The organism is Proteus hauseri ATCC 700826 (assembly GCF_001654965.1).
GTDB classification, from domain to species: Bacteria; Pseudomonadota; Gammaproteobacteria; order Enterobacterales; family Enterobacteriaceae; genus Proteus; species Proteus hauseri.
Genome location: NZ_LXEV01000007.1, coordinates 1 through 57,671 on the forward strand (window position 1 = coordinate 1; position 57,671 = coordinate 57,671).

50 protein-coding genes and 2 pseudogenes (1 of these 52 running past the window's edge) are annotated in these 57,671 nt (G+C 39.0%); 27 read left to right on the plus strand and 25 right to left on the minus strand.

Features of this window, described 5'->3' with window-relative positions; genetic code table 11:
- The 5 genes from fepB to M997_RS01675 all read left to right on the plus strand — a co-directional run.
- Nucleotides 1-867 (plus strand): Fe2+-enterobactin ABC transporter substrate-binding protein (gene fepB, locus M997_RS01655; protein ID WP_156510798.1); only part of this gene is annotated, 867 nt, incomplete at its 5' end.
- Between the two features lie 3 nt (nt 868-870).
- Nucleotides 871-1,878, plus strand: coding sequence for a FecCD family ABC transporter permease (locus M997_RS01660; RefSeq protein ID WP_064718390.1), 1,008 nt, complete (start codon nt 871-873; stop codon nt 1,876-1,878).
- Nucleotides 1,875-2,915, plus strand: coding sequence for a FecCD family ABC transporter permease (locus tag M997_RS01665; protein ID WP_064718391.1), 1,041 nt, complete (start codon nt 1,875-1,877; stop codon nt 2,913-2,915). The genes M997_RS01660 and M997_RS01665 overlap by 4 nt, the downstream gene beginning before the upstream one ends.
- A gap of 230 nt (nt 2,916-3,145) precedes the next feature.
- Nucleotides 3,146-5,230, plus strand: a complete 2,085-nt coding sequence (locus tag M997_RS01670; RefSeq protein ID WP_082918368.1) for a TonB-dependent receptor — start codon at nt 3,146-3,148, stop codon at nt 5,228-5,230.
- Nucleotides 5,231-5,310: 80 nt separating this feature from the next.
- Nucleotides 5,311-6,090: an ABC transporter ATP-binding protein gene (locus tag M997_RS01675; RefSeq protein ID WP_064718392.1), complete on the plus strand. Its 780-nt coding sequence runs from the start codon at nt 5,311-5,313 to the stop codon at nt 6,088-6,090.
- Nucleotides 6,091-6,168: 78 nt separating this feature from the next.
- On the opposite strand, the gene M997_RS01680 is transcribed toward M997_RS01675, so the two are convergent.
- The 6 genes from M997_RS01680 to rpmH all read right to left on the minus strand — a co-directional run bounded on the left by M997_RS01680 (nt 6,169) and on the right by rpmH (nt 11,313).
- Nucleotides 6,169-6,627 carry a DUF1097 domain-containing protein gene (locus M997_RS01680; RefSeq protein ID WP_064718393.1) on the minus strand — a complete coding sequence of 153 codons (459 nt, stop codon included), beginning with the start codon at nt 6,625-6,627 and terminating at the stop codon, nt 6,169-6,171.
- Between the two features lie 796 nt (nt 6,628-7,423).
- Nucleotides 7,424-8,788: a tRNA uridine-5-carboxymethylaminomethyl(34) synthesis GTPase MnmE gene (mnmE, locus tag M997_RS01685; protein ID WP_064718394.1), complete on the minus strand. Its 1,365-nt coding sequence runs from the start codon at nt 8,786-8,788 to the stop codon at nt 7,424-7,426.
- Nucleotides 8,789-8,925: 137 nt separating this feature from the next.
- Entirely contained in the window at nt 8,926-10,566 is a 1,641-nt protein-coding gene (gene yidC / locus M997_RS01690; RefSeq protein WP_064718395.1) for a membrane protein insertase YidC, read from the minus strand.
- Nucleotides 10,567-10,568: 2 nt separating this feature from the next.
- The gene (gene yidD, locus M997_RS01695) at nt 10,569-10,829 is read right to left on the minus strand and encodes a membrane protein insertion efficiency factor YidD (RefSeq protein WP_064718396.1); all 261 of its coding nucleotides are present in this window, start codon (nt 10,827-10,829) and stop codon (nt 10,569-10,571) included.
- Nucleotides 10,793-11,152 carry a ribonuclease P protein component gene (gene rnpA / locus M997_RS01700; RefSeq protein ID WP_071788569.1) on the minus strand — a complete coding sequence of 120 codons (360 nt, stop codon included), beginning with the start codon at nt 11,150-11,152 and terminating at the stop codon, nt 10,793-10,795. The genes yidD and rnpA overlap by 37 nt, the downstream gene beginning before the upstream one ends.
- A 17-nt stretch (nt 11,153-11,169) precedes the next feature.
- Entirely contained in the window at nt 11,170-11,313 is a 144-nt protein-coding gene (gene rpmH, locus M997_RS01705; RefSeq protein ID WP_036933424.1) for a 50S ribosomal protein L34, read from the minus strand.
- A gap of 741 nt (nt 11,314-12,054) precedes the next feature.
- Between rpmH and dnaA the strand changes: the two genes are divergently transcribed.
- From dnaA to gyrB, 4 genes are read left to right on the plus strand one after another with little or no spacing between them, the layout of a single operon-like run.
- Nucleotides 12,055-13,455, plus strand: coding sequence for a chromosomal replication initiator protein DnaA (gene dnaA, locus M997_RS01710; protein WP_064718397.1), 1,401 nt, complete (start codon nt 12,055-12,057; stop codon nt 13,453-13,455).
- A 4-nt stretch (nt 13,456-13,459) separates the two neighbouring features.
- Nucleotides 13,460-14,563, plus strand: coding sequence for a DNA polymerase III subunit beta (gene dnaN / locus M997_RS01715; protein ID WP_064718398.1), 1,104 nt, complete (start codon nt 13,460-13,462; stop codon nt 14,561-14,563).
- A gap of 11 nt (nt 14,564-14,574) precedes the next feature.
- Nucleotides 14,575-15,663, plus strand: coding sequence for a DNA replication/repair protein RecF (gene recF, locus M997_RS01720; RefSeq protein WP_064718399.1), 1,089 nt, complete (start codon nt 14,575-14,577; stop codon nt 15,661-15,663).
- Between the two features lie 20 nt (nt 15,664-15,683).
- Nucleotides 15,684-18,098, plus strand: coding sequence for a DNA topoisomerase (ATP-hydrolyzing) subunit B (gene gyrB, locus M997_RS01725; protein WP_064718400.1), 2,415 nt, complete (start codon nt 15,684-15,686; stop codon nt 18,096-18,098).
- Between the two features lie 98 nt (nt 18,099-18,196).
- Here gyrB and asd read toward each other — a convergent pair whose 3' ends face one another.
- Nucleotides 18,197-19,303, minus strand: a complete 1,107-nt coding sequence (gene asd / locus M997_RS01730; RefSeq protein WP_064718401.1) for an aspartate-semialdehyde dehydrogenase — start codon at nt 19,301-19,303, stop codon at nt 18,197-18,199.
- Nucleotides 19,304-19,777: 474 nt separating this feature from the next.
- Between asd and M997_RS01735 the strand changes: the two genes are divergently transcribed.
- The gene (locus tag M997_RS01735; RefSeq protein WP_064718402.1) at nt 19,778-20,341 is read left to right on the plus strand and encodes a class I SAM-dependent methyltransferase; all 564 of its coding nucleotides are present in this window, start codon (nt 19,778-19,780) and stop codon (nt 20,339-20,341) included.
- Between the two features lie 65 nt (nt 20,342-20,406).
- Here the strand turns inward: M997_RS01735 and pdxR are convergent, their stop codons facing one another.
- A complete protein-coding gene (pdxR, locus tag M997_RS01740; RefSeq protein ID WP_064718403.1) occupies nt 20,407-21,879 on the minus strand; it encodes a MocR-like pyridoxine biosynthesis transcription factor PdxR in 1,473 nt (490 codons plus the stop codon).
- 129 nt (nt 21,880-22,008) lie between these two features.
- Here pdxR and M997_RS01745 point away from each other — a divergent pair, with 129 nt between their 5' ends.
- Nucleotides 22,009-22,470 (plus strand): GNAT family N-acetyltransferase, encoded by a 462-nt coding sequence (locus M997_RS01745; RefSeq protein WP_420874849.1) that lies wholly within the window; start codon nt 22,009-22,011, stop codon nt 22,468-22,470.
- Between the two features lie 117 nt (nt 22,471-22,587).
- Here M997_RS01745 and M997_RS01750 read toward each other — a convergent pair whose 3' ends face one another.
- The gene (locus tag M997_RS01750; RefSeq protein WP_064718404.1) at nt 22,588-23,316 is read right to left on the minus strand and encodes a tetratricopeptide repeat protein; all 729 of its coding nucleotides are present in this window, start codon (nt 23,314-23,316) and stop codon (nt 22,588-22,590) included.
- Nucleotides 23,317-23,422: 106 nt separating this feature from the next.
- Here M997_RS01750 and murQ point away from each other — a divergent pair, with 106 nt between their 5' ends.
- Together murQ and M997_RS17310 are read left to right on the plus strand one after the other, a co-directional pair.
- Nucleotides 23,423-24,319 carry an N-acetylmuramic acid 6-phosphate etherase gene (gene murQ, locus M997_RS01755; protein ID WP_064718405.1) on the plus strand — a complete coding sequence of 299 codons (897 nt, stop codon included), beginning with the start codon at nt 23,423-23,425 and terminating at the stop codon, nt 24,317-24,319.
- A gap of 397 nt (nt 24,320-24,716) precedes the next feature.
- Nucleotides 24,717-24,964, plus strand: a pseudogene (locus M997_RS17310) (IS3 family transposase); the annotation flags it as partial.
- A 79-nt stretch (nt 24,965-25,043) separates the two neighbouring features.
- On the opposite strand, the gene M997_RS01765 reads toward M997_RS17310, so the two are convergent.
- The 3 genes from M997_RS01765 to M997_RS01775 form a co-directional block, all read right to left on the minus strand.
- Nucleotides 25,044-29,987 carry an RHS repeat domain-containing protein gene (locus M997_RS01765; protein ID WP_064718407.1) on the minus strand — a complete coding sequence of 1,648 codons (4,944 nt, stop codon included), beginning with the start codon at nt 29,985-29,987 and terminating at the stop codon, nt 25,044-25,046.
- Between the two features lie 107 nt (nt 29,988-30,094).
- Nucleotides 30,095-31,015, minus strand: a complete 921-nt coding sequence (locus M997_RS01770) for a hypothetical protein (RefSeq protein WP_064718408.1) — start codon at nt 31,013-31,015, stop codon at nt 30,095-30,097.
- Nucleotides 31,016-31,278: 263 nt separating this feature from the next.
- Nucleotides 31,279-32,142, minus strand: a complete 864-nt coding sequence (locus M997_RS01775) for a YicC/YloC family endoribonuclease (RefSeq protein ID WP_064718409.1) — start codon at nt 32,140-32,142, stop codon at nt 31,279-31,281.
- A gap of 125 nt (nt 32,143-32,267) precedes the next feature.
- On the opposite strand from M997_RS01775, the gene rph reads away from it, so the two are divergent.
- Nucleotides 32,268-32,984 (plus strand): ribonuclease PH, encoded by a 717-nt coding sequence (gene rph / locus M997_RS01780; protein ID WP_064718410.1) that lies wholly within the window; start codon nt 32,268-32,270, stop codon nt 32,982-32,984.
- Between the two features lie 81 nt (nt 32,985-33,065).
- Entirely contained in the window at nt 33,066-33,713 is a 648-nt protein-coding gene (gene pyrE / locus M997_RS01785; protein WP_064718411.1) for an orotate phosphoribosyltransferase, read from the plus strand.
- 314 nt (nt 33,714-34,027) lie between these two features.
- Here pyrE and slmA read toward each other — a convergent pair whose 3' ends face one another.
- From slmA to coaBC, 3 genes are all read right to left on the minus strand, one after another.
- Nucleotides 34,028-34,630, minus strand: a complete 603-nt coding sequence (gene slmA / locus M997_RS01790; RefSeq protein ID WP_064718412.1) for a nucleoid occlusion factor SlmA — start codon at nt 34,628-34,630, stop codon at nt 34,028-34,030.
- Nucleotides 34,631-34,742: 112 nt separating this feature from the next.
- Nucleotides 34,743-35,201, minus strand: a complete 459-nt coding sequence (gene dut, locus M997_RS01795) for a dUTP diphosphatase (RefSeq protein WP_064718413.1) — start codon at nt 35,199-35,201, stop codon at nt 34,743-34,745.
- Entirely contained in the window at nt 35,185-36,396 is a 1,212-nt protein-coding gene (gene coaBC, locus M997_RS01800) for a bifunctional phosphopantothenoylcysteine decarboxylase/phosphopantothenate--cysteine ligase CoaBC (RefSeq protein WP_064718414.1), read from the minus strand. The genes dut and coaBC overlap by 17 nt, the downstream gene beginning before the upstream one ends.
- A gap of 263 nt (nt 36,397-36,659) precedes the next feature.
- Here coaBC and radC point away from each other — a divergent pair, with 263 nt between their 5' ends.
- From radC to M997_RS01835, 7 genes are all read left to right on the plus strand, one after another.
- Nucleotides 36,660-37,331, plus strand: a complete 672-nt coding sequence (radC, locus tag M997_RS01805; protein ID WP_064718415.1) for a RadC family protein — start codon at nt 36,660-36,662, stop codon at nt 37,329-37,331.
- Between the two features lie 249 nt (nt 37,332-37,580).
- The gene (gene rpmB / locus M997_RS01810; RefSeq protein WP_036914542.1) at nt 37,581-37,817 is read left to right on the plus strand and encodes a 50S ribosomal protein L28; all 237 of its coding nucleotides are present in this window, start codon (nt 37,581-37,583) and stop codon (nt 37,815-37,817) included.
- A gap of 11 nt (nt 37,818-37,828) precedes the next feature.
- A complete protein-coding gene (gene rpmG / locus M997_RS01815; protein ID WP_064718416.1) occupies nt 37,829-37,996 on the plus strand; it encodes a 50S ribosomal protein L33 in 168 nt (55 codons plus the stop codon).
- Between the two features lie 148 nt (nt 37,997-38,144).
- Nucleotides 38,145-39,272 (plus strand): glycosyltransferase family 4 protein, encoded by a 1,128-nt coding sequence (locus tag M997_RS01820; protein WP_064718417.1) that lies wholly within the window; start codon nt 38,145-38,147, stop codon nt 39,270-39,272.
- A gap of 161 nt (nt 39,273-39,433) precedes the next feature.
- The gene (locus M997_RS01825; protein ID WP_064718418.1) at nt 39,434-40,435 is read left to right on the plus strand and encodes a glycosyltransferase family 9 protein; all 1,002 of its coding nucleotides are present in this window, start codon (nt 39,434-39,436) and stop codon (nt 40,433-40,435) included.
- Between the two features lie 3 nt (nt 40,436-40,438).
- Complete coding sequence (locus tag M997_RS01830) at nt 40,439-41,542, plus strand: glycosyltransferase family 4 protein (RefSeq protein WP_064718419.1); 1,104 nt, start codon at nt 40,439-40,441, stop codon at nt 41,540-41,542.
- The gene (locus M997_RS01835; protein ID WP_082918369.1) at nt 41,542-42,711 is read left to right on the plus strand and encodes a glycosyltransferase family 4 protein; all 1,170 of its coding nucleotides are present in this window, start codon (nt 41,542-41,544) and stop codon (nt 42,709-42,711) included. Before M997_RS01830 ends, M997_RS01835 begins: the two co-directional genes overlap by 1 nt.
- Nucleotides 42,712-42,713: 2 nt before the next feature.
- On the opposite strand, the gene rfaL is transcribed toward M997_RS01835, so the two are convergent.
- On the minus strand, nt 42,714-43,970 hold the full coding sequence (gene rfaL / locus M997_RS01840) for an O-antigen ligase RfaL (protein WP_064718463.1): 1,257 nt from the start codon (nt 43,968-43,970) through the stop codon (nt 42,714-42,716).
- A gap of 99 nt (nt 43,971-44,069) precedes the next feature.
- Between rfaL and mutM the strand changes: the two genes are divergently transcribed.
- Entirely contained in the window at nt 44,070-44,894 is an 825-nt protein-coding gene (mutM, locus tag M997_RS01845) for a bifunctional DNA-formamidopyrimidine glycosylase/DNA-(apurinic or apyrimidinic site) lyase (protein WP_064718421.1), read from the plus strand.
- Here mutM and coaD read toward each other — a convergent pair.
- From coaD to rfaQ, 6 genes and pseudogenes are all read right to left on the minus strand, one after another.
- Complete coding sequence (gene coaD / locus M997_RS01850; protein ID WP_064718422.1) at nt 44,891-45,376, minus strand: pantetheine-phosphate adenylyltransferase; 486 nt, start codon at nt 45,374-45,376, stop codon at nt 44,891-44,893. The two genes, mutM and coaD, sit on opposite strands and share 4 nt — an antisense overlap.
- Nucleotides 45,366-46,145, minus strand: coding sequence for a glycosyltransferase family 2 protein (locus tag M997_RS01855; protein WP_064718423.1), 780 nt, complete (start codon nt 46,143-46,145; stop codon nt 45,366-45,368). The genes coaD and M997_RS01855 overlap by 11 nt, the downstream gene beginning before the upstream one ends.
- Entirely contained in the window at nt 46,145-47,422 is a 1,278-nt protein-coding gene (waaA, locus tag M997_RS01860) for a lipid IV(A) 3-deoxy-D-manno-octulosonic acid transferase (RefSeq protein WP_064718424.1), read from the minus strand. Before waaA ends, M997_RS01855 begins: the two co-directional genes overlap by 1 nt.
- An 82-nt stretch (nt 47,423-47,504) precedes the next feature.
- Complete coding sequence (locus M997_RS01865; protein WP_064718425.1) at nt 47,505-48,608, minus strand: glycosyltransferase; 1,104 nt, start codon at nt 48,606-48,608, stop codon at nt 47,505-47,507.
- Entirely contained in the window at nt 48,605-49,738 is a 1,134-nt protein-coding gene (locus M997_RS01870) for a glycosyltransferase family 4 protein (protein WP_064718426.1), read from the minus strand. The genes M997_RS01865 and M997_RS01870 overlap by 4 nt, the downstream gene beginning before the upstream one ends.
- Nucleotides 49,735-50,758 (minus strand): annotated as a pseudogene (gene rfaQ, locus M997_RS01875) (putative lipopolysaccharide heptosyltransferase III). The gene M997_RS01870 and the pseudogene rfaQ overlap by 4 nt, the downstream one beginning before the upstream one ends.
- A gap of 159 nt (nt 50,759-50,917) precedes the next feature.
- Between rfaQ and M997_RS01880 the strand changes: the two are divergent.
- Together M997_RS01880 and M997_RS01885 are read left to right on the plus strand one after the other, a co-directional pair.
- Nucleotides 50,918-51,880 (plus strand): polysaccharide deacetylase family protein, encoded by a 963-nt coding sequence (locus tag M997_RS01880; RefSeq protein WP_064718427.1) that lies wholly within the window; start codon nt 50,918-50,920, stop codon nt 51,878-51,880.
- A 1-nt stretch (nt 51,881) separates the two neighbouring features.
- Nucleotides 51,882-52,955 (plus strand): glycosyltransferase family 9 protein, encoded by a 1,074-nt coding sequence (locus M997_RS01885; RefSeq protein ID WP_064718428.1) that lies wholly within the window; start codon nt 51,882-51,884, stop codon nt 52,953-52,955.
- Between the two features lie 21 nt (nt 52,956-52,976).
- Here M997_RS01885 and rfaC read toward each other — a convergent pair whose 3' ends face one another.
- The 3 genes from rfaC to rfaD are packed head-to-tail and all read right to left on the minus strand — an operon-like array spanning nt 52,977 to nt 55,933.
- Nucleotides 52,977-53,936, minus strand: coding sequence for a lipopolysaccharide heptosyltransferase RfaC (gene rfaC / locus M997_RS01890; RefSeq protein ID WP_064718429.1), 960 nt, complete (start codon nt 53,934-53,936; stop codon nt 52,977-52,979).
- On the minus strand, nt 53,933-54,985 hold the full coding sequence (gene rfaF / locus M997_RS01895; RefSeq protein ID WP_064718430.1) for an ADP-heptose--LPS heptosyltransferase RfaF: 1,053 nt from the start codon (nt 54,983-54,985) through the stop codon (nt 53,933-53,935). The genes rfaC and rfaF overlap by 4 nt, the downstream gene beginning before the upstream one ends.
- Before the next feature lie 9 nt (nt 54,986-54,994).
- On the minus strand, nt 54,995-55,933 hold the full coding sequence (rfaD, locus tag M997_RS01900; protein ID WP_064718431.1) for an ADP-glyceromanno-heptose 6-epimerase: 939 nt from the start codon (nt 55,931-55,933) through the stop codon (nt 54,995-54,997).
- Nucleotides 55,934-56,202: 269 nt separating this feature from the next.
- Between rfaD and M997_RS01905 the strand changes: the two genes are divergently transcribed.
- Both M997_RS01905 and tdh read left to right on the plus strand, forming a co-directional pair.
- Nucleotides 56,203-57,402, plus strand: coding sequence for a glycine C-acetyltransferase (locus M997_RS01905; RefSeq protein WP_064718432.1), 1,200 nt, complete (start codon nt 56,203-56,205; stop codon nt 57,400-57,402).
- Nucleotides 57,403-57,412: 10 nt separating this feature from the next.
- Nucleotides 57,413-57,671 carry the beginning of an L-threonine 3-dehydrogenase gene (tdh, locus tag M997_RS01910; protein WP_064718433.1) on the plus strand. Its footprint extends 773 nt past the window's final position, so the window shows 259 of its 1,032 coding nt (coding positions 1-259); the start codon lies at nt 57,413-57,415; its stop codon lies beyond the right edge, outside the window.

Consider the following 57,671-nt stretch of genomic DNA (forward strand, 5'->3'; position numbering starts at 1 on the left):
TCTTGGCCTCGTGTTTTTACCAGTGTTGATGGTTCTACTGTTGAAATTAAACAAAAACCTAAGCGGATATTATCGGCATCGGTTTCTATTACTGGCACATTATTAGCAATGGATGCACCTGTGATTGCGAGTTCAACTGCTGCAAATGGTAAATTTTTTGCTCAATGGGATAAGGTGGCAAAAGATAAGGGCGTTGAAAAGTTATGGTCGGCAGGTAGTGTTTCTTTAGAAATGGCCTATCTGACAGCACCAGACTTAATCGTAGTGTCAATTAACGGTGGTGATACTGTTTATCCTCAAGTTGAGCAATTTCAACAAATTGCACCAACTATCGTCTTAGATTATGGTAAACAAGGTTGGGAAAGCTTAGCGGTTCAATTGGCGCAAGCGACAGGGCAAGAAAACGAAACGAAAGCGCTGTTACAACAATTTAATGACTTAGTTGTTAGCAGCAAAGCAAAACTTCAACTACCAACGGATAATGTCAACATTATCTCTTATTTTGGTGCTGGAACGGTTAATCCCGTTTCATTAAAAACGAGTCCTCATGCAATATTATTACAACAACTTGGCTTTTCTATCGAAAGTGCTGATTTGGCATGGCAACCGAAAGATAAACCCGTTTCTGATTTTGTTTGGGCCCAGTATGAACATTTAACACAACTGACGGCACCAACAACATTCTTATTAAGTGGTACAGCTAAAGATGCAGATATTTTTATGGCTGACCCTATTCTTGCCAATATGCCTTCTGTTAAAACAAAACAAGTTTATGGCTTAGGTGCTAACTCATTTCGGGTCGACTACTACAGTGCGCAAGAAATAATTAGCGATATTGTGATGCGTTTTAATAAGCATAAGTCATAACGTATGTCTGCTTCTCAGCATGTTATTAAGTGGGGAATAAGGGGAGCGATTTTCCTATTGGGCGCCTTTGCTGTTCTGAGTTTATTTGTGGGTAGTCGATATGTTTCAATTGAAACCACATGGAATGCCTTTATCGCTTTTGATGCGACTAACAGTGAGCACTTGTTAGTTCGTTATTTACGATTTCCTCGTACCTTATTGGCTATCGTTATTGGTATTGCATTAGGCGGAGCCGGAACGTTAATGCAGGCATTGACACGTAACCCGTTAGCAGATCCGGGATTATTTGGTATTAATGCGGGCGCAATGGTGGCGATAGTTTCATTAATTGCATTAACGGGAATTACTGATGTCACTTTGTATATGTGGTTTGGCTTAATTGGCGCATTTATGGCGGGTGTCGGTGTTTATCTACTTGGCGGTGTAAGACACGGTATAAATCCTATCAGAATGGTGCTGTCTGGTGTTGCGCTCTCTGTTGTTTTATTGGCAATGACACAGCTAGTTACTGTTAATAGTGATGAAAAAGTATTTGATCAATTTCGCCATTGGGTTGTGGGTTCACTGCAAGGGCGAAGTTTTGATGTGCTATATCCCATAACGATACTTGTTGCGATAGGCAGTGTAATTGCTTATTCGTTAACTCGAGCATTGGATATCGTGACATTAGGTGATGATGTTAGCCATGCATTAGGGGCTAATCAAAATCGTGTGTGGCTGTTATCTGCTTTCGCTATTGTATTGCTAGCGGGTAGTGCAACAGCAGCGGTAGGGCCAATTAGTTTTTTAGGTTTAACTGCACCTCATTTTGCTCGTCGTTTAGTGGGTGCTGAATACCGCCGAATATTACCGATGTCGATGCTTATTGGCGCCACAATTATGCTAATTGCAGATTGTTTGGGACGACTTATCGGCACTCCTGGTGAAATTAGTGTAGGTATTATGATCTCGCTTATTGGTGGGCCCTTCTTTATTTATTTAGTTAAACGCTGGCGGATTATTACGTTATGAAATTAAAAAGCAACGAAATAATCTGTCAGTTTGGCACTTGGTCTTGGGTCTTCTCCCAACGCGATATTATTGTGGCTGCTCTTTTATTTTTATTGGTTATCTTGTTGGCTTTTTTAGCGATGACAACAGGAAAATTTCCGATAGATATACCCACTTTAATTAATATTGTGATAGGTGAATCACAAGGTGGTATTAAAGAAAAAATTGTTATTGATATTAGGCTACCGCGACTACTTACTGCAATTGGTGTGGGTGCTGCATTGGGTATTTCTGGCGCAATATTTCAGTCAATTTCGCGTAATGTTTTAGGTTCGCCTGATGTTATTGGTTTTACAACTGGTGCCGCATCGGGGGCGTTATTGCAGATTATTGTATTTAACGGCTCAATTCCTGAAATTGCAGTTTCTACATTAGTCGGGGGAATGGCAACCGCGTTGGTTGTTTATCTATTGTCATTAAAAAATGGCGTAATGTCGGGTTATACCATGATCCTTATCGGAATTGGCGTAGGTGCCGTATTACATGCTTTTAATGGTTTACTGTTAGTTAAAGGTAATATTGATAACGCTATAGTCGCTAATTTGTGGTTAGCCGGTTCTCTTAATGCTCGTACTTGGCAGCATGTTTACCCCGCTTTTATTGGATTATTTGTCTTAATTCCACTTATCTTTTTCTATTCTAAATCACTCACTTTAATGGAAATGGGTGATGATATGGCACAACAGTTGGGTGTTAATGTCGGTAGAGTGAGATGGATAATGATTTTTAGTGCTGTGATATTGGCATCATTAGCAACTGCTTGTGCCGGGCCTATTGCATTTGTTGCCCTTGCTGCGCCTCAGTTAGTTATTCGTTTAAGTCATTCAGGAAAGCTTCCTATTATGGGTTCTGCATTAATGGGATCACTGCTTTTACTCTTAGCCGATGTGCTTTCTCAAAGCTTACCTTTTAACGTAATGATGCCTGTGGGTTTAATGACGGGCGTTATTGGTGGGCTTTATCTTTTATGGTTATTAACGAGAACATATAAAATATAATTTGATAATGATTATTATTACATATTAATAATGATACGCATTATATATAATGCGTAAATAATAATAAATATAGTAAATATTTTCTAACTTATGGATGAGTTAATGGGATGGTCGTTAAAAAGGCATAGTATTTTCATATAAGTGCCTAACGATAAATTAAAAATTGGGAAAGTGATGAGCGTATTTTTAACCGCCTAATGGCATGCGAATCGCATGAAAGGTATAGACTCATGTCTGGTATTCTTACTCTACGCGCAAAAAAAACAACGATAACAACGGTGGTGCAAACTGCTTTATTAAGCACACTTTGGGTGGTCTCACCCAATGTAAATGCACAAGAGACGCCTAAAGAAGCAATTTCTCAAGAGAACAAAAAGCACGATAATAAAAATGAAGATGTGTTGATTGTTACGGGTGAAAAACTGAATAAATCTATTTATGACACGGGTTCAAGTGTCACGGTATATGATTTTAAAAAGATAGAAGCAACACCCAATGCAGACGTTAATACGTTATTACAAATGACGCCTAACGTTGTTGATAACGGTAATAGTAATGCATTACCTGCTATTCGTGGTGTTGATGGTTCGGGACCTGCTCAAGGTGCAATTGCATTTCTTGGTGGTACTCGTCCTCGTGTGAATTTTTCTGTTGATGGTCGTTCATTTACTTATAATGAGTTTGGCTATGGCGCACAATCACTATGGGATGTGGATACTGTTGAAATTTTCCGTGATCCACAAAGTTATATTCAAGGCCGTAATGCGATAGCAGGTGCCATTTTAGTCAAAACGATGGATCCCACCTTTTACTGGGAAAATGCGGTAAAAATAGGCGCGGGTCAGCAAGATCTTCGTCAATATGCTGTAATGACGTCAGGACCATTAATTGAAGATAAACTGGCATTTCGTTTTACTGCTGAAAGGCAAGAACGCGAAAGTTTTGAGCATATGGACAAATACTCACCGTCAGGCAATCCTAGAGAAATTCACTCAAATACATTCCGCGGTAAGTTACTTTACGACTCTATCGATAATCCAGACTTTAAAGCTAAGTTAACAGTAAGTCATCTCGATAGCCGTTCGCCACAAAACGAAGCTAAAATGGCCAGTAATTTAGCGCCTGACGCTGCACCACGTTTTCGTCCTGTGATTAAACGTAAAACAACTAGCGGTATTTTAAATACCACATGGGAAGCTAGCGATAATTTAAGTGTCGAAAATACATTAATTTATACTGATTTCTCGACTCGACGTTTAACTGAAGCTAAAAGCCCGCGTGCGGATATTGATGCGAAAGAGCTTGAATTTGAGCCAATGCTACGTTTTAAAACAGATAGCGAAGCATTAAGTGGAATTTTTGGGTTACGTTATTTTCACGCTAAACAAGATGAGTTTGTGAATATCTTCGGTGGAAGTTATTTTGATGATAAAACCGAAACGGCTTCTGCTTATGGTTCATTAAATTATGCTCTGTTTCCTGAAATAGATGTCACTTTATCAGGACGTTTTGAGCGTGAACATCATACTCGTAATGGTGGTAGCAAAACAGTTGCTATCGATTTTGATGAAACCTATAACACCTTCTTACCTAAAGCAGATTTCGCATGGAAACCGGCAGCTAACCAAACAGTTGGTATTGCCGTAGGGCGTGGTTATAACGGAGGTGGTGCTGGTGTCACTATTGGCAGCCCTATCGTTACTTATGTTTATTCCCCTGAATATGTTTGGAACTATAGTTTATATACTCGTAATAGTTTGCTTGATAACAAACTTAGCGTGATGACTAACTTGTTCTATAACGATTATAAAGATATGCAGTTGCCGTTTTATTTAGGACCAAATTCAACCACTATTCGTAATGCGAAAAAAGTAGAGACTTATGGTGCTGAATTAACTGTCGCATATCAACCTATTGATTCTTTAGAGCTAAATACCGGTGTGGGTTTATTAAAAACTAAAATAAAAGATTTTGGTAATAGTGGTATTGAAGGTAAAGAGTTAGCGCGCGCACCTGATTACACGGCGAATATAGGCGCTAAATATCAGTTAACAGAAGCTATAGATGTGAGTGGTAATGTACAGTTTTCAGGAAATTACTTTTCTCAAGCTAATAATGCAGAAAGCGGCAAAGTAGATAGCTTCTGGCTAGCTAATTTACAGATGGGTTATAACTTTAAATGGGGTAGAACGACGTTGTTTGCTCAGAACTTATTTGATTCTGATAAACGTATTCTTATTCCTGATAATAATAAAGACACCGCTATTTACCAGCGTCCACGTATGTTTGGTGCAACGGTAGAATTTCGTTTTTAGTCATTAAATCTTAAATGGGTGATGTGAATGCATCACCTATATTGATGATGTGTCGTAATTAAATTAAGAAAGATAATGTAATGAATAATAATCGACTACAAACTCATAATTTAAAGCTGGGATACCAACAAACAACAATTTGCCAAGATATTTCGTTAACGATCCCTGATAAGCAAGTTACTGTTATTATTGGGCCAAATGGTTGTGGAAAATCAACGCTCTTGCGTAGTTTGTGTCGATTGCTCAAACCGTTAGCAGGGTATATTTCTTTAGATAATCAGCCATTAACTGATTTTTCAACCAAAGTCTTGGCGCGTCAAATGGCACTGTTACCTCAAACAATGCAGGCGCCAGCAGGAATAACGGTTGCAAATTTAGTTGCCAGAGGCCGTTTTCCACATCAAAGCTTTATGCACCAATGGAGCCAGGACGACAAATTAGCTGTAGATACAGCAATGCGTGAAACGGGTGTGACTGAATTTGCAGATAAAACGGTTGATTCTTTATCAGGAGGACAACGCCAACGAGTTTGGGTTGCTATGGTGTTAGCACAACAAACGGATATTTTGCTGTTAGATGAACCAACAACTTACCTTGATATCGCTTATCAAATAGAACTGCTCAATATTTTTCGTAAACTTAATCGGGAGCAAGCTCGTACTGTTGTTGCTGTATTACACGATTTAAATCAGGCGTGTCGCTATGCTGATAATTTAGTGGTGATGGTAAAAGGGCAAATCGTCGCTCAAGGTGAGCCACAAGCGATAGTTAATGAAGCGTTGATTAAGCAAGTCTTTGATTTGGAATGCCAAATTATTCCTGATCCCATAGCAGGAACCCCGATGATCATCCCTTGTTGAAGAACGGGGCTGTTATCAATAAAAAGCTGTTTTAACAGTTAGTTATAAACAGCTTTTCTGATGGTTAAATGTTTTTAACTACGCCGTACGCCATCTTTGTGCCACCCAAAGCCCGCTCATTTTCATTGAGTAACCAAATAACACGCCAACAATTAATGAAATTATAATTTGAGGTAAATTATCTTGAGCAGCAAATAGAGTACAAGCACCAATAAAAGTACCAGGAATATAGGCGAGTAAGGTACTTTTAGCTTGAATACACATCACAAAAGCAATCACGCCAGTAATGGCATACCCTAAAATTGAAGTATCGTTAAATAAATTGCTACCATAAATAATTGCTAGTGCCCAAATAACACCGCTCATCATTGTCGCAATGGTTACAGCCAATCCTTTAAGGCCTTCCTTAGGATAAGCAAAATAAGCGGTACACCCTAAAAAACCAGCCCAGCTTAATAACCCAAATTGATTAGCAACAAAAGCCCAAACGGCAGAAAGAATGCCTGTTGTCAGCGCAGTAAAAAAAAGCGTTTTCACTATTCACTCTTAATAATTAGGGGGGATAATAACCCAGTTAACTAAAGGCGGAGTTTAGCATTGCGATAGGCGTTTGATCTATATTTAGATCATTAAATAACACGTTTTTTTATAATATTAAGCATAAGTTTAAGTGCTATTTTTTCATCGATTTATTATAAAAATAAGGTAAACGTTTGCGCTATTAAAATAGAGATAAAATATTAAATTAAATAATCTTGGGCTTCATTTAACTCTGGTTTTAATATTTTAAAATGATAAGAAATAAAAAATAATAAAGAGAAAAATAAGTATTATTAATAATGTAATTCTTTTTTAATTTCTATCGTTACCTGTTATAACCGATGAATCAATTTTATTCACGATGACGGTAATGTATTAAATGTCAGCGAGGTGTGTAGAACGCATTCTCATGCCATTACCACTCATCTTGTTATTCACTTTTGTATGCAGAATTACTTTTAGCATCTTTAGGATAAATTTCTATTGCTAAATTAAGTGCTGAAAGAAGTTTAAAAAAATATCAAGCTTGGTGGAGTTAGGATTAAGTTTAAAATTAGAAACGGTATCTTGTCGAATAGCTATTTTCTAAGCAACTTTGGCTTGAGAAAGTTTTTGATTTAATCAAACATCTTTTAGATGGATGCTGAGTTGTTGGGCATTAATTATAATCATCACTATTTTATCGGTTATAGGCGCTAATCACTAATATACTTGTTATAGCGTGTAGATTCATATCTACCTGCTATAACCGGTAAAGTATGTTTTACACGCTACAGCAGGTATGTTTGAGAGATTATTTACCAATACAGAAGCTAGAGAAAATACGACCTAATAAGTCATCAGAGGTAAATTCGCCGGTTATCTCACTTAATGCTTGTTGAGCAAGTCTTAATTCTTCTGCTAATAATTCACCTGATTTCGCATACACCAGTTGCTCATAGCCTTGTTGTAAGTGTTCTGCCGCGGTATTTAATGCCTGTAAATGGCGACGTCGTGCTAAAAAACCACCTTCTGTATTACCGCTAAAACCCATCGCTTCTTTTAAGTGATCGCGCAGTAACTCAATTCCCATACCATCGCGAGCGGATAAACGGATCATTGGGTAATTACCTTGAGCGGTGATTTCTACATTTTCACCCGTTAAATCTGATTTATTACGAATAACGGTAACGGGTAATGTGCTTGGCAAACGTTCCATAAAATCAGGCCAGATATCTTCAGGTGCAGTCGCATCGGTCGTGGTGCTATCAACCATAAATAGTACTCGGTCAGCTTGTTCTATCTCTTTCCACGCGCGTTCGATACCAATGCGTTCTACTTTATCGCTGGCTTCGCGTAATCCCGCTGTATCAATAATATGTAAAGGCATACCGTCAATATGAATATGTTCACGTAATACATCACGAGTTGTGCCGGCGATATCGGTTACTATCGCCGCTTCTCTACCTGCTAATGCGTTAAGTAGGCTTGATTTACCCGCGTTAGGGCGTCCTGCGATAACCACTTTCATCCCTTCACGCAGCAGGCTGCCTTGGTGTGCTTGAGCTCGAACATTATCTAACTCAGCAATTACTGCATCGAGTTTACCTTCGATTATTCCATCAGAGAGAAAATCGATTTCTTCATCAGGAAAATCAATAGCCGCTTCAACATAAATACGTAGGTGAGTTAAAGACTCGACCATCTCATTAATATGGGAAGAAAACGCACCTTGTAGTGAGTTAATTGCAGAACGTGCTGCTTGCTCTGAGCTTGCATCAATTAAGTCGGCAATAGCTTCTGCTTGTGCTAAATCGAGTTTGTCATTTAAAAATGCACGCTCTGAGAATTCACCCGGATTAGCAATACGTACGCCAGGAATTTGTAAAATTCGTTTTAGTAATAAATCGAGAATAACAGGGCCACCATGACCTTGTAGTTCTAGAACATCTTCACCAGTGAAAGAATTCGGATTTGGGAAGAATAGGGCGATACCCTGATCAAGCACTGAGTTATCTTCATTACGAAATGGCAGATAATCAGCATAACGAGGCTTTGGTAATTTACCTAAAATCACTTGTGCAACTTGAGCCGCTTTAGGGCCAGAAACGCGTAGGATACCAACACCGCCTCTTCCAGGAGGTGTGGCCTGAGCGACGATAGTATCAGTGCTATGCATGGTGTACTCGCTTAATCAGAATAATCATTAATTGTATAAAAACGAAAAAACAGAAGGCGGCCTATAAGACCGCCTTCGCTATTTTATGTCACTTTCCTTTGAATGTAACCAAGGAAGAGGTTTTTCCTCATGTGACCTTATTTTTTGTCTCTGCTGTGTAAGCCACGTTTTTCCAGACCGCGGTAAATTAACTGCTGCTGGATAATGGTCACTAAGTTACTGACGATATAGTACAGAACCAGACCTGATGGGAACCACAGGAAGAATACGGTAAACACAACCGGCATAAAGGTCATGATTTTTTGTTGCATCGGATCAGTCACTGCTGTTGGAGACAGTTTCTGAATGATGAACATCGTTACACCCATTAATAATGGCAGGATGTAGTACGGGTCTTGTGCAGATAAGTCTTGGATCCAACCAATAAACGGTGCATGACGTAATTCAACGGAGCCCATCAGCATGTAATACAATGCAAGGAAAATTGGCATCTGGATAATCAATGGTAAACAACCACCCAGAGGATTCACTTTCTCTTGTTTGTATAACGCCATCATTTCTTGGCTCATACGTTGTTTGTCGTCACCGATACGTTCACGCAGAGCAGCCATTTTTGGTTGCAGTAAACGCATTTTCGCCATGGAGGTGTACTGCGCTTTAGTCAGCGGGTACATGATACCACGAACGATAAAGGTGATCATGATGATGGAGAAACCCCAGTTACCGATAAAGCTGTGAAGGAACTTCAACAGTTTAAACAGTGGCTGAGAGATAAACCATAACCAACCGTAGTCTACAGATAAGTCTAAATGTGGCGCAATAGCCGACATTTCAGACTGAATTTCTGGACCAACCCATAATGTAGAGGTGATATCAGCGGTGCTATTAGGTGCAATAGTCACTGGTGCTGATTTATAACCAATAAGAGCAATGGATTTGTTTTCCAGAGTAATAGAATAGAAGCTGTTATTCTGACTTTCTTTGGATGGTACCCATGCTGTTGCGAAGTATTGTTGTAACATCGCAACCCAACCATTATTTGTTGTCAGAGATAAGTTTTTATCTTCAATATCACCAAAGCTATATTTTTTATAGTTGGTTTCATCAGATGAATACGCCGCACCACGATAAGTATGCAGAGCAAAGTTGCTGCTGCCAGTATCACGGCTTTCAGGTAACTTAACAGACTGTTTTAACTGACCATAGAAATTCATTGTCAGTGTTTTATCTGTTGTATTCTCAATGGTGTAATCAATCCCGATGTCATACTGACCTTTTTTCAGAATAAAGGTTTTGACGAATTTAACGCCATCTTCATTCACATAAGTCATTGGAACACGCAATTCATCTTGGTTTGCATCAAGAACGAATTGTGCTTTGTCAGTGCTATAGACAGGGCGAGATTTCTGATCTGGACCATCTGGGCCGATTAAGCCACTTTGAGCCTGATACAGGAATTGAGGTGTAGTTTCCAGTAAACGGAAAGGTGTATCGGAATTAAGCTCGGCTGGATAGGCTAACAAATCAGCCTCATCGATAGTACCGCCCTGTGTATTGATGCGCAGATCAAGTACATCAGTTTTTACGGTAATCAATTTTGCCTGCTCACTGCTGTTACCAGTCACAGCAAGACTATCACTGCTTGGCATGTCCGCTTGTTGCGAGACCTGAGTAGTAGTGGTGGTGTTTTGTGATACTTTATCACCCTCCCACTGCTGCCAGATCAGGAAAGAAACGAACAGCAAAGCGATGAATAGAAGATTGCGTTGCGAATCCATCGTTAATTTTCTCTGTTATCGTCGTTTTTTCTAGGTGGGACAGGATCATCACCACCTTCGTGTAAAGGGTGGCATTTTAATATGCGTTTCACTGTTAACCAACTACCTTTTATCATTCCAAACCTGCGCAATGCCTCAATTCCGTAATGAGAGCACGTAGGATTAAAACGACAACGGGGCCCTAACAGAGGACTAATCCCCAGTTGATAGGCCCTAATCAGCAAGATCAGGATTTTTGAGCCAAGCGACAATGACGACGCCATAATTTACCCAACACTTCCGTCAATTGATGGTTATCAAGTTCAGCAACCCCTTTTCTTACTAATAACACAAAATCCATCGGCGGTAATTCATGCTGATGTAAACGGAAGTATTCACGGGCCAATCGTTTAATACGATTACGCTCATGAGCACGTTTTACGTTTTTCTTTGCGATAGTTAGACCGATGCGGGGATGCCCCAGCTCATTCTGGCGACCCAAAATAGTAACTTCTGGTGAACTCGCGCGCTGTGGCTGCTGGAAAACAAAATTGAAATGCTTGGGAGTTAACAAACGTAACTCCCTTGGAAAAGCTAGCTTAACCACGGAATGGTTAGCTTTTATTATTTCGAAGAAACGGTCAGACGAGAGCGGCCTTTCGCACGACGGCGAGCCAGAACTTGACGACCATTTTTAGTGGCCATACGAGCGCGGAAGCCGTGGTTACGGTTGCGCTTCAGTACAGACGGTTGAAAAGTGCGTTTCATGGCGATTTCTACCTACTTAATATAATTACTGATTCAGCAAATGCGTTGACAGATTGGCATGTCTAAATAAACAAACCGATACTTCAATCGCAGCATCAATGATGGAAAGATGCGGGATTGTAATAAAATCACTCAAATGCGTCAATGAAGATGACGCTTTAAGTACCGATTTTTGTCTTCTTTTTTAGCAAACCCGAAAATCAATCCTTGCTTATGCACAACAGACACTCAAATCAACGACCTAAAATAGGACAGAAATGGGTGACTTGTTAGTGCAAGCACGCAGGGTGGAAGATTATACGGACTCGGTATGAAAGCGCAAGGATCTTTGACGGATCTATCGACAGATTGTTGATCATCTTTAATAACTAAGTAGGATTTCTATCAAGAGAAAGTTATCCCCAATTGCTATTTATGGGGTGACTCAAGTACACTAGAACGCCTTTACATATTTCATTTGGCGCATTATCACAAATTAGTGAGCCTGTGGATAAAAACCATGAAAACTGTGTAAAAGAAAGAGGATCTTCGTTTCATTTTGCGATATGATCCCCCGTCACGATCCAGAATAGCCAGTCTGCTTTCGTGAAAACGATACAAAAAAATCGTTGTCACCAATAAGTTGTTCCTTATTAAAGATGTAAAGGAACGGTGTTGTGTACCTAAGTATTTAATCAAGTAGTGTTTAATCACATTTTTCCTGTTTATTTTTTTTAGTCTTGTTTTTGAGGGGAGTCCGCCGTGTCACTTTCGCTTTGGCAGCATTGTCTTGCCCGCTTGCAGGATGAGTTACCTGCCACTGAATTTAGTATGTGGATACGTCCCCTGCAGGCAGAACTGAGCGATAACACGCTGGCACTGTATGCACCTAATCGTTTTGTGTTAGATTGGGTGAGAGAAAAATACATTAATAATATTAATGCATTGTTGGTGGATTTTTGTGGTTCTGAAGTCCCTTCTTTACGTTTTGAGGTAGGTAACAAGCCTATGTCAACACGTGCTACTGAGAGTGTTCCAAGAACAGTTACACATACTGCGGTGAATCCTACACCGATAAATAGTCAGCCTATTCGACCGAGTTGGGATAATCATCATGCTTCTCAGTTACCCGAGCTTAGTTATCGTTCAAACGTCAATCCGAAACATAAATTCGACAACTTTGTTGAAGGTAAATCAAACCAGCTCGCAAGAGCGGCAGCAAGACAAGTCGCAGATAACCCAGGTGGTGCTTATAACCCGCTATTTCTTTATGGGGGCACAGGGCTTGGTAAAACGCACTTATTACATGCCGTGGGTAATAGCATTATGGAACGTAAAGCAAATGCAAAAGTGGTTTATATGCATTCTGAACGTTTCGTTCAAGATATGGTAAAAGCGTTACAAAATAATGCCATAGAAGATTTTAAACGCTATTATCGCTCTGTGGATGCTTTGCTAATTGATGATATTCAATTTTTTGCTAATAAAGAGCGTTCACAAGAAGAATTCTTTCATACCTTTAATGCGTTATTAGAAGGTAATCAGCAAATTATCTTAACTTCAGACCGTTATCCTAAAGAGATCAATGGTGTTGAAGATAGATTAAAATCACGCTTTGGTTGGGGATTGACGGTTGCTATTGAGCCACCAGAACTTGAAACTCGAGTTGCGATTTTAATGAAAAAAGCGGATGAAAATCAGATTCAGTTACCAGATGAAGTGGCTTTCTTTATTGCAAAGCGACTTCGTTCTAACGTCCGTGAGCTTGAAGGTGCATTAAACCGAGTTATTGCTAACGCCAATTTTACAGGTCGTGCTATTACGATAGATTTTGTGCGCGAAGCATTACGTGATTTACTCGCATTGCAGGAAAAATTGGTCACTATTGATAATATTCAAAAAACAGTCGCAGAATATTATAAAATTAAGGTGGCGGATTTACTGTCTAAGCGACGATCTCGCTCGGTTGCCCGTCCGAGGCAAATGGCAATGGCGCTGGCGAAGGAATTAACAAACCACAGCTTGCCTGAAATCGGGGATGCCTTTGGTGGTCGTGATCATACAACGGTACTTCATGCATGCAGAAAAATAGAGCAACTGCGTGAAGAAAGTCACGATATCAAAGAAGATTTTTCTAACTTAATCAGAACATTATCATCCTAGCGCTATGAAATTTATCATTGAACGTGAACAGCTGCTAAAGCCGCTACAACAGGTCAGTGGCCCTTTAGGTGGTCGTCCGACTTTACCTATTTTAGGAAACTTGTTGCTCAAGGTAACTGAAAATACCTTATCGCTGACAGGTACTGATCTTGAAATGGAAATGATGGCCAGAGTGAATCTGAGCCAGTCTCATGAAATAGGTGCAACGACAGTACCTGCGCGTAAATTTTTCGATATTTGGCGCGGGTTGCCAGAAGGGGCTGAAATTAGTGTCGAATTAGACGGTGATCGCCTGTTAGTTCGCTCGGGGCGTAGTCGTTTCTCATTATCGACACTACCTGCATCTGATTTTCCTAACTTAGATGATTGGCAAAGTGAGGTTGAATTCACTTTACCTCAGGCAACATTAAAACGTTTAATTGAGTCCACTCAGTTTTCAATGGCGCATCAAGATGTGCGTTATTACCTCAATGGCATGTTGTTTGAAACAGAAAATTCAGAGTTACGTACAGTCGCAACAGATGGACACCGTTTAGCGGTGTGTTCGATGGATATCGGACAATCTTTACCGGGACACTCCGTTATTGTGCCACGTAAAGGTGTTATCGAATTAATGCGTTTACTTGATGGTGGTGGCGAAAGCTTATTACAACTACAAATCGGTAGTAATAACTTACGTGCACATGTTGGTGATTTTATCTTCACTTCAAAACTTGTTGATGGCCGCTTCCCTGACTATCGCCGAGTATTACCAAAAAATCCGAATAAAACAGTTACTGCGGGTTGTGATATTCTAAAACAAGCGTTTTCTCGTGCGGCTATTTTATCCAATGAAAAATTCCGTGGTGTGCGTATTAACCTCACTAATGGTCAATTAAAGATAACTGCAAATAATCCTGAACAAGAAGAAGCTGAAGAGATTGTTGATGTTCAGTATCAGGGCGAAGAGATGGAAATTGGCTTTAATGTTAGTTACCTTCTCGATGTGCTTAACACATTAAAATGTGAAGAAGTAAAACTGTTACTGACGGATGCAGTTTCAAGTGTTCAGGTAGAAAATGTGGCAAGTCCAGCGGCTGCTTATGTCGTTATGCCAATGCGTTTATAATCGTTACGAAAATGATTTTATCCCGTTTATTGATCCGCAATTTTAGAAATATTAAAGAAGCGGATTTGCCGTTAGCGGATGGCTTTAATTTTCTTGTTGGCCCCAACGGCAGCGGAAAAACGAGTATACTTGAAGCGATTTATACATTAGGGCATGGGCGCGCATTCCGTAGTTCTCAAGCTAATCGCGTTATTCAACATGATGAAAATGAATTTATTCTTCATGGCCGCTTAAATGGGCAACATGAAGAGAGTCGCGGTTATGCGATAGGATTAAGTAAGAACCGAGAAGGCAATAGTACGGTTCGAGTTGATGGTACTGATGGGCATAAAATTGCAGAATTAGCAAAATTGTTACCAATGCAATTGATTACACCTGAAGGTTTTACATTACTTAATGGTGGTCCTAAATATCGTCGTGCTTTTATTGACTGGGGATGTTTTCATAATGAGCCTCAGTTTTTTGCTGCATGGTCAGATCTAAAACGCGTATTAAAACAGCGTAATGCAGCACTAAGGCAAGCGTCATCTTACCGACAGCTTATGCCTTGGGATAAAGAACTTATTGCGTTAACGCAACAGATAAGTGAATGGCGAGCGCAATATACTGCAGATATCGCCAAAGATATTGAAGAGACGTGCCGATTATTTCTCCCTGAGTTTTCGTTAAAAGTGAGTTTTCAACGAGGATGGGATAAAGAAACTGATTATGCAGATGTATTGGTGCGTCAATTTGAACGTGACAAATTACTGGCTTATACCTCATTAGGTGCTCATAAAGCAGATTTACGCATTCGAGCTGATGGAACGCCAGTAGAAGATATGTTGTCACGAGGCCAGCTGAAATTATTGATGTGTGCATTAAGGCTGGCACAAGGTGAATATTTCACTCGTAAGAATGGGCAAAGATGCCTGTATCTGCTCGATGATTTTGCTTCTGAATTAGATGCAAGCCGACGTCAATTGTTGGCAGAGCGTCTAAAATCTACGCAAGCTCAGGTGTTTGTTAGTGCAATAACACAGGGGCAAGTTAAAGATATGCTAGATGTAAATAGCAGGCTATTTAGCGTAGAACGTGGCAAAATAGAGGTTAAACCATAGGAATAAAGCGAGAAACGTTGATGTCGAATACATATGACTCCTCAAGTATCAAAGTATTAAAAGGGCTGGATGCGGTGCGTAAGCGCCCGGGTATGTATATCGGGGATACAGATGATGGAACCGGTCTGCATCACATGGTCTTCGAGGTAGTTGACAACGCTATCGACGAAGCCCTCGCGGGTTACTGTGACGAAATTATCGTCACCATCCACTCAGATAATTCAGTCTCTGTTCGAGATGATGGCCGTGGTATTCCTACCGGCATTCATGAAGAAGAGGGTGTTTCTGCTGCAGAAGTTATTATGACGGTTCTGCATGCGGGCGGTAAGTTCGATGATAACTCCTATAAAGTTTCTGGTGGACTTCATGGTGTAGGTGTTTCGGTTGTCAATGCGTTATCTGAAAAACTGGAACTGACTATTCATCGTGATGGAAAGATCCATCAACAAATTTATCGTCATGGTGTTCCTGAAGATCGCTTAAAAGTAATTGGCGATACTGAAAAATCAGGTACATTTGTTCGTTTTTGGCCAAGCCTAGAAACCTTTCAAGGTGAGACTGAATTCCAATATGAAATCTTAGCAAAACGCCTACGTGAGCTTTCTTTCTTAAACTCTGGTGTTGCTATTCGTTTAATTGATAAACGTGATAACCGCGAAGACCATTTCCATTACGAAGGTGGTATTAAGGCGTTTGTTGAATACTTAAGCCGTAATAAAACCCCGATTCACCAAAATGTATTCTATTTCTCTACTGAAAAAGACAACATTAATGTTGAAGTCGCTATGTTGTGGAATGACGGTTTCCAAGAAAACGTTTATTGCTTTACCAATAATATTCCTCAGCGTGATGGTGGTACGCACTTAGTTGGTTTCCGTACGGCAATGACGCGTACTTTAAACAGCTATATGGATAAAGAAGGCTACAGCAAAAAATCTAAAATCAGTGCAACGGGCGACGATGCGCGTGAAGGGCTGATTGCTGTTGTTTCTGTTAAAGTACCTGATCCTAAATTTTCATCACAAACTAAAGATAAACTGGTTTCTTCAGAAGTGAAAACAGCAGTAGAAACGCTGATGAACGAAAAACTGGTTGAGTATCTGTTAGAAAACCCAAATGATGCCAAAATCGTTGTGGGTAAAATTATTGATGCAGCACGTGCGCGTGAAGCAGCGCGTAAAGCGCGTGAAATGACACGCCGTAAAGGTGCATTAGATTTAGGTGGATTACCCGGTAAGTTAGCGGATTGCTCTGAGCGTGACCCTGCTTTCTCTGAATTATATTTAGTGGAAGGGGACTCTGCGGGCGGCTCTGCAAAACAAGGGCGTAACCGTAAAACGCAGGCAATTCTTCCACTGAAAGGTAAAATCCTCAACGTTGAAAAAGCGCGTTTTGATAAAATGTTGGCTTCACAAGAGGTTGCAACACTGATTACTGCATTAGGTTGTGGTATTGGCCGTGATGAATATAACCCAGATAAACTGCGTTATCACAGCATCATTATCATGACGGATGCGGACGTCGATGGTTCTCACATCCGTACGCTGTTACTGACATTCTTCTATCGTCAAATGCCAGAAATTATCGAGCGTGGTCATATCTTTATTGCTCAACCACCACTGTACAAAGTGAAAAAAGGTAAGCAAGAGCAATATATTAAAGATGATGATGCAATGGATGAATATCTGATGTCCATCGCTCTTGATGGTGCGGCGCTTTACGTTAGTGAACATGCGCCTGCGATGCACGGTCAACAGTTAGAAAAATTAGTTGTTGATTACCATGCGGCTCATAAAATTATTCGTCGTATGGAGCGTATTTATCCACTGAGTATGCTAAATAGCTTGGTTTATCACTCAACACTGACAGAAGATGCACTTTCTGATAAAGCAAAAGTGGAAGAGTGGATGAGTGGCTTAGTTAATCGCTTAAATGAAGCTGAAGAGCAAAGTAGTACTTACAGCTACACTATTACTCAAAATGATGAAAGCCGTCTTTATGAGCCAGTGTTGCGTATTCGTACTTATGGTGTTGATACAGACTATAAACTGGATTACGACTTTATCCATAGTAGCGAATATCACCGCATTACCAACTTAGGCGACATTATTGGTAACTTGATTGAAGATGGTGCCTTTATTGAGCGTGGTGAGCGTCGTCAGCCTGTATCAAGCTTTGAAGAAGCGCTTGATTGGTTAACGAAAGAATCTCGTCGTGGGTTAGGTGTTCAGCGTTATAAAGGTCTTGGTGAAATGAACCCAGATCAGTTATGGGAAACCACCATGAACCCAGAAACACGCCGTATGATGCAAGTAACTGTGAAAGATGCAATTGCAACGGATGAGCTATTTACCACCTTAATGGGTGATGCAGTAGAACCTCGTCGTGCATTTATCGAAGAGAATGCGTTGAAAGCAGCGAATATCGACATCTAATTACGTGTGATTTTGCAACGTAAAAAAAACCAGCTAATTTTAGTTATTAGCTGGTTTTTTTATGCTGATTGTTGACGCTTTTATTAATGGAAAAACCATTAACGTAATATATTCAGCATACGGCGTAAAGGTTCTGCTGCACCCCATAACAGTTGGTCACCCACTGTAAAGGCAGAAATAAACTCAGGTCCCATATTCAATTTACGAATACGACCTACAGGTGTGTTTAGCGTACCCGTTACTGCTGCAGGTGTTAGTTCACGGATAGTTAATTCACGATCATTTGGAATGACTTTAACCCAATCATTGTGCCCAGCTAAGAGTTGCTCAATTTCTGCAACGGGTAGGTCTTTTTTCAGCTTAAGGGTAAATGCTTGGCTATGACAACGTAGTGCACCAATACGAACACAAAGGCCGTCAACAGGGATAATATTTGAGCCTGTATTTAGAATTTTATTGGTCTCGGCTTGTCCTTTCCACTCTTCGCGGCTTTGGCCATTTTCAAGTTGCTTGTCAATCCACGGGATCAAGCTACCCGCTAATGGAACACCAAATTGGTCTGTTGGCATTGAACCACTGCGAGTAAAGTTAGTTACTTTACGTTCGATATCTAAAATAGCCGATGCTGGGTTCTCTAACTCTTTAACCACTTGATTATGTAATGAACCCATTTGTGACAACAGTTCTCTCATATGACGAGCACCTGCGCCAGAAGCCGCTTGGTAAGTCGATACACTTGCCCATTCCACTAAATCATTGGCAAAAAGACCACCTAATGACATCAACATTAGGCTAACAGTACAGTTTCCACCAACAAAGGCCTTAATACCTTTATTTAAGCTGTCTTGAATGTGTTTACCATTAACGGGGTCAAGAATAATTACCGCATCATCATTCATACGCAGTGCAGATGCAGCATCAATCCAGTAGCCCTGCCAACCTGCGTTACGCAGTTTTGGATAGATATCGTTGGTGTAATCGCCACCTTGACAGCTAATAATGATATCGAGAGATGCTAAGGTATCAATATCATAAGCATCTTGTAGTGTGCTGCGGTGATTGCCATATGCAGGAGCCGCTTCACCAAGTTGAGATGTGGTGAAGAAAACAGGGTTTATCCCATCAAAATCACGCTCTTCAACCATTCTTTGCATTAAAACGGAGCCGACCATACCACGCCAGCCGACAAAACCAACATTTTTCATTGTAGTTACCCTGTCCTTGTCTGTAGGAATTAGAGAGAGACCTCACACTAACCTGACAAAATATAAGAGTTGGCGCAAGTGAATTTATTGATTATTAGCTAAAGAATTAGAAGTGTTTCTTATAGTCTGACTAGAGTTAACAAAAGAAAGTGACAGAACGAACAAACATCAATAAGTTGTTAAAAAGTGAATCAGATTAAGATTAATCTTTTTAAGATCCTTTTTTTACTTCTTATATTTTTCTATGAATTAATGGTAAATAAAAAATAGCGAATACACTTGGGTAAAAAGTGTGAAATGTAAAATAGTGTAATATATAAGAAAAATGTATTTACTTGTTACTCCCTCTGCACCTTATACTGAAGGCCTGTCATTAAACAGATGACGTAATTTCATAAATAAAAAATAACGATGAATGTTTTTCATTTAATCTGATTTTTATTTTACCTTTATAAAAGGCTTCTGGAGGCGAAAATGGATATCTCAACATTTATTCCATTATCTACCTATTACTCGTATTTAAAACGGTTTGTTATTTCACCGACAACAATGGGTACTATTGCGCCTTCATCTCGTTGGTTATGTTATGAAATGTTGGATAAGCTCAATTGGGATCGTGATATTCAAGTGGCAGAACTAGGAGCAGGAACGGGAGTTATTACGCAACAGATTTTAAAAAGAATGTCTGTGAAGTCCTCTCTTGATGTCTTTGAAATAGAACCGAGTTTTACAACAGAATTGCGTAAAATTAATGATGAACGATTAACGATTTACACGACGTCAGCTGAGTCGCTAGATAGTCATTATAATATGATTATTTCTGGGCTCCCTTTTTTATCTATTCCTAAAAAAACAGGCTTAAAAATTTTAAAACGTGTCCATCAAGAATTATTAAAAAGCCAAGGCTGTTTTGTTCTTTTTCAATATACGACACGTTATGAAAAAATATTATCTCGCTATTTTCATTTAGAAAAAAGGCGTGTGATGTTAAATGTTCCTCCTGCGTGGGTTTATTATTGCACGCCAAAAATAAAATAATGTAATTATGGTATTTTTGTAGTGTTTTATTGTCTTTATTAATAATAAAACTAGTCGTTATTTATTTAAGATAACTGCTGTGCAAGAGCGATAATATTGCTTTCTATTTCAATAGGATTATGTGCAGCATATCCTAATAGCACGCCCTGCTTTGAGTATGATTGAATACAATAACGAGATAACGGTTGCATCGCTAACCCAATTTTTTTGCTACTTTTTATAATATATTCTTCTGTATATCCGGCTTGTAACCAGCAGACAATATGGATGCCTGAGTCTGTTGGTTCTACTTTAAATACATGGGGGAGGTGGGTTTCAATTGCATTTTTGAGGGCTAAATAGCGTTCATAACAAGCTTTTCTAATACGGCGAACATGACGGGCATAATGTCCTTGTGAGATAAACAGCGCAAGCGTTGCTTGTTCTAAAAAACCAGAATGAGAGTCTGTATAATACTTTGCCACCTCAAAAGCCGATACTAGATGCGGTGGTACCACTAAAAAGCCCAAACGAAAGCCGGGATACATCATCTTTGAAAATGTTCCAGCATAAATAACACGTTGATGCTTATCTAAGCCTTGTAGTGCTTGAATTGGTTTTGAGTGGTAACGAAATTCACTGTTATAGTCATCTTCAAAAACCCACACATTATTTTTTGATGCCCATTCTAACAATGCAATGCGTCGAGTAAGAGAGAGCGTATTACCTAATGGAAATTGATGAGAGGGCGTGGTAAACACAAGTTTTGTATCAGGGTTTTGATCTATTCCTTGTTTGATATTCATGCCGTCAATATCAGATGCAATAGGGCATACTTTGGCACCATAAGAAGTAAAAATCCCTAATGCACTGTCATAGCCTGGGTCATCTAACCAAACTTTATCACCCTCTTTTAATAATACTCTTGCCGTGAGATTAATGGCTTGCTGTGTACCATTAACAATAATAATTTGATCTGACTGACAATGAAGCCCGCGCGTTGATTGCACATATTGGCAAATCATCTCTCTTAATGGCAGATAACCCATTGGTGAGTTAAATGTTGCCAGCGCTTTTTTAGATTGCCGCCAAACTCGTCCTAATAATCTTCCCCAAAGTTCATGTGGAAAGAGATCAACACATCCCACACCAATATGAAACATGTGATTGTTATTAGTATTAGGTTGTGAATTCGACCAATATTTTTGTGCTTTTTGGATATTAGTATTAAGAGCATCATTGGGTTCAGCGTTTGACGATAATGCATTTAAATTATCTGTTGCTCGGATTAATTCATCGGGGATCGTTGGGGCGACAAAAGTACCAGCACCATGACGCGTAACTAAATAACCTTCATCAATTAAACGTTCAAATCCAGTAATCACTGAATTGCGTGAAATTGACATCATTTCAGCAAGTGTACGACTAGAAGGTAAGCGGCTGCCAGAGGTTAAGCGACCCTCTAAAATCGCTTTTCTAATGGCTTGATAAACTTGTGAGCCAATAGGACCCGTTTCTAAAACAAGATTAGGAAAATAAGCTGTTTTTTTCTGTTTCATAAAAGTGGATCCTATAAAAACACAAAAAGTGTACCTTATTTAGATCCAAAATAAAACGTACCATAACAAGCATAAAGAGATTGATGAAATTTTATTTTATGTCGTTTTATAAGCATCGAGGGACGCTGAGTGATAAATCAAACACCAATAACTGTGTCGATTAAATTTATCGAACAAGAACACTATACGCAATGGTTGCCGCATTGGTTGAGCTATCAAGCGTTTTATAACGTTGAGTTGTCAGAACAAACTACATTAAAAACATGGTCACGTTTTTTTGATGAAAAAGAGCCCGTGTATTGTGTCGTCGCACTAGAAGGTGAAAAAGTACTGGGTTTTGTTCATTATCTTTTTCATCGTTCAACATGGGCTGAAAATGATTTTTGCTATTTAGAAGATTTATTTGTTTCTCCTGATGCCCGTGGTCGACAGGTTGGGAAGCAGCTAATTGAATTTGTCAATCAACAAGCGAAGCAGCGTCACTGTGCTCGGTTATATTGGCATACACAAGAAACGAATTTACGTGGACAACGTTTATATGACTGGGTTGCTGAAAAACCCGGTGTGATTGAATACCGTATGGCATTGTAAGTTAAGTGCATAATGGATAGACAGGAATAAAAAAGAACCGAGATTGCGCGTTCATAATCTCGGTTCTTAAATAGAGTTAGGGTTATTTATCGTATTAATATTTGGGTTAATTTTGAATTATTGTTGGCAATAAAACTCGTTGCCAACTTTTTTTGCCTCTTCACAGGCTTGTTGCATTAATTCTTCTGCTTTTTGTTTATTAGGCTCAATAATATGGTATTGGCCTGAGAACATAAAAGAAGCCATTGCTTGAGCAAACCCAGCAAACGTCATTTCATTGGCTTTAGCAAACCACATATTCGCTTTTTTTGTGTCAACAGGCACATCACCTACGCCACTATAAATAACACCTAACCAAATAGGTGCATAAACAAGTGCCGGATCTTGAGTCGCAGCGACTTCTTCTAGCAATGAAATGGCTTTTTTATAATCTGTTTTACCTGTAAGCGGGGCAATTAATGTCGTCGCTAAACTCACTTTTCCTCGGTTACTACCTTTGTTTGTTGAAACCGTCGCCAATTCCCTAGCCTCAACATAAAGGGTTTTAAAATAAGGATCAGCATTAAATAAGTAGAGGTCAGCCAGTAATGCATAAGCATCAGCATGATCTTTTTTTATCGCTTCTTTAGCCCACATTTGTGCATTAAGAAAATTTTGTTCCACTCCGGTTCCCATAAGATACATTTCAGCCAATTGATATTGAGCTTGTGGGTTATGGTTTAATGCTTCTTTACGTGTTTCTTCAAATTGAATTTTTTCTTGTTCTTCAAAATTAGCCTGTAAAGGAAATGAAAATAAAAGAGCGGTTAGACTGATAAAGGCCGAAATATATTTAATAAATGTCATATAGAGTACCGTTTGTAATGATTTTGCAAATTTTAACAAGAATAATGATATAACTTCAGTTAATTTATTCAGATTCAAAATAAATAATAAAAATAGAGGTATAAAAATGGCTATCGATCTGAGCAATCTTATAACTGAAAGTAGAAATATTGAAAGTGAGAATATCGACACACTTTCAACGTTAAATATGCTGAAAGTTATCAATAATGAAGATAAAAAGGTGCCATTTGCTGTTGAAGCTACATTACCTGATATTGCTAAGTTGGTTGATAAAGTTGCAGATGCTTTTCAGTGTGGTGGTCGTCTTATTTATTGTGGCGCGGGTACTTCGGGTCGATTAGGAATATTGGATGCCAGTGAGTGTCCTCCGACTTATGGATCTCCACGCGAAATGGTTATTGGTTTAATTGCTGGTGGGCATAAAGCTATTTTGCAAGCAGTTGAGAACGCTGAAGATAATTTTGAACTTGGTGAACAAGATTTACGTCAGCTTCATTTTAACAACAAAGATGTGTTAGTAGGTATTGCAGCAAGTGGTAGAACTCCTTATGTCATTGGCGCTTTGAATTATGCTAAATCATTGGGGGCTACAACAGGTGCAATTAGCTGTAATCCTGAAAGCCCTATTGCACAAATTGCGGATATCGCTATTACACCGATTGTGGGAGCCGAAGTGGTCACAGGATCATCACGTATGAAAGCGGGCACAGCACAAAAGCTTATCTTAAATATGATAACAACGGCTGCGATGATTAAAATCGGTAAGGTTTTTGGGAATTTGATGGTGGATGTCGAAGCGACTAATGCCAAACTTGTTGAGCGCCAAATTCGCATTGTGATGCAAGCCACCGAGTGTGAAAGAGCTATCGCAGAACAAGCATTATCGCAATGCCATCACCATTGTAAAACTGCTATTTTGATTATCTTAGCTGGTGTTGATGCACCGCAAGCCACGCAAATGCTTAACCAAAATAAAGGGTTTATTAGAAAGGCGTTGGAATAGTGTAACGCTACAATTTGATGTTCTCTCTAAAGTACTATTATTGACATCCTCCTCGCCCTATGAACTGCACCCCAAAAGTTGGACTCTTTTAGTCTAATTTGAAGGGTGCTTTTTTATGTTAAAACATACTCTAGAGTTTAAACTTGAAATCATTCAGGCTTACCTAAATGATGAAGGGCCACCTAAAATACTCAGTAAAAGGTTTAAAATTAATCATGCCATAATCCGCCTATGGATTGAAAATTATCGATTACACGGGTTAGGTGGCTTAAAAGTTAAAACGTCAAAACAAGTTTATTCTCCCGAGTTCAAATTTCATGCAGTTCAAATGATCCTCAATGGGACATCTCTACATGAAGTTTGCAGACAACTTGATATCAGCGATAGATCAAGGGGGCAGTATCAAATGGCTCATTATCAACAACAGCTACAGGAAAGGGGCTTAAAACAAAGCATGTCACGGAAAGGGAATCGTTTAGATAATGCGTCAATGGAAAGCTTTTTCGGGATACTTAACTCTGAGTGTTTTCATGGAAAAGAATTTAAATCGGTTGATGAATTAGAGTAGACCGTGAAAGAATCAAGGTTAAATTGAAAGGACTCAGCCCTGTAGAGCACAGAACTCAGTCCTTGAAAGCTGCTTAATGAACAGTCCAACTTTATGGGGGCACTTCAGAAAGACGGGGTTTTACGGCATACCTGATAAGTGAATATAAACAATGAGTCAGAGTGGAAAATCGAACCATATCCCCTTATGGCGAAATCGAGTAATATATTCTTTGGGTATTGGTGTTACAAAGGTCGCTTCTACGGTTCTTGCGGGTAGCATAGCGACAAAATTTGAAGTATCAACTGTTTCCCCATCAAGTAGTAAACGTGGAGAAGCTACATTTTTTCGAAATTTTAGCGTTTCAGTTCCAAGTACCTGAGCTGTGATATTTTGCTCATGCATTTTAGGAATTTTAATTTCATATAAATAATCACGAGAATCAGCATAACCCCCAGCCGCCATATCTGTACCGAAAGAGATATAATCTCGGTTAGGGCTACGGACATGGGCTTGTGAGTGTTCTGTAGCATTTTTACTAAATTCAGATTTGAAGCGCTGTAATATTTCTGCGGGTGTATCTTGGCTCCAAGGTTTGAACCCTCCCGCTTCACTTATTTTATTGGGTGCCCGATTTTCACCTCGATAAAATGCCATTGCATCTTCTACTACGGCCCACTTTTTCGCAGCCGCAGTCGCACCGCGACCCGATAATCCTGTGTCTAGAATATTTCCAATACGTGCTCTGAAGCCTGAAGTTGCTCTGCTTAGCCCCATTAGGGCGCCACGACCCACCGCCTCACTGATACCTGCAATACCTGTGCCTAAAGAAACCCAGCCAAGAACAGATGATGCTTCAAGATTACTATCAGAAATAGCACCGCTGATAATACTTGTAATATCGGAAACAACACCCAGAGCCCCTACAGCTAAAGTGATTGCAGAGGTTGAGCTAAGCGCTGCCGCCACACTGCCAGCTGCAATAATTGAAGCGCCTGCTGTGAAGATAGAGAAAATTAATCCTAACGCACCCAATACAATTCCTGTAATAGCGTTGCCACTTAAATGACCACTGGGATCTAATCGGTTGATTGGATCGCCAGCACAATAGGCATAAGGGTTAATACCGCCCGCATCAAAGGGGCTGAGACTATCAGGGCTAATAAACCTCATTAGTTGAGGATTGTACGTTCGATACCCATTCCCCAGATGATAATTGCCACTAAGTGGATCACGACGCTCACCATTAAAGCCGGGTAGCCATAAATCACTACGACTATAACCGTAAGGGCTCCATTGGCTCAGCGTTCCATTATCTTGAGATGTGTCTCGTGACCAAAGTAGGCTGGCATGGCTATCTGTGGCAGTGAGTATGAGATTGTTTTCTGTTGCAGCACCCAAACAATGATGGCCTAGTTTGATTAATCGATTATTAATAGACTTAGATGTCATTAATTCGTTTACAAGCTCATCTCCCCGGTAATAGAGAGATCTACTATCTGTATCATCAATATTTTGTATGGCTAGACGATTTAATGCATCATAACTATATGTACTATTTTTTCCGTTCGGGTTACTGATGATTTTAAGTCGGCCAATTGCGTCATAATGTAATGTATTATCTATTTCATCTTTAATCATACGTCCATTAGCATCATAACTGAGTGAAATATTAGCTGGATAATTGGCGTGTGTATGCGTTATCGATGAGAGTTGAGTGGGATCTTTATCATTTTGATAATGATAGTTAGCACTGTCTATAGTGTTATCTTTGTGGGTTGTGTCTACCTGAACAAGGTTATTAAGAGCATCATAAGAATAGATTTGTTTTGAGAGTAAATTACCATACGGCGTGGTTGGAAGCTCACTCCCTATTGCTTCGTAACTGAGTAAGCGATTGCGTAGATCGTAGTTATAATGTTCTGTACAGACAGTGGTGCCATTTTTTTGGGTTACACGATTGGCAAGTTGATTGTTTTCCAACCATGTTTGAGATATTACTATTTTCATACCGGAATTATCGGTTATAGTACGTGAGATCTCTCTGCCAAAATCATCATAAAAGAGCTGTGTTTTTAGGTTAGCTGCTGTTGTAGGATCAGAAACAGTTAGGGTGCTGAGATCCCCTAATGCGTTGTAATTGATTTGAGTTTTTAATGCATTATCAGTAACTTCAATAAGTTGACCAAATGCATTTCTGTTGTAGCGCGTTTGAGCACTTGTGATATCGTTAAATGCGGTATTGCTGCCGAGTAATGTCCATTGGTAATCGCTTTTTTTAGCACCAGTTAAATTACTCGTGACGGTTTCTGTTTTTAATGTTCCTGAAGGATGCCAAGCCAATAGTGTATTAACGCTATTGGACTCGTCTGCATCTAACAGCCGGCCATTACGTGCATTATAAGAGAACTTTTGTTTAACGTCATTTGAGCTAAGAGAAAGTATGGCATTATCCAATTCAGGCACGTACGTCATAAGGATTTTTTCTTGTGCCGGTGTTGTCACATTATCTGGTACAGGGGAGGCTTTTTGATAGGTATAATCTGTTACCCTCCCTCCACTTATACTTTTTACTACGCGTCCTAAACTATCAAATATTTGAGTACCTAGCGTCCAAGTTTCATTTTCTCTTTTTGAATTATTTCCCGTTACTTTTATGGATGTGATTTGTTCATCCTTTAAAAAAGGGGCATAAGTGCGAGTGACTATGCTACCATCTGCTGCTGTTTGGGTAACAACGCGATCATAAGCGTCATAGGTACGTAGTGTGACGTGACCCAGCTCGTCTTCTTCTCTGCATAAGCGTCCCCATCCGTCATAGTCATACTTACGTGTCCCTTTAATATTCTCTTGTTGGTCTTTGAGTGTAATATGTAGAGGTCGAGAGTTAATATCATAAGTTGTTTGAGTACTACCGCTATATATTTCTTGTCCATCTTGAGTGCCACTTTGTTTTAATATTTTTGTGAGATAGATGACATCAATATTTTGCCAACGTGTTCTACCATTAGTCGAGGATGCCTTGGTTATCTGACCCCAATTATCGTAACAGTAAGTATTACTTATTGTGTACTGTTTATTGCTTTGATTTTCTTCTAACTGCCAGTCACTACTGGTTTCTGAACTTATTTCATTCAATAAATTATAATTATAAGATTGAACTTCATACCAGATAGTAGGGGTATTGCTATTTGCTCGTAATTTACGAATGATTCGTCCTAAACCGTCAAAAAAAATTTTTGACTTATTTCCTTGTCCATCGGTTTCTATGCACGTTATATTCTTATTTTGGTCAATGAGATAATGCCAAGTACTGGTATTTTCATATTCTGTTCCTTGGGATAAAGTTTTACTAATAATTCGCCCCATACAATCATATTGATAATTAGTGTTAATACCTTGAGCATCTGTCTTTGTGTAAAGTAAACCACTAAATAGCGATTGAACACGTGTGAGTTCACTACTTAAGCCGTCATAACCAATAAGTTTAGCTGTTTGTGTGATTAAGTTATTGTTTATTCGCGTACTAAAATATTGGGTATTAATATAGACGTTATCTTCATTTTCTAAGTCATATACTTCTTCTTTAATGATCGTTACTCGACCAAAGCTAATATCGTCTAGTGTTGAGTTTAAGGTGTAAAATTGCCGTGATAATAGTTTGTTATCACTATAAAAACATTTTTTCTCTTGTACGATATATTCAGTATTGCCGAGTTTTTGGTAACTAAACTGAATGACACGTATTGGTGTGGGATAAGGTGTTTTCGGTGGTATGAGCGTTTGTTGTTTCATATATTTTACAAAACCATTGGGGGTTGGTGGACAATTTTCTTCCCCTTCAGCTGCATACCAAAGTGTTTGGATTTCTGAGCCATCTGGATATTGTTCTTTAATCGGGTTGCCCCAGATATCAAATTCGGTTTTTGTTATCTCCTCACGACTCTGTTCTTCAGCTGGTTTGCTGAGGTCAGTATATTGAATTGTTGTTTGTTTTGGTAACTGAAATTGCTCTGGTTGTTGATCAAAAGGCATGCCTATCATTGCGTAATATTCCGTTTTTACGCTGTGTATACAGGTTCCTCTCTGGATCTTCTCTTCTGTGATCAAATGGAAATTGTTATAGTGACGAGTAATAGTAATATTTTCACTCTCTCCTATTTGAGTTTCAGTTGAACCATATTGATAATCAGTCAAAATAGCATAGGCGTTGTCACGGTTAGGAGAGAAATTAACGCCACTTGCAAACCCTAAATAGTTAGTGCTGGTATATTCATATGTAGTAACTTGTGCTTTCTGTTCGTTACCAGGGTCAAGAATATATTTTATTACAGCAGGAAGAGCGGGAATGGCATCTTCAGGAAAACGCATGATATTATTTTGATAAGTTATGGTTTCAGTTAATCCTGAAGGATAAATAATACTCTCAACAAAACCATTTATATTATATGAAATATCCCATTTGTAATCGTTATTTATATAAACTATTTTTTTCAGAAAGCCATTAAATAATTGGCAGTGTAAAAGACGTTCTTCTGAAGTTTCTGAGAATAGTGTTAATGCAGGAATATTTAGATCGTCATAATTGATGTTAATTAGCTCCCCATTTTGATCTTCTATACTTGATAGCCTATTTATTCCTTTAAATATCCAATTGAAATTAACTTGATGGCCTAGAGGGGAATGTATTGAGATCACATTTTTTATTTCTCTACCAGAATTAGTCCCCTCTAAAATCTCAACTACGCCTGATTTGTAAGTAATAATATAATTCTCATTAGTTCGTTCTATTTTAAATGTTTTTAATTTTCGTTGTTCAACCTCTATACCTTGTGGATTTTCTTTGATGTGATAGGTTTCACCATTGGATAAATACAGTATTTTATTTAGTGCATCATAATAGGTTAGTGAGAAAGAAATACCTTTGCCAAAACCGATATTATCAGTGTTAAGTTGATTGTAATTTAATGAAAGATTAATTTCTGGACCTAAATTCCCATTTGCCACGATGTTTATGATGGGAAAAGAGAATGAATATAATCCAGTACGAGGATCTACTCCCCCAAGTGAAGCGCTGAAAAAATTATGACTTTGTGTAAAATATTCTGATTTTTGTGTCATTGTATAAAACTCCATTAATATTATTGGGTTGCAGGCGAAATTAGCCTCTGTGCATAAGTGAGAGGCTAATTTTTTCAAAGATGGGATTTATTTAAATAGGTAATGAATCAAACAATAACGTTAAAAGATATTTGATTATCACCGTTTGATGTAACATTGATATCAGCTCTGTTTCCGTATTGGTCATGTAAGAAGAAATGTAAAGATTTTTTCCATTCGCTGTAGGCCCATAGAGCACCATGCCATACCCGATAAGACCAGAAACAGATCCCCGTTTCTTCATGACTTTTCGATGTTACGGTAATGGACCATGAAGAGGAAAAGGTAAATTTTTTTGTATAAGTGGCAGATACATCACGTTTTATCGATGAGTCAGTTGAGGTGCAGCAACCTTTATAATTTCCTGTTTGTTTATAGTGAAACCAGTAGCCTTTGTCACATAGCGCATCATGCGTTATTGTATTTTGTGCTGTTTTAAATCGAACATAATATTTTTTTAAAATACAGTTATAACCACCAAAATCACTCTCATTTTTTGTCACAATATCCAAATCATCATTATTAAATATTCTCTGAGGTTGGATGTTTAAAGAGATAAAATCAGGGGTGGCATTATTATTGTTATTAATAGTTGAGGTTGTATATTCAGTATCACCAACCATAACACTCACGGATACTTTGAGTGGGGACTCTGAAACCTTAGGTACGGAGAGATAACAAAGGCAACTACTCGCCGCGCTGGAGTATGTTATTGGTTTGGGAATTGGATATGCATATGCTCCTTCTTTATCGGATACTTCTAAAATACTATTTGGAATGGCCTCATTTTTATAGTCAACTAATTTTATGTGTTTGTATATTTCTTCATTAGATAAAATAATTGAATTATTTTTTGCATCTCTAGCCTCTATAATTATATTAATAGGGACTTGATGAGCTTTATTGGCATAAATAGATGTGGATTTCTCACCGTTAGAGATGTAAATATATAATTTATATATTGTTTTTATATCACTCCATGTATTCATAGATAACCTCGCTATATTTATTAGTCAGTTTTTTTCGATATATAGATATTATCTTTATTTTTCCTTTTTATCATAACACGCAAAAAAACATTAATTATATTAATGTATATTATGGCGCTTATAATATTTATGTGTTGGTTTTTCTTATAACCCATTAAACAATAAGTAAGAGTTATTGGCGCTTATATCAAACAGAGACAAAAAAGCCAGCTAATACAAGGTATTGGCTGGCTTAATGATGGGCTGTAAACAGCTAAGAAATCTTACTCAATATTTTGGATCTGTTCGCGCATTTGTTCAATTAAAACTTTTAATTCAATAGCTGAATTCGTCACTTCTGTATTAATTGATTTTGACGCTAATGTATTGGATTCACGGTTAAATTCTTGCATCATAAAATCAAGACGACGCCCTACAGCTTCTTTTTTCACTAAGATTTTACGCGTTTCTTTAACATGTGCTTCTAGTCTATCAAGTTCTTCAGCGACATCTAAACGTTGTGCTAACATCACTAATTCTTGTTCTAAACGATTATTATCAATTTGAACTTGAGCTTCTTCTAGTTTGCTAGTTAAGCGTTCACGTTGCCATTGTAAAATTTCTGGCATTTGTGTTTTAACTTTCACAACTTCAGCGCTGACTGCATCTAAACGTTGTTCGATTAATGTTTTTAGTGCTTGTCCTTCGGCTTCACGGCTAGCAATAAACGCATCGATAGCAAGATCTAACTCTTCTAATAATTGGGTACCAATTGCATCTAAATCTTGTTCTTGTGCAGAAATAACACCAGGCCAACGTAAAATATCAAATGGATTAATCGTTCCTTCATGGCTATGGCTTTTTACCCAATTAGCAGAAGCAACAAGTTGTTTTGCTAAATTTTCATCGAGAGAAAGCTCGCCTTGAAAACGTGCATTAAGATCAAAACGTAAATTACATTCTATCTTGCCTCGGGTTAAGCGATTACGCAGACGTTCACGAATAACGGGCTCTAAGCTACGTAATTGTTCTGGTAAACGAATATAAGTTTCAAGGTAACGCTGATTAACAGAACGTAGTTCCCAAGCGGCGGTACCCCAGTCTTTTTTGATATCTCGGCGAGCAAAAGCGGTCATGCTACGGATCATAATTGGGTCTCAATATAGTAAAAGATGATAGGATTATAACCCTAGGCATCAATACAGGATAGGCATAAGCCTTTTTAGGTCGTATAATGCGCCCCCAATATGTCAGAGAAAGCGGAGAGAACACCATGCGTCCAGCAGACAGACAAGCAAACCAAGTACGTCCTATTACTATTACTCGCCATTACACAAAACATGCCGAGGGTTCTGTATTAGTTGAATTTGGTGATACTAAAGTCTTATGTAATGCAACAGTGGAAGAAGGTGTACCACGTTTTCTAAAAGGACAAGGGCAAGGTTGGATAACAGCTGAGTATGGCATGCTTCCTCGTGCAACTAATAGTCGTAATGCACGCGAAGCGGCTCGTGGTAAGCAAACGGGTCGTACTATGGAAATCCAACGTTTAATTGCTCGCTCACTACGCGCTGCGGTAGATTTAAAAGCACTGGGTGAATTTACCATTACAGTTGACTGTGATGTTATTCAAGCAGATGGCGGTACACGTACAGCTTCTATTTCTGGTGCTTGTGTCGCATTAGTGGATGCTTTAAATAAGATGGTCGCAGAAGGTAAATTAAAGAAAAGCCCACTAAAATCGATGGTTGCTGCCGTTTCGGTCGGTATTGTTGATGGCGAACCATTATGTGATCTTGAATATGTTGAAGATTCTGCCGCTGATACAGATATGAATGTTGTGATGATCGATGATGGTCGCATGATTGAAGTGCAGGGAACGGCAGAAGCTGAACCCTTTAGTCACGAAGAATTACTTTCTTTACTCTCCCTGGCAAAAGGGGGAATAGAGAGGATATTTGAAGCGCAAAAAGAGGCGCTTAAGCAATAATTTTTATTTAATAGGGCGACTGAGAAGTCGCCTTTTTTATGCCTAAAATTTGTCATCAAGTAACGTAGAGAGGAGAAATAAATGAAAGCCTACCAACGCCGCTTTATCGAACTAGCATTAGCAAAAAATGTATTGAAATTTGGTGAGTTTACGCTGAAATCTGGGCGCATTAGCCCTTACTTTTTTAATGCAGGTTTATTTAATACCGGCCGTGATTTGGCTTTGCTGGGGCAATTTTATGCACAAACATTATTAGATAATAATGTGTCTTGTGATGTGTTATTTGGGCCTGCTTATAAAGGTATACCTATTGCAACTACCACAGCTGTTGCATTAGTTGAACATCATGATATCGACATTCCTTACTGCTTTAATCGCAAAGAAGCAAAAGATCATGGTGAAGGGGGAACGTTAGTAGGAAGTCCTTTAAAAGGTAATGTTGTTATTGTTGATGATGTTATTACCGCAGGTACAGCGATCCGTGAATCAATGGAAATTATTAAACAACATGATGCTACATTATCAGCGGTACTATTAAGCCTTGATAGACAAGAAAAAGGGCGTGCAGAACTTTCAGCAATTCAAGAATTAAGGCGCGATTATCAGTGTCAGGTTTATTCCATCATTACATTGGATGATTTAATCAGTTACTTAAGTGAAAGCAAAACCTTATCTGAGCACTTACCTGCAGTTAAAGCTTATCGTGAACGTTATGGCGTAAATGCATAAATAAAGTAAAAACAAATAGATAAGTAATTTGGTCAATTAAAAATAGGCAAAAAAAAGCCCTCGCCCAATAATGGGCGGGGTGAGTAGTACAATGAAATCTCTGTGAGAAATATCACAGACATTGAAATATAAAAAGGACTTTTTATAGCAGGGACTAGGCGTTTGCCTTAGTCACAAGAGAGGAATCGCATTAGTGCCATTCCTGATAAATATTTTAGGGACTTCTGTGCCCAGTGACGCATGTTAACACAAATAAGAAAAAAACGGCATATCTGTCGTTTTCAATTTTTGAGTTAAATCACAAGCCTATCATTTCATTGTAATTGTGCCAGAATTAATGGCCATCGCGCTTCAAATTCTTGTGTTGGTTGATAACGAAACTCCGTGCGAACAAAGCGCGCCAACATACCTTCACAAAATGCGAGCAGCTGTGATGCTAATAACGTTTCATCATGTAAGAATGCATTTCCTTCACGAATTTTGCGCTCTTTAATGACTTGTCGAAGCTGGACTTCAATACGTTCATATAACTGATTAATTCGACTTTGTAATCGGTCTTGCTCAAACATCAAAGCATGACCTGTTAGAATACGCGATAAGCCAGGGTTTTTCTCAGCGAAACCCAGGATCAGAATAAGAATAAGGCGAATTCTTGCGATAGTCTCTTTCTCATCTTTTAAAATCAAATTAATACGAGATACCAAGCTGTCTTCGATAAACTCAATGAGGCTATCAAACATTTTGGTTTTACTTGGGAAGTGTCGATAAAGTGCTGCTTCAGAGACACCAACTGTTGCAGCTAACTTTGCTGTTGTTATACGTTGGCTACCATCACTTGATTCCAACATTTGCGCCAGCGACTGTAATATTTCATCCCGTCTATTTCTTTTCTTTTTTATTTCTTTTTCTTCTGCCATGACTGATAAGGCCCCTGCTAAAAGCAAAACAAATCAGTAAACCTTTGCACTAAGGTTATCAGTGCAAAGGGAGTGATATCGTCATTGATTTAATTAATATGGATCGCTGTAACTATTGGCGACCAGAGTGGCCAAAGCCACCACTACCACGTTCCGTTGCAGTAAAATCTTCAACAATATTAAATTCAGCTTGAACAACGGGTACGATAATCATTTGAGCAATACGTTCACCCGGCTCAATAGTAAAAGGCTGTTGGCCGCGATTCCATACCGAGACCATAAGTTGGCCTTGGTAATCAGAATCGATTAATCCTACTAAATTTCCAAGTACTACACCGTGTTTATGTCCAAGTCCTGAACGAGGAAGTACCATCGCCGCTAATCCTTCATCTGCAATATGCACAGCAAGGCCTGTAGGAAGCAACTCAGTTTGCCCTGGAGCCAAAATAAGTGGCTCATCAAGGCAAGCACGTAAGTCTAAACCAGCAGAGCCTGTTGTTGCATAAGCGGGTAGTGGATATTCTTGACCAATACGTGCATCAAGGATTTTAACGTCAATTTTTTTCATCATAATGTTTGGCTATCTCGTCAAGTAGGCGATGGCTAAGTTGTATTTTACTACTATGTGGTAAACGTGTTTCTCCATCAGCCCAAATAAGGTGTAATGCATTACTGTCACTATTAAAACCATGATTTTCAAGAGAAACATCATTGGCACAGATTAAATCAAGCTGCTTTTGTTTCCTTTTTCTGCGAGCGTATTCTTCCACATTCTGGGTTTCCGCTGCAAATCCAACAACAAAAGGGCGAGATTCGGTCATTTTTCCGACACTTGCTACAATATCGGGATTTTTTATCATGGTGATAGTCACTTCATCACCTTGTTTTTTTATTTTTTCGCTAGCAATCAGTTTAGCTCGGTAATCTGCAACAGCAGCACAACCAATAAAAATATCTTGTGAAGGCGCTAAATTCATAACGTGATCATACATCTCTTGAGCACTTTCTACATCGATACGTTTAACACAAGCGGGTGTCGGTAATGTGACAGGACCGGCAATCAGTGTGACATCAGCCCCCCGAAGTGCTGCGGCTTGTGCGATAGCGAAACCCATTTTCCCTGAACTGTGATTACTAATAAATCTTACAGGATCAAGTGCTTCACGAGTTGGCCCTGCTGTAATTGTTATTTTTTTGCCCACAAAATCGTGAGGCTGAGAGATTAATTGTTTTTCTGCTAAAGCAACTAAATCAAGTGGATCCAGCATTCTACCCGGCCCTATATCACCACAGGCTTGGCTACCAGAATCTGGGCCCCAAATTAAGCAACCTCTTTGCGTTAAAGCAGATAAATTTTCTTGTGTTATCTGAGCTCTATACATTTGCTGGTTCATCGCTGGCGCTATTGCAATAGGCGCAGCGCTTGCTAAACAGAGCGTGGTTAACAAATCATTTGCCATACCAACGCGCAAACGAGCAATTAAATCAGCAGTGGCTGGCGCAAGTAAAATAAGATCTGCCCATTTGCCGAGTTCAATATGGCCCATTGCGGCTTCAGCTGCGGGATCAAGTAAATTATCAGCAACCGGAAAACCAGAAACGGCTTGCAAAGATAATGGTGTAACAAAGGCATGAGCAGCAGGTGTCATGACGACACGTACAATAGCGCCTTTATCGCGCAAGCGGCGCACAAGTTCTGGAGCTTTATAGGCTGCGATACCGCCACTGATCCCAAGAATAATCTTTTTTTCGTGAAGTGTAGTCATGATTGAATGCCTAAGTACATAAATAAATATTCGTAATTTTACCACAAGGAATAGATAAATTAGGAACTCTATGTAATGCGATATTCCATAAAACCAATTCTTGCGGCTTATCTCTCATAATGTTTAAAAGTGGCTTTTTTATACAACCTGAGCAGTTTATAGTAATTTAACTGTATAAAACAACAGTTGTTTTATGATAAACATTTTATGATGTGTTTTACGCAATTATGGCCTCAGTAATATCCTATTAAGGAGAACCAAGGATGGAAAACCTACCTATTAGTACTCTCTTACCCAGAGAAAAACTGGCTCTTTATGGTGCCGAGTCACTGACTGATACTGAATTACTTGCCATATTTTTACGTACAGGCACATATGAAAAATCAGTATTAGAGCTTGCGGATTTTCTACTTAAAGAGTGCGGCTCTTTATACCATGTTATTAATGCCGATTATGAAACATTAGGCCGTTTTAAAGGTGTCGGTATGGGGAAATTTAGCCAGTTACAAGCCATTAACGAGATGGCGCAGCGCTTTTCGACCGCGCAATTTATGTATAAAAATGTGTTGTCGTCTTCAGAAGAGACTAAATATTATTTACATAAATTACTGAACTGGCGTGAAAGAGAGGTCTTTGTTGTACTTTTTCTTGATAATCAAAATCAAATGATTGGTTTTGATGAAATGTTTAAGGGCACAATTAACCGTGTTGAAGTGCATCCTAGAGAAATTGTTCGACAATCGATCAAAAGAAATGCATCTTCTATTATTCTGGCTCATAATCATCCTTCTGGTATTTCTGAACCGAGCCTCGCAGATAAACAAATTACTGAAAAAATATTTGCTGCTTGTCAGTTAGTCGGTGTAAATGTGCTCGATCACCTTGTTATTGGGCATGATAACTGCGTTTCTTTTGCTGAACGGGGTTGGTTATAACAGATCTTTTTTGTAATTTTTGTCAATCTTTATTTGTACGGGTCTTGAGCGTTGGCGCCATTGGGCGTATACTACGCCACCTTTGAGGATCTTGGGTTTGGCGAGAAGAGCCTATCTCAGCAAGTTTTTCCTGAGGTGATTACATAGTTTTTCGTTCGTTAAAAAGTTGCTGAGATGGGCTCCAAAGCCTGACGAGGCGGCCAAACCTGATACTAAAGCTCGAGCTGATTAGATTTTTGGAGAATAGACATGTCCCGAGTCTGCCAAGTTACCGGCAAGCGTCCTGTGAGTGGTAATAACCGCTCTCACGCATTAAACGCGACTAAACGCCGTTTTCTGCCAAACCTGCACTCTCACCGTTTCTGGGTTGAGTCTGAGAAACGTTTCGTAACACTGCGTGTATCTGCTAAAGGTATGCGTGTTATTGATAAGAAAGGCATCGAATCTGTGTTAGCAGATTTACGTGCCCGCGGTGAGAAGTTCTAAGGAGCTGAAAAATGGCTAAAGGTATTCGCGAGAAAATTAAACTCGTTTCTTCTGCTGGTACAGGTCACTTCTATACCACTACGAAGAACAAACGCACTATGCCAGAAAAACTGGAAATGAAAAAATTCGATCCAGTTGTTCGCCAGCATGTGATTTATAAAGAAGCTAAAATTAAATAATTTTGGTCTTCTTAAAAAACCCGACCTAGTGTCGGGTTTTTTGTTATCTGGCGTCTGATAAGTATAACTAGGTAAAGCTATTATGAACTTATCATTCACTTTCGTTATACTGGCTCTCTTTTGGGGTCATTCGGTAAATGGGTTGTAGATGGATAAGCCTGTGTTATCAATATTACATACAGAGTCTTCTTGTGGATGGGGAGGGCAGGAAATTCGCATACTGACGGAGTCTCAAGGGATGATCGGCAGAGGCCATCGTGTCTCTTTGATTTGTTGCCCTAGCTCTAAAATTGCCAAAGTTGCCTCTGAATATGGTATTCATGTTATTACCCTACCGATAGAGAAAAAACGCTGGTCCGCGCTCAAAGCGATTCGCCAATGGTTAAAACAGCATCACCAGCAGTTTGATGTGATTAATACACATAGTTCTACAGATGCTTGGTTAGTTGCTGTCGCTTGTGCCACATTGCGTAACCCGCCCGTTATTATTCGTACCCGCCATGTATCCACTGATGTTTCGCGTTCATTACCTACTCGTTGGCTCTATCTTTCATCTAGCGCACATATTGCCACCACCGGTGAAAAGTTACGTCAAACCTTGCATCAACATAACCGCTTTCCATTAGATAAAATGACATCGGTACCAACAGGTATTGATTTGCAGCGTTTTTGCCCACAAGAGAAACAATTAGCGAGAGAAAAAATTGGTCTCCCCAATAAACCTACGCTAGGTATTGTGGCAACAATGCGGACTTGGAAAGGACATAAATACTTAGTTGAGGCATGGAAAACGTTACATCAACAATTTCCTGATTGGCAATTAATTTTTGTTGGTGATGGACCTCAACGTAAAAATTTAGAGCCAATGGTGAAAGCAGCAGGATTAGAGCACAGTATTTTTTTCTTAGGTAATCGTGATGATGTGCCAGACTGCCTTAATGCGATGGATCTTTTCGCATTGCCTTCTTTTGGTAATGAAGGTGTGCCGCAGGGAATTATGCAAGCCATGGCATGTGGTTTACCGGTAGTTTCGACAACGGTTGGTGCAATTAGTGAAGCTGTTATTGATGGAAAAACGGGCTTTACTTTAGCGCCTCAAGTGCAGGAAACATTGACCAATTACCTTGCTAAGTTAATGGCATCAGATGAATTACGCCAGCAAATGGGACAAGCCTCACTTGAACATGCTACAGCTCAGTTTGGTTTAGATAATATGTTGAATAAAATGGAAAATATATTTATTCAAGCAATCAATTCAAAAGCTAAATTAGTATGATGGATATATGCGTGAGTACTATAAGAGGATCCAAAGGCATTGGTGAAAAGTTATAGTTCTGATAAGTCATAGGTATATTCATAGTATTGGTGAATATTTGTAATGCTTTTTAGTGTATAGTCTGAGAAGTAAATGTATCATTTAAACCAAATAAAAAGTGTATGAATCCAGATAATATATTGATTATCGCAATTGCTCGTTTCGGTGATACGTTATTAATAACACCGACTATTCATGCATTAAAGCAAAAATGGCCTAATGCCCGAATTCATGTGCTAGCACACAAACGTAGCGCATGTATTCTTGAGAGTAATCCAGACATATATAGTATTAGGGTATTTTCTAAAAATAAAGCGCGTTGGTCTGGTTGGTTACCCAGTAAACCTTATGATTTGGCTTTTATTTATGGTAATGATAGTGAATTAGTCAGTTATGCACGCAGGCAATCACGCCATACTTTTGCATTTGCAGAAACTGCACGAAAACAAGCTGATATAACATGGGTAGCTCGCCCAACAGCACCTATGGTGGCACAAAAAGAACGTGCCTTATTAATTAATCCATTAGAGATTTATCCGAGTTGTTGGCAATTGCGTTATACCGTCAGTGATGAAGAACAGCTATTTGCTCAACAATTTCTAATATCTAATTCATTAATTAATAAAAAGATTATTGGCTTCCAGTTACAAAGTTTTCCAGCTAAAGCTTATCGAGATTGGCCAGTAGACAATTTTCTCCAACTAGCAAAACAGATTATTTCTGATGACGAACAGGTACACTTTTTGTTATTAGGAGGGGAAGAGAGTAAACAGCTGGCAATAGATCTCACTAAAAAAATAGGTTCAAAACGCAGCCTAGCGATAGCAGGATGTGTAACTATGCGTCAAAACGCTGCGATAATGTCGAATTTATCGTTATATGTTGGGGTCGATACAGGACCTACGCATTTGGCGGGTGCTTTAGATATTCCGATGGTAGCGCTATATCATAGCTATCATCCAGGGTGTTACTTAGCGCCTTTACAGCATTCGTGCTGTCGTATTATCCAGCATCCAACACCGCTAGCGATGGCTAGTCGTGAAGATACCATGTCAGATATTTCGGTAGAAAATGTTTGGAACGCTGTTAGTGATATATTAAATGGAATGAAGGTGAAACAGTAACTCATGAAGATCGGATTAATTGATGTCACAATCACAATGTCTTATGGCGGGATCCAAACAGCAGTATGGGAACTGGCAAAGCAATTGCATGATGCAGGACATGAAGTTCATCTTTATGGTGGAAATGGTGATATTCGACAAAATTTAGCTGGACGCCAAATACAGATCCACACTTATCCTTATACTCCCAGAGATAAAGTGATTGATTTAGGTGGACGCTTTCGGCGAATTGTTGAACGCTATACCTTTGCCCGACATGCTAAAAAAGATGTTATTAATCAGAAATTTGATTGGGTTATTTTAACCAAACCGTTTGATTTTTTCTGGCCATCATTAATGCCTAAATCATCTTCTACACGATTTTGTTATATGAGTGGTGGAACCAGTTTCTTTAAAGGTGACCGTCGCTTAGGGAAAAATATTTCAGCTTGGGTGGCTTGTAGTCATTTTAATGCGTGGCAGATACAGCACCATTTTAAGCAGTTTCCTCAAGTGATTTACAATGGTGTTGATCTTGAAAAGTTTAAACCAATGACAACATCTTTACGTCAGCAATTAAATATCAGTGATAATACTTTTTTATTAGCATTTGCTGGGCGACTGGTTGGCTGGAAAGGATTAAGTGTTGCGATAGATGCAATAAGCCTTTTGAAGAACGATGATGTAAAACTTCTGATAGTGGGTGCTGGCGAGGATCTTGAGCGATTAAAGAAAAAAGCCTTCACAAAAGGAGTATCAGAACAGGTTATCTTTCATGAGCCTGTTGAGCATGGTGAGCTTCCTGCATTTTATGCAACTTGTGATGCAGGTATTTTTCCAAGTGTGGGTGATGAGGCGTTTGGTATTACTATCGCTGAAGCTATGGCTTGTGGAAAGCCCGTCATTGCCAGTCATATTGGTGGCATTCCAGAAGTTGTCGGTAATGAAGAAACCGCGGGTTTGCTAGTGACTCCCGGTGATGCACAATCTATTGTTACAGCAATTAATCATCTTCGTGAACTACCCGATAGAGGAAAGGAAATGGGAGAAAATGCACGTTTACGTATTGAATCTCGTTATACTTGGCAACATTCAGCGCAACGCCTTTTACGAGCATTGACTTTGTAATTATGAAAATAGCCTACCTCGACCCTTATCCTGTGCCCGATTTACGTGTGGCTTCATTGCAGATTTTGCAAAATGTCGATGCTTTTGCTCGTGCAGGTGCCCAAATGACGCTGGTAACACCCAAAGGGCAATATCGAGATAGTGATATTTTAGGGCGTTCGATTCACGCTAATGCAAGCTTAGTCTCATTAAGAGATATCAGGCGAAAATGGTATTTCCCATTTAATTCACAAAAACTATTCTCATTACAAATTGCGCGCTGGTTAAAACAAAATCCAGTTGATGCACTATTTACGCGTAATTTAAAGCTCGCCTGTTATTTGTCTGAAAATCACTCTGATATTCCCCTCTTTTTTGAAAGCCATGAAATTTTTGCACAATCTTTTGCTGAATCACATTCATTTGAGAAGAAAAAAAATCGCATTAAATATCATAAATTATTGAAGATGGAGAAACAGGTTTATAGTCAAGCAACAGGTATTTTTGTTCTCACATCACTGCTAAGAGATGATATTTTATCGCAATATCAAGTCACAACACCGATTACTGTTGTAGCCGACGGTGTTGATTTACACGCTGTTGCAGATTGTTCGCATGAGGCTAAACCAACAGCAAATAAGCAAACAGAAGTGCTTTATTTAGGTAGTCTGCATAAATGGAAAGGTATTCCTACCATGATGCGAGCGATGAAATACCTTGATAATGCAAGGCTTAATATTGCGGGTGGAACTTCTGAGCAAATTGCTGGGTTAACGTTATTAGCCCGAGAAATGGATGTAAAAGATAAAGTTAACTTTCTGGGTTTTATCGATCCTAAAAAGCGGTTTTTAGCAATAGCCCAACATGATATTTGTGTATTGCCACTGACATTAACCAGTATTGGTAGTCGCTATACATCTCCCTTGAAACTATTTGAGTATATGGCTATGAAAAAGCCGGTGGTGATATCAGATTTTCCTTCAATTCGTGATGTGGTAGATGAAAAAGCTGTCAGTTTTGCTGATAGTGGCGATGCCCAAAGCTTTGCTAAGCAAATTGTACAGTTAAGAGAAAACCCACAGCGAGCCGCTGAAAAAGTAGCTCATGCCCGTTCTTTAGTTGAAAACTACTATAACTGGGATAAACGGGCTGAGACGATATTAAAAACAATTGAAAAATTAATTAACTAATATTAGCTCTGCTGCTTTTCATTCGATGATGCGTTATTTAGTAATGAGTAACGCAGTGCAAGCATTAATCCCACTAAAATGCCTACCTGATTAATATAGGCATTCTCAAATAATCCCCGTAAGACGTACATACCTAAAAATGACATCAATAAAACCAACGCCGCTTGGCGAATAACACCTTGGTTTTTTCTCATTAATTGAATGCCTTGCACGATAACTGAAGAGCAAAAATAGAGAATACTCAATAATCCCAATATTCCACCAGCAAACCAGAATGCTAAAAAGCTATTATGAGGGCCAATAGACGTTTTAAATACCCAATTTTTATGGTCTTTAACACGTTCATTATAAACTTTATGATAAAGCTGATTACCGTAACCATAGCCTTTAAAGGGACTTTCTAAAATAAGGTCAAATGCAGAGCCTTGGGTGCCATTATCAAAACGCAGTCCGCTATTGGTTTGGGTTAATTTGTATTGAAGTTTTTTATTGAAGAATTGGTTGGCTGGCATTTGAGTTGCACCAATAAATAAAAGAGAGCAAATCACGATACCGACAATCATTAGCAGCCATTGGCGGTTAATAATCAGAATAAGAATTGTACTTAATGCTAATGCAACCCATGCGCCTCTGGCTAATGTTCCTAACATTAAGAATAAAAACAAAATTCCAGACGATGCTAATAAAAACCAGTTGATTAAGTTATGGTGTTTTTTTAATGCCCAACAACTAAGAATAATAGGAAAGAAAAATAATAACCCATAGGAAATTTCTCTATGATCCAATTGGCTTTTTACCGTAAAAGGCCAAATACCTTTTTGATATTCCAAATAATACTGCACCAACTCTTTTGCCATAATAACTAACAATCCAATAGCAAAAGCAATCATCACCATTTTTGCAATATCAACGGGCTTTTCTTTATATAATACGATAGGAAAGGTCACTGCAAATAACAATAATCCATTTAAAATAGGCTTATTAATCTCTTTTATGCTGATAGTTGGCTCAACGGAAATTGCTATTGACCAACCTATCGCCAGTAATAAAAATAGCAAAGAGAGTGATAGATTATTTTTAAATACTCGGCAGATAGCACGAAAATCACGTACTAAATACCACAATGCAGTGGCACCAATTAAACCCATCACTATATTTTTATAGCGAGTGATATCGGGTAAGTAGATCAATATAATATAAAGCCCAATAATGGATAAATTCCAAAGGGATTTTTTATTATAGTCTTTAAACCACATCATCATAATCTGCCGTCTTCCTGAGTTCCTATATTGGGTTGCGATCATACAATAAAAATGATGTTATCGCTGTATTTCTCTACTGACAATATGGAGTGACCTGTGCCTGAATTACCTGAAGTTGAAACCAGTCGCCGAGGTATTGAGCCTCATTTGGTTGGTAATGTATTACATTATGCGGTGGTGCGTAACAGTAAACTGCGTTGGCCTGTATCTGAAAAAATTAAAACATTACTTGATGAGCCTATTCTCAGTGTTAAGCGTCGAGCCAAGTATCTATTAATTGAACTCAATAAAGGTTGGATTATTATTCATTTAGGCATGTCTGGCAGTGTAAGAATTTTATTAGAAGAACAGCCCGAAGAAAAACATGACCATGTGGATTTAATATTTCGCGATGGAAAAGTGCTGCGTTATACCGATCCTCGACGTTTTGGTGCATGGTTATGGTGCGAAGATCTGGCAACCAGTTCAGTATTAGCTCATTTAGGGCCTGAGCCGCTTTCTGACGAATTTAATGCAGATTATCTGTATCAGCAATCACGTAATAAAAAAACAGCAGTAAAGCAGTGGTTAATGGATAACAAAGTTGTTGTGGGTGTGGGCAATATTTACGCTAATGAAGCGCTATTTGCTTCAGGTATTATGCCAGACAGAAAGTCGAGTAGTTTAACTCAAGAAGAATCTGTCGTTTTAGTTACAGCTATTAAACGTGTGTTAACACGTTCTATTGAACAAGGTGGTACGACATTAAAGGATTTTCTACAATCTGATGGCAAACCGGGCTATTTCGCTCAAGAATTGTTTGTGTATGGGCGAAAAGATAAGCCTTGCCTTATTTGTGGTAAAACGATTGAAAGTATTAAACAGGGGCAGCGCAGTACGTTTTTTTGTCGCCACTGCCAACACGGTGAAGATGATGCTTAAATTTTACCTAACTTTTTCAGCATTGCTGTTGTTACGACATCAGGTAAAAAAGTGGATACATCGCCATCATGTAGCGCAACATCTTTAATTAAAGAAGACGAAACAAACGAAAGATTTTGAGAGGGCAGTAAAAAGACACTCTCAAGGTCGGGTGCAAAGTGGCGATTCATATTGGCAAGTTGCCATTCATATTCAAAATCTGAAACGCTGCGAACACCTCGAATAAGAATAGTGGCTTGCTGCGCTCGAGCAAAATTTGCCATAAGCTCGCTAAAACCAATAATTTCAACGTTGGGTAAGTGGCTAGTCACTTCTTGTGCTAATGCGACGCGCTCTTCCAGCGTAAACATTGGATTTTTACGTGCACTTGAGGCAATAGCTAATAAAATAGAATCAAACATACCTGCGGCGCGGGTCAGAATATCCAAATGACCATAAGTAATAGGGTCAAATGTTCCTGGGTAGATAGCTTTATTTTTCATTTTGAGGTTTTTTCCGGCTAAGTTCCCATAAAGAGGCATATTTATTAAAGGTATACTGCGCATTAACAAATGCCAATACTAAACCTTGTTTTCCATCTAAAAATCCCATACGCAGCAACCATGTTTTAAAAAAAGCACCTAAGGTATGTGTAAATATCGAGCTATAACGAGTTGTTTTACCTTTTTGAGCGCGTTCTTGTGCCCAAGCTGCGGCATATTTTAGCTGTTTTTGCTGGAATTCCATTAAATCGCGACAAGTAAGGTGGAGTAGATCACCTTGTAAGGTTTTAACAGTAGCATCTTTAGTTTCTAATGATTCATGAACTAAATTATCGTTATATTGATAATGTTCGCGCGCATATAAACGGGTAACTTTATCGGGATACCAACCACTGTATTTCATAAAACGGCCCATAAACAAATTACGGCGAGCACAATTATAAACACAGTGATCATGAGTTTGTTGTAAAGCCGCCTCAATGCTGACTTTTAGTTCAGGTGTTATACGCTCATCCGTATCAATCATAAAAATATAATCGCCGGTTGCATATTGCTGAGCTAATTGACGCTGTTTACCAAATCCAGGCCATTCATTATTTACAAAGACTTTCGCACCTTTCTCTGTCGCAATGCGACAAGTCGCATCTTGGCTACCTGAATCTAATACAATAATTTCATCAGCCCATTGTACTGAGTCTAGGCATTCACCAATGATATCAGCCGCATTTTTACTGATCATCACAACTGAAAGGCGTTTGCTTTGGCTCATCAATGGCTCCGAGGAGGAAGATAAGGAGAAAGTAGCGTCAGTAGGCGTAATAATGCACCCTGATTTTCATGAAGCACTTCTACGGCATGGCGACCATAATAACGGCGATAGTCTTCATCGTTTAACAGTGAGGCGATAGCGGTTGCCATTGATTCGCTATCAGTCACAGTAATAAGGCCTTCTGCTTGATCAAGCTTGGCACAAATATTTTTAAAATTAAAAGTATAAGGGCCCATTAATACAGGAATTGCATGTGCGGCAGCTTCTAGTGGGTTATGTCCACCGCGCTCAACTAAACTTCCCCCTACAAAGGCTAAATCGGCAATGCCATATAACAGCATTAATTCACCCATTGTATTGCCAATCACAACTTGAGTTTGTGCATCAGGGATCGTATCAGTACTGCGTAGCGTATATTTTAGTCCAGCATCTCGTGTTAGTTGTTCTGCTTTCGGAAAACGTTCAGGGTGGCGTGGTACTAAAATAAGGAGTAGCTGAGGAAATTGGGACAGTAGCTTTTTGTGAGTTTCTAAAATAATGGTTTCTTCACCTTCGTGTGTGCTGGTTGCTATCCACACAGGACGATGAGCAGCCCACTGGCGACGTAAAGCAACAGCTCTTGCCGCTAATTCCGGTGTCACTGAAATATCAAACTTTAAGCTACCAGTAACATGTAAATGAGAGCGTTTTAAGCCTAACTCAATAAAACGTTCACCATCTTCCTGATTTTGCGCTGCAATTAACGTAATTTTTCTCAGCATGTTTTTGACGAAACTACCTAATTTTTGGTAGCCCGCAGCGGAACGTTCAGATAAACGTGCATTAGCGATAATCAAAGGTATTTTACGCTGATGAAGTTGAGAAATAAGGTTTGGCCAAAGTTCAGTTTCCATAATGATGACCAGTTTAGGATCAACAGTACGAAGAAAACGATTAACTGAACCCGGTAAATCATAGGGAAGGTAGACATGGTAAACGTCATCACCAAAAGCAGAACGCACACGCTCTGAACCTGTTGGTGTCATGGTGGTGACTGTAATAGGTAAGTCAGGGTAATGATGACGTAACGCACGAACCAGTGGCACCGCAGCGAGCGTTTCACCGACGGAAACTGAATGTAATAATATACCATGCGCCGCGACTTTGCCTTTGCAAAAGCCATAGCGTTCTGCCCACCGTTTGCGGTAGGCTGGTGCTTTTCGGCTACGTAACAAAAGACGCAACCAAATCAGAGGTTGAATAAGGTAAAGAAGTACCTGATATAAACGCAACAACATGCTATCAAATTCACTTATCTGGACGAAGGCCTATAGTATCACACTGTGTAGAGGAAAGTGTGTAAAAACAACTAGGCTCGTATTAAGGAATTAAAGCGATATACTGCTTTAAAATATGGTTCAGCTCAAATTTTGCATAGGATGATGGCAATATCTGAGGCGGTGAATAATAAGCAAGACGAAGTTTCTCTGCGAGTGAGTCAGCGTTCATCTCAGAAAGGTAGTTGGTTAGCTCATCGGTCATAATCTCACTGACACCACCCGGACAACGTGTACTAACAATGGGAGTGCCGCAAATAAGAGACTCAATAAGTACGGTTGGCAGCCCTTCACTATCTGAACTTAATGCAACCACTTTTGCACCTTGAATAGCAGGTAATGGATTACAGATAAAGCCTGCCAATATCACTTTTTCAGTCAGATTTAGCTGTTTAATTTGCTGCTCTAATTGTTGTTTAATCGCCGGTGTTCCTTCGCCTAATAGAATAAGTTGGCAAGGTAAATTAGCTTTAGCAAAAGCGTTGATTAATCGGTCTTGTCTTTTAACTTCATGTAAACGACCTACATGCAAAATATAATCTTGCTGATTAAATGCGTTAGGCTGCTTCGCTTTTTGTTGAATTTCTTCGATATTAAAAGGGTTATAAATCGTTTTTAATTGCAGCGCTTGAATACCAATTTGATTAATTAAATCTTCTTTTACCGCATTAGAGACACAAACGAGGTTTTTATCTTTATACACTTGCTGGATTTTAGTTTTTTTCAACCAATATGAAAAACCTGATTTATTACCAAGGTATGATTGAGAATAAATGCCGTGAATACAGTACCAGACATTACATGTTGCAAGTTGTTTTGAGCGCGAAACAATACGGTCAGTTTTATGCAAATTAGATAATACGAGCGCAGGGCGCCCCTTTTTTGCAAATAATTGTGTTAACACATTATCAAGAGACTTCGCTCTACGCGATATTTCAGTTAACTTTCTAAAAATACCCCGATAATTATCATGATCAACAATATAATCAATAAAATCAGGTAATTGATAAGCTAACTTTTCATGTAATGATAATAGTGTGACTTGATATCCGGCTTGATGAAAACCATCGGCAAGACGTAACGTAACGTTTTCAGCGCCTCCACCGGGTAATCCATCAATAATAAAAAGTATATGCTGTTGATTCACAAGGCCAATATCCGTTTATAAAGTGAAATAAGCTCATCCGACAAATGCTGCGGCGTATAAGGGAGGATCGTTTCTCTTGCTGCTGCCGACATTTCATACCAAGTTGTTTTTTTAGAAATTGTTATAATTGCATCGGTTAATGCTGAAATGTCTAACGCATCGCAAACAAAGCCATTTTTGCCATTTTCAATAAATTCGGCACCACCACAACGGGTTGATGTGATAACCGGTAAACCACACGATAATGCCTCAAGAATAACGTTAGGGAAAGGATCATAAAGTGTGGGAAGTAATAAAGCATCTGCCATTTGATAAAGAGACAGCGTCTCTTTTTGCATTCCTAAAAAGAAAACTCGCTGACGACAGCCTAATTGATTGGCGAGATCTTCATATTTCTTTTGGTTTTTATCAGCCCCTACCACTATTAATATAGCGGATGTGCTCGCGATTGCCGAAATAGCGGCTGCTAATCCTTTTCGCTCAAAACCAGAACCGACATAGATAAAACAAGGTGATCCTTGCGGGATATCATACTGTGTTTTTAATGCTGCTTTTTGTGCATCAGTTGCAGGAACAAAAGCATTATGATCAATTGCATTATAAATGACAGATATTTTATCGGCAGAAAGTCCGAAGTCCTCAATAATTTCTTGCTTAACCATATGTGAATTGCAGATCACTTGTTTTAATGCGGGGTCTGCATACATCTGCTTTTCTGCATTCATGACATAACGGTGGTATCTGTCATAAAATAGCCAATGGCCTTTCCAGCGCGGTAATATTCTTTGGCGTTGTAATAACCAGCGGCGATGAACACCATCACCCGCTCTAAAAATATCACACCCCGCAATGCGCTCATGGCTTTGTACAATATCAAATTGGTTTTCTTGCCAACAGGCTCTTGCTGCTTTGGCAAAACCTGACTCTCGGCTGATTCGTCCATATTTTTTAGGATTGCATAAATGGATATGCCAATCAGGATCTACATGACCTTGCCATTCACGAGTAATAACATTTAATTCAAGCTCATCTGTTGATAGCGCATCTAATGCGCGGGCAATAAAACGCTCAGCACCGCCATCAGGTCGATATTTTTGTCTAACTATCGCTAATCGTAATGGATGGCTCATTGAGTTAAATACCTTTTAGCTGCGTGAAAAACGGCATCGACAGGGATTGCAGAAAGATAGCGCTGTTGCGTATCTGTTTTAATATGGTCTGGGTGTGGGATTTCTGCATAATCTCCTGCCCATATTGTTTCACCTGTGGATTGCCAGGGACGCCAATGTTCTAGCTTCGATGGCCCAAAAAGTGCAATCAGTGGTGTCTTTAGCGCGGCAGCCATATGCATAGCAACAGAATCAACACCGATAAAGAGCTTAGCGTGATCAATAAGCGCGGCTAACTGGGGTAAAGAGGTTTTGCCTGCTAATACAGTAATTTTCTCTTTATTCGGGCCCTGAAGTTAAAACAACAGAATAAGAATTTTGTTGTAGTTGAGAGATTAATGCTGCCATTTTATCTTCATCCCAACACTTAAAGAACCAACGAGAGGTTGGTTGAATAACAATATAGCCATTATTTATATTTTGTTTTGTTATTAATTCATCAACCCATTGCTTATCTGCGTCGCTATAGGCCATTGTAACAGTAGAATCGATAGAAATATTAAGTGGCGTTAAGATACTGAGATTTTGTTCTACAGTATGTAAGTGTTCATGATTTGTCGTTGGTATGATTACATTATGGCATTTCGCCCAAAATTTACTTCCTTTGCGCTTTTCAAACTCAAATCCTAAACGCATTGGCGCCTTAGTCAGGTAGGCAAAAATGGCTGCTTTCCATTGATCAGCAAGGTCAACCACTAAATCATAGTGCTGTTTTTGTAGAGAACGTCCCAGTTGCCACTCTTTTTTAATTCGAGTGAATTTTCCTTGATGTTTCCAGTTTCTATCAAGATAAAAAATATTATTTATTAATGGATTATCTTGAAGTATAGGCTGTGTTTCTTTATACAATAAAACATCAATCGTCGCATTGGGATATGCAGATTTTAATGACTGAATGACAGGCGTTGTCAGCAACATATCCCCATGATGTTGGAGCTTGATAACAAGTATTTTGTTAAATGATTGATTTGGTTTATTCATAATTACTTTAGCTTCAGTAAGATGTCTTATTGTAAACAAATCGGCGAAATGCATCTACTAAACCCGATTTATATTGATTGAATTGATGTTTTCTACTGCGTACCATAGTGCCCAAGTATAATTAGATCAGCCTATTATCCATTAATTGGCGGGGTATGCATGAAAAAACCAGCATTTATTATCACATTAGATACCGAAGGCGATAATCTTTGGGAAAATGATAGCGAAATCACCACAAAAAATACGCATTTTTTACCCCGATTTCAGCAACTCTGTGAGCGCTTTAATTTTAAACCTGTTTGGCTGACAAATTATGAAATGGTAATGGATAACGCTTATATCGAATTTGCCAAAGATGTGATTACTCGTAATACTGGCGAAATTGGTATGCATTTACATGCATGGAATAGCCCTCCTTTAGTTGCTTTAACCGCAGATGATTTACGTTATCAGCCTTATTTGATTGAATATCCAGAAAATCAGATGCGAGAAAAAATCGCGCTGATGACGAATTTGTTGGAAGATAAACTCCAAACTAAGATGTTAAGCCACCGTTCTGGTCGATGGGCATTTAATGAAATTTACGCTCGTCTATTAGTTGAGTTTGGCTACCAAGTAGATTGTTCTGTGACACCAAAAGTTGACTGGCGTTTTACGAAGGGAGATCCAGCACAAGCTGGTGGTACAAATTATACTCATTTCCCAAGTCATGCCTATTTCATTGATTTGCAAAATATTAGTAAAGAGGGCGACTCATCTTTGCTTGAAGTACCAATGAGCATTCAATATAAGCATTCTTCATTGATGAATAAAATTAAGCAAAGCTATGATAAATGTAGAGGTAAGCAGCGCGCACCTTCTGTAAATTGGCTGCGTCCTAAAGGTGGAAATGCACAGCAAATGATTGAAGTGGCTAAAAAATCATTAGCACAAGGTCATGATCATATCGAATTCATGCTGCATTCATCTGAGTTTATGCCGGGTGGTAGTCCAACATTTAGAACAGAAAAAGATATTGAAGGGCTATATGCTGATTTGGAAGTATTATTTAGTTTCTTGAGCGACAAGGTACAAGGAATGACATTAGCAGAATATTATCAAAGTAAAGTACAGGCAAAATAAAATGAAGTTGAAAAAACTGAAATGGGTACATAATTTTTTAACTATCTATAACCCTCTTTTTGGCCGGATGAAAAAAACAGATACTTTTTCATCAGATATTAAATTTACTAGTATTCTTATCTTTTCAACTACGGCATTGGGGGATTTTATGTTTAATACCCCCGCAATTCGGGCTATTCGAGCCCATTATCCAGATGCTCATATCACACTCGTCTCAAGTGAAAAAAATAGATTATTAGTCGAAAATTATGATCAAATAGATAGTGTGATTTATTGGGATAATAAAATTCGAAATTTATTACCTGTTGCATTACAAGCTCGAAAATTTAAACCTGAACTTGCGGTTATTTTGCATTCTCATCTGCCATATGATGTGTTATTCGCGGTGATGTCTGGTTGCCAGTATATATTGCGAACAACTTTCCATGTTATACCTGAATGGTTTAAAAAATGGATTGTTGCAGAACATCAGCCATCGGTGTGCCATGTGATCCAAAGTAAGCTCGATATTATTCGTCATTTGGGCATAAACGATGCCGATACAAGCATGGAAATTCCTTGTGAAATAAAACAATTAGCCAAGGATGAAGGTTGTATTGTGGGTTTTCAAATGGGGGCTTCAACGGTTGAGCGCAGATGGCCAGTTAAGTCTTTTGCAGAAATGGCACAAAAACTGATTGATATTAATCCATCATTACGGATCCAACTGATAGGCTCACCAAGAGAATTAGAATTACCAGACGAGTTCTTTGCATTATTGCCTGAAAAATATCATAGAAATATTATCAACCTAGTAGGTAAAACTTCATTACCCGATTTATTAAGTTATATTAATATAATGGATGTATTAGTGACGGGAGATACAGGGCCATTACATTTAGCTATCGCGTTAAAAGTGCCTACTGTGAGTTTATTTGCAACCGCCGATCCTAAATGGACAGGCCCTTATCAAGACCTTCATTTACATACGGTTATTGATAAAAAAGCAAAACATAATGAAGACGTTAATACTTCTATGGATCTTATTACCGTGGATGAAGTTTTTAATGCGGTTGATAAAACACTAAAGGATTAGTTTCCTTTAGTGTTGATAATGTTAAGAGTTAAGGGTATGGATAACTTGTTGTGGCGTGATCGACACAATATCTCCATCTTCCGCTTTCAGTGCTGTTTGTGCCTTGCCATATCCGCCGATAAGTCCGGGGTCAGTAGGGCCAAATAGAGTGATGTTAGGTTTGTCTAATGCCGCCGTTAAATGGCTTAATCCTGTATCGACAGAAACCACACTTTTAGCCCCTGCAATCACTTGAGCCACTTGTGCAAGTGACATTTTAGGTAGCACATCAACATAATCAAATCCCTGAGCTAAGCGTATTGCGCGCTGGTGCTCGTGTTCTGCACCCCAAGGTAATTTAATACGTAAACCCGAATCAGCAAGTAATCCGATTAACTCGCGCCAATGGGATTCAGGCCAATGTTTTTCGTCACGAGTCGTTGCGTGTAAAAACACTAAATAAGGATGTTCATCAAATGCGGGAAGTGACAGAAAATGTGATGCAATACCATAATCGCCATGAGATTGCGGCAATGGATAGTTCAAACTTAATGCAAATAGTTGGCGAATACGTTCAACAGCATGCATTTTTTTACTGACATCGTGGTGAATATCGTAAAAAAAGCTGGCTAAAGGTTCACGTGCGCTTAGTCGTGAATAGCCGTGTTTAGTGCCTTTGGCATAACGAGTTACTAGAAATGCGCTTTTAAGTAAGCCTTGAGCATCAATCACAGTGTCATAATGATGAGATTGAATTGCTTGGCGAAACTGAGCCCGTTCAGCACGAATAGGCGCACTAAACCAGTTTTTGCGCCAACGGCGTATTGCGACAGGAATTATGCTATCTACCGCACTATGCCAACTTGGAATTTGAGCAAAACCTTCTTCAACAGCCCAATCAAAGCGGATATCAGGATACGCCTGTAACGCATCCGTTAATGCTGGCAAAGTATGTAATACATCGCCCATAGAAGATGTTTTTACGATTAAAACCCGCTTCATTTTGATGATCCCGTTGAAAACAGGTTTTCTAGTTCGGCAAAAACTTGTTCAGGCTGAATATCAATTAAGCTTTGGTGATAACCTTGTTCTGCATCACCTTTACGAATCTTGTGATAACCCGTAATTAAACGAATAACGCGCGCTTTATGGGATAACGGTGGCGTAAAATCTGGACTACTTGGGCCATAAAGTGCGACTAATGGGCGATCTAGTGCGGCAGCAATATGCATTAAACCTGAGTCATTAGAAACAACCGCTTTACAGGATGCTAATAAGTTAACCGCCTGCTCGAGGGATGTTTCTCCCGCAAGGTTAAAACAGGCTTCGCGTGCTTGTGGTGTCAGCGTTTGTTTTATTTCGTCGCCCGCTTCTTTGTCTTTTTGAGAGCCAAAGAGGAAAACCTGATAGCCCTGCTCTGTGATGAGCTTTTGAGCTAATGCTGCATAATGATAATGAGGCCAACGTTTTGCTGGGCCAAACTCAGCGCCAGGACAAAAACCTATTGCAAGGCGCTGTGTTGGTAATGAAAATGCATTTAATGTGGTGGTGATATCTTTATCGGCAACAGCTAACTTAGGCCATAGTAAAGGCTGAGGTAAATCAGTTGCTTTTTGGACTTTTTGCTTATCATAAGCAAGAGCCACATAACGTTCTACCATAAGCGGAAATGCATCTTTATCGAGAGGGCGTAAATCATTTAATAACCCGTAACGCATTTCACCACGCCAACCTGTACGTTTAGGTATATCTGCAAAAAACGGTACTAAAGCAGATTTAAACGAGTTAGGCAGTACATAGGCGTGCGTATAACCGTTCTCTTTTAATTGTTTACCTAAGCGACGACGTTCACCTATTGCTAAAGCACCGTGGCCTAATGGCATCGGAATGGCTTGATTTACTTCGGGCATTTTTTCTAATAACGGACGGCACCATGCAGGCGCCATCACATCAATAGTTGCTGCCGGATGTAATGCTTTTAGTGTGCGATATAGGCTTTGGGACATCATCATATCCCCAACCCATGAAGGACCAACCACAAAGATTTTCATAAACGACGATTATTTATCCTGATTTAACCATTGCATATAAAGAGCAACACCTTCAGCGACGGTTTTAAACGGTGCGGTATAACCTGCTTTACGTAAATTCGTCAGATCAGCTTGGGTAAATGCTTGGTAGCGACCTTTTAATTTTTCAGGAAATTCAATATGTTCGATAGAAAGATCTTTATCAGTATGATAAGCAATAACCGCATTAGCAACCGCTTGGAATGACTCTGCGCGACCTGTACCACAGTTAAAAATACCGGATACATTATTACGCCAGAACCATAAATTGACGGCGGCAACATCACCAACATAAATAAAGTCGCGTTGGAATGTTTCGCTACCTTCAAATAGTTTTGGATTTTGCCCATCATTGACTTGGTTATTTAAATGAAAAGCAACACTGGCCATGCCGCCTTTATGTCCTTCACGTGGGCCATAAACATTAAAATAACGGAAGCCACAAATCATTGATTCTGCATCAGGTAAAATTTGACGCACATATTCATCAAATAAGAATTTTGAGTAACCATAAACATTTAATGGCGCTTCAAATTTTCTTTCTTCAATAAAGTTATCAGTACGGCCACCATAAGTTGCGGCAGAAGAGGCATATAAGAATGGAATTTTGCGCTCGAGGCAAAAATGGAGTAGCTCTTTTGAATATTGATAGTTGTTATCCATCATATATTTGCCATCCCACTCAGTGGTAGAAGAGCAAGCACCTTCATGGAAAACAGCATCGATATCGCCGAAATCATCGCCTGCAACAACGCTGGCAATAAAGTCTTCTTTATCCATGTAATCAGTGATATCAAGATCAACTAAATTTACGAATTTAGTGCCATCTTTAAGATTATCAACGACTAAAATATCAGTATAACCTTCATCATTTAATGCTTTAACAATATTGCTGCCGATAAAACCTGCACCGCCAGTGACGATAATCATATGGCTACCCCTTCATATAAAATCTAAAAATGAGTTCTAGATCTATAATAACACTGAACAGTCTTAACGGTAGTATTCATCATGGAAGAACAGACTGAAACTGACGAAAAAGTTAGTGCATATTAGTGATCTTAATTACATAAATAACATTATTTATTTACATTTGTCGTTTTTAATAGAACAAAGACATAGAATAAGAAACAATATTGACTAGTTTGTAGTCAAGTTTTAAATCTTACCCTTTTTCGCCAGTGGTCTTAGGAGAAAATATGTCTACCCATTCTTTCTATCAGCAAATGAATCAACAACTAGAACAAACGCGTCAAGATGGCTTATTTAAAAATGAGCGCATTATCACCTCTTCGCAAAGTGCTGATATTGCCGTTGCTGACGGCAGTCATGTTATAAATTTCTGTGCTAATAACTATTTAGGTTTAGCTAACCATCCCAAATTAATTGAAGCGGCAAAAGCAGGCATGGACAGTCACGGATTTGGTATGGCTTCTGTGCGTTTTATCTGTGGTACTCAAGACTCACATAAAACATTAGAAAATAAAATTGCTGAGTTTTTAGGTACGGAAGATGCCATTTTATATTCTTCTTGTTTTGATGCGAATGGTGGGTTGTTTGAAACGCTAATGGGACCAGAAGATGCCATTATTTCTGATGCATTAAACCATGCTTCTATTATCGATGGTGTGCGTTTGTGTAAAGCAAAACGCTATCGTTATGCCAACAACGATATGGTTGAGTTAAAAGCTCAGTTAGAAAAAGCCAAAGCTGATAATGCTCGTCATATTATGATCGCAACAGACGGTGTGTTTTCGATGGATGGCGTCATTGCTGATCTTAAAAGTATTTGTGATTTAGCGGATGAATACGGCGCATTAGTGATGGTTGATGATTCGCATGCGGTTGGCTTTGTTGGCGCACAAGGTCGTGGTACTCATGAATATTGTGATGTGATGGATAGAGTAGACATTATCACAGGGACTTTGGGTAAAGCTTTAGGTGGCGCGTCGGGTGGATATACCGCCGCGCGTAAAGAAGTGGTTGAATGGTTACGTCAGCGTTCTCGTCCTTATTTATTCTCAAATTCATTGGCTCCCGCAATAGTTGCAGCTTCTATCGCTGTGCTAGAAATGTTGAAGTCTGGTGATGAAATTCGTTCGCGTTTATGGCGCAATGCTGCGCTTTTCCGTGAAAAAATGAGTGCTGCTGGTTTTACATTAGCAGGTGCTGATCACGCAATTATTCCGGTCATGTTAGGTGATGCGAAGTTAGCGCAAGAATTTGCGACTCGTTTACTCGATGAAGGTATTTACGTTACAGGATTTTTCTATCCTGTTGTGCCGCAAGGACAAGCGCGTATTCGTACACAAATGTCAGCAGCACATAGCACAGAACAAATTGAACGAGCTGTTGCAGCGTTTATTAAAATTGGTAAACAACTGAATGTGATTGCATAAGGTCCACACTATGAAAGCACTGTCAAAATTAAAAGCACAACAAGGCATCTGGATGACAGATGTGCCAGTACCTGAGTTAGGTCATAATGATGTCATGATCAAAATTCGCAAAACAGCAATTTGTGGCACCGATGTTCATATTTATAACTGGGATGAATGGTCTCAAAAAACAATTCCTGTACCTATGGTTGTGGGTCATGAATATATCGGTGAAATAGTCGCGATAGGGCAAGAGGTAAAAGGTTTTAATATTGGTGATCGTGTCTCTG

What these genes read in the sequence shown, in the direction of transcription:
- rpmB (WP_036914542.1), top strand. Translation starts at nt 37,581, where the DNA reads ATGTCCCGAGTCTGCCAAGTTACCGGCAAGCGTCCTGTGAGTGGTAAT.
- asd (WP_064718401.1), bottom strand. Translation starts at nt 19,303, where the DNA reads ATGAAAAATGTTGGTTTTGTCGGCTGGCGTGGTATGGTCGGCTCCGTT.
- pdxR (WP_064718403.1), bottom strand. Translation starts at nt 21,879, where the DNA reads ATGAAACAGAAAAAAACAGCTTATTTTCCTAATCTTGTTTTAGAAACG.
- M997_RS01830 (WP_064718419.1), top strand. Translation starts at nt 40,439, where the DNA reads ATGAAGATCGGATTAATTGATGTCACAATCACAATGTCTTATGGCGGG.
- M997_RS01660 (WP_064718390.1), top strand. Translation starts at nt 871, where the DNA reads ATGTCTGCTTCTCAGCATGTTATTAAGTGGGGAATAAGGGGAGCGATT.
- rpmG (WP_064718416.1), top strand. Translation starts at nt 37,829, where the DNA reads ATGGCTAAAGGTATTCGCGAGAAAATTAAACTCGTTTCTTCTGCTGGT.
- waaA (WP_064718424.1), bottom strand. Translation starts at nt 47,422, where the DNA reads ATGTTGTTGCGTTTATATCAGGTACTTCTTTACCTTATTCAACCTCTG.
- coaD (WP_064718422.1), bottom strand. Translation starts at nt 45,376, where the DNA reads ATGAAAAATAAAGCTATCTACCCAGGAACATTTGACCCTATTACTTAT.
- recF (WP_064718399.1), top strand. Translation starts at nt 14,575, where the DNA reads ATGATTTTATCCCGTTTATTGATCCGCAATTTTAGAAATATTAAAGAA.
- yidD (WP_064718396.1), bottom strand. Translation starts at nt 10,829, where the DNA reads ATGGCGTCGTCATTGTCGCTTGGCTCAAAAATCCTGATCTTGCTGATT.
- M997_RS01770 (WP_064718408.1), bottom strand. Translation starts at nt 31,015, where the DNA reads ATGAATACATGGAGTGATATAAAAACAATATATAAATTATATATTTAC.
- M997_RS01905 (WP_064718432.1), top strand. Translation starts at nt 56,203, where the DNA reads ATGTCTACCCATTCTTTCTATCAGCAAATGAATCAACAACTAGAACAA.
- rfaL (WP_064718463.1), bottom strand. Translation starts at nt 43,970, where the DNA reads ATGATGTGGTTTAAAGACTATAATAAAAAATCCCTTTGGAATTTATCC.
- M997_RS01825 (WP_064718418.1), top strand. Translation starts at nt 39,434, where the DNA reads ATGAATCCAGATAATATATTGATTATCGCAATTGCTCGTTTCGGTGAT.
- M997_RS01735 (WP_064718402.1), top strand. Translation starts at nt 19,778, where the DNA reads ATGGATATCTCAACATTTATTCCATTATCTACCTATTACTCGTATTTA.
- slmA (WP_064718412.1), bottom strand. Translation starts at nt 34,630, where the DNA reads ATGGCAGAAGAAAAAGAAATAAAAAAGAAAAGAAATAGACGGGATGAA.
- yidC (WP_064718395.1), bottom strand. Translation starts at nt 10,566, where the DNA reads ATGGATTCGCAACGCAATCTTCTATTCATCGCTTTGCTGTTCGTTTCT.
- M997_RS01750 (WP_064718404.1), bottom strand. Translation starts at nt 23,316, where the DNA reads ATGACATTTATTAAATATATTTCGGCCTTTATCAGTCTAACCGCTCTT.
- M997_RS01855 (WP_064718423.1), bottom strand. Translation starts at nt 46,145, where the DNA reads ATGAGCCAAAGCAAACGCCTTTCAGTTGTGATGATCAGTAAAAATGCG.
- rph (WP_064718410.1), top strand. Translation starts at nt 32,268, where the DNA reads ATGCGTCCAGCAGACAGACAAGCAAACCAAGTACGTCCTATTACTATT.
- dut (WP_064718413.1), bottom strand. Translation starts at nt 35,201, where the DNA reads ATGATGAAAAAAATTGACGTTAAAATCCTTGATGCACGTATTGGTCAA.
- rfaF (WP_064718430.1), bottom strand. Translation starts at nt 54,985, where the DNA reads ATGAAAATCTTTGTGGTTGGTCCTTCATGGGTTGGGGATATGATGATG.
- rfaD (WP_064718431.1), bottom strand. Translation starts at nt 55,933, where the DNA reads ATGATTATCGTCACTGGCGGTGCAGGTTTTATCGGCAGCAATATTGTT.
- M997_RS01880 (WP_064718427.1), top strand. Translation starts at nt 50,918, where the DNA reads ATGAAAAAACCAGCATTTATTATCACATTAGATACCGAAGGCGATAAT.
- rpmH (WP_036933424.1), bottom strand. Translation starts at nt 11,313, where the DNA reads ATGAAACGCACTTTTCAACCGTCTGTACTGAAGCGCAACCGTAACCAC.
- radC (WP_064718415.1), top strand. Translation starts at nt 36,660, where the DNA reads ATGGAAAACCTACCTATTAGTACTCTCTTACCCAGAGAAAAACTGGCT.
- M997_RS01820 (WP_064718417.1), top strand. Translation starts at nt 38,145, where the DNA reads ATGGATAAGCCTGTGTTATCAATATTACATACAGAGTCTTCTTGTGGA.
- mnmE (WP_064718394.1), bottom strand. Translation starts at nt 8,788, where the DNA reads ATGCATAGCACTGATACTATCGTCGCTCAGGCCACACCTCCTGGAAGA.
- coaBC (WP_064718414.1), bottom strand. Translation starts at nt 36,396, where the DNA reads ATGACTACACTTCACGAAAAAAAGATTATTCTTGGGATCAGTGGCGGT.
- dnaN (WP_064718398.1), top strand. Translation starts at nt 13,460, where the DNA reads ATGAAATTTATCATTGAACGTGAACAGCTGCTAAAGCCGCTACAACAG.
- M997_RS01670 (WP_082918368.1), top strand. Translation starts at nt 3,146, where the DNA reads ATGTCTGGTATTCTTACTCTACGCGCAAAAAAAACAACGATAACAACG.
- M997_RS01870 (WP_064718426.1), bottom strand. Translation starts at nt 49,738, where the DNA reads ATGAGCCATCCATTACGATTAGCGATAGTTAGACAAAAATATCGACCT.
- M997_RS01675 (WP_064718392.1), top strand. Translation starts at nt 5,311, where the DNA reads ATGAATAATAATCGACTACAAACTCATAATTTAAAGCTGGGATACCAA.
- rfaC (WP_064718429.1), bottom strand. Translation starts at nt 53,936, where the DNA reads ATGAAGCGGGTTTTAATCGTAAAAACATCTTCTATGGGCGATGTATTA.
- M997_RS01775 (WP_064718409.1), bottom strand. Translation starts at nt 32,142, where the DNA reads ATGATCCGTAGCATGACCGCTTTTGCTCGCCGAGATATCAAAAAAGAC.
- pyrE (WP_064718411.1), top strand. Translation starts at nt 33,066, where the DNA reads ATGAAAGCCTACCAACGCCGCTTTATCGAACTAGCATTAGCAAAAAAT.
- murQ (WP_064718405.1), top strand. Translation starts at nt 23,423, where the DNA reads ATGGCTATCGATCTGAGCAATCTTATAACTGAAAGTAGAAATATTGAA.
- M997_RS01665 (WP_064718391.1), top strand. Translation starts at nt 1,875, where the DNA reads ATGAAATTAAAAAGCAACGAAATAATCTGTCAGTTTGGCACTTGGTCT.
- M997_RS01765 (WP_064718407.1), bottom strand. Translation starts at nt 29,987, where the DNA reads ATGACACAAAAATCAGAATATTTTACACAAAGTCATAATTTTTTCAGC.
- M997_RS01885 (WP_064718428.1), top strand. Translation starts at nt 51,882, where the DNA reads ATGAAGTTGAAAAAACTGAAATGGGTACATAATTTTTTAACTATCTAT.
- gyrB (WP_064718400.1), top strand. Translation starts at nt 15,684, where the DNA reads ATGTCGAATACATATGACTCCTCAAGTATCAAAGTATTAAAAGGGCTG.